Source organism: Deefgea piscis (assembly GCF_019665785.1).
Classification (GTDB): domain Bacteria; phylum Pseudomonadota; class Gammaproteobacteria; order Burkholderiales; family Chitinibacteraceae; genus Deefgea.
The window spans coordinates 747,333-805,003 of record NZ_CP081149.1 but is presented as its reverse complement, the minus strand read 5'-3'; the positions used below and the strand labels follow the sequence as shown (position 1 = coordinate 805,003).

Genomic DNA, 57,671 nt, shown 5'->3' with positions numbered 1-57,671 from the left:
CTGAAATTTTATTACGCTGGGAAGACGCCGTCTTAGGGCAAGTGCCGCCCGATCAAATCGTTGAAGTAGCTGAACATCTGGGTCTAATGGACACACTGACCCGCTGGGTCATTCAATCGGGTTTGCGGCAATTTGCCTTGCTACGCAGCGAAGGCTATCGCGGCACAATGAGTATCAATCTGTGCCCAAGTAATTTAGCGGATAAAAATTTAGCGATGTATATCGCTAACGCGCTTGAAGTATGGGATATTCCAGCCAATACCCTAGTGTTAGAAATAACCGAATCGGCACTCATTGCCGATATTGAAGCCGCCCTGAAACAATTAGAGCAACTCAAACAAATGGGCTGCCTGCTGTCTTTGGACGATTTTGGCACTGGCTACTCCTCTTTATCCTATTTAAAGCGGCTGCCGATTGATGAGCTTAAAATTGATCGCAGCTTTATTCAATCAATGGCTAGTTCCCACAAAGATGCGGCGATTGTGCAAAGCATTATCGAACTCGCCCATCGTCTGCAGCTCACCGTGGTCGCCGAAGGCGTCGAAAACGCCGCTACCGCCGCATTTTTACAGCAGCATCAATGTGACACAATACAAGGCTTTTACTACAGTCGCCCTGTCTCACTGGCGGACTTTAAAGCCTACTTCCAACGTATGGAGCAAGCCGCATGATGAACTGGCAACAACTGCTCTCGGCCAACCGCCTAGGTGTCGATGATGGCAGCCTTCCCGATTTTGAAGCGGGACGCAGCAATTACCACAAAGATCACGACCGCATCGTTTTTTGCTCGCCTTTTCGCCGCATGGGACGCAAAACCCAAGTGCATCCGATGACCGAAAACGACCATGTCCATACCCGCCTCACCCACAGCATCGAAGTCGCTTGCGTTGGTCGCAGCTTAGGCGTGCTGATTGGCGAGCAGCTCAAAGGCCAACTGCCCGCGCACGTCAGTCCATTTGATTTGGGCGGCATCGTTCAAGCGGCCTGTTTGGCGCACGATATCGGTAACCCGCCATTTGGTCACGCTGGCGAATACGCCATTCGCGACTGGTTTCGCCGTCCCGAGCAAGCGTATTTAATGCAAACGCTCACCGCTGCTGAGCGCCGTGATCTGATGACGTATGAAGGCAATGCACAAGGTTTTCGCATCATCACTCAGCTTGAAAACCATCGTTTTGATGGTGGCCTGCGCCTCACCTATGCCACGCTGGGCACCACGCTCAAATACCCGTGGAGCAGTGAGTTTGCCGGAACCAAAGGCAAATTTAGCTGCTATCAATCCGAGCTAAAAATCTTAGCCAATGTCGCCGAAGAACTCGGCCTGCCACTACTGGAAACCAATAAATGGGCCCGCCATCCCCTGTCTTATTTAATGGAAGCGGCCGATGATATTTGCTACGCCATTTTAGATTTAGAAGACGGGATTGAAATAGGCACACTACCGTATGAAACGGTTGAACCTTTACTGATGAAAATTTGCGGCGGCGAAACCAGTCTGTTGCAACTCGAAGTCGCCGCAGCGCCCTCCACCCGGCGCAAAATCTCGCTACTGCGCGGCAAAGCCATTGATCGCAGCATCCGCGATGTGGCCGCCACCTTTATGACGCACTATGAGCGGATTATGGCGGGCACTTACCAAGGTGATTTACTCAATGATTGTCCACCCAGCATGCGATTGGGCTTGGCCGAAGCTAAACAACTGGCGCGCGACCGGATTTTTAACGAGCGCCGCAAAATTGAAATCGAAGTCGGCTCATTTACCTGCTTAGAAATCTTACTCAGCGCCTTTTGCACCGCCGCCTACGAGCAGCATATCAGCGCAGAAATGCCCTTTCGCATGCGCCGAGTGCTTGATTTAATGGATTACAACGCGCCGAAAAAAGAATGGCCATTAATCGAAGCCTACCGCCGAGTGCTCGATTTTATCGGTGGCATGACCGATAACTATGCCACTTATTTAGCGCAGCAAGTTGGCGGCATGGGGCGATAGGTATTGCCGCCTAAATCATTAAATACAATGATTAGGCAGCAATACCCATAATGGCTAACACTTGCTTCGCCTGTGGAACTACCCCTTGCCCACCCAAAGAATAAGCTTGGGTATTCCACACTGGGTGATAGCTGGCCGAATCGGTTTGCGTATACAGCGCAATCGTGGCGCGGCCCATGTTTTCTGCCAAATGCGTCATGCCGGTATCCACCCCAATCGACCAATCAGCATGGCGAATCAAACTGGCAATCTGAGCAATCGTCAATTTAGGCGGCACCATCGCCAGTTTTAATCCCGCTGCGATTTGCTGAGCCACCGCATATTCGCCCTCGGTGCCCCATGGCAAAATCGCCATCACGCCCTGCTGTTCTAGGGGCTGCAATACCTCTAACCATTGCGCCACTGGCCAAGTTTTTTCGGCCTTGGATGCGGCATGAAAACACATCACATACGGACGATTGGCCGGCAGCCAGCTCGGTAAACATTCATCGGCTTGCAGACCAAAATCAATTTCAGTTTCAATTGAATAATTCAGTGCTAATGCGGCATAACTGCGATACCAAGCGACTGCGGGCAAATTGGCATCAGGCACCACTTGCCGATGATAAGCCCAACGCGCGGCCTTTTCTCCTAAACGATAATCGGGTGGCCCAATAATTAATTTGGCTTTAGCAACTTGACTAAATAACGCCGATTTAATCATGCCATGACAATCTAAAATGACATCGTAATGCTCACAACGCAATTGCTTAATTGCCGATTGAATAACATGCCAATTTTGCCGGATTGATTTACGCCTATAGCCGCGCAAAGGCACGGCTATCACTCGATTAATTGCCGGATGCATTGCCGGCAACTCAGCAAATTGCGCATCCACCAACCAATCAATCTGTGCGTCTGGGAAATGATATTGAATATCACTAATCATTGGCATGACGAATAAAATATCACCCAGCGAGGTGAGTTTTGCAATCAGAATTTTTTTCATTCTTACCTAAATGCTTAATTTTACAAAAACAAAAACGGGGAATCTAAATAAATTCGATTAAATCGCTAAATAAAAAACCATTATTGTTTAGCAAGGCATCGTCGCCAATCATTTAAGCAGCGAGCATTAAAATCAATCGCAATGGATTAAACCAGATCTACCTAGTAATATCTACTCCCTTACAGTTTTTTACTGAGTGCTTTTTTATCTCGACCAATCGCGCCAAGTCGCCGACAATCCATGCCTTTCTATCGATTGCGGATTACCGAGTGTTTAAATTATCCATCGTGCTTTGCTTGACCTTATTTCTCAATGGTTGTGCCGTTGTGACTACCGCGGCCCTAGTTAGTTCAGTTGCCGTTGGCGTGACTACCAGCGCGGTTGGCTTGGCTTATGACGCGACCAAAATGGTGGCAACCGGAACGGTTGCTGCCGGGGGTATGGCAATCGATGCGATGAGCGCATCCAAGCCTGCGAGCAATACCCCAAGCCCTACACCGCAAGCCAGCGTCGAAGTCGTGCCACTTATAGATCAATAGTCAGTCAATGACGTCTGGCGTTTTTGATTTTTTGGCGAGCGGCGGCGACTTCACAACTCAATTTAAAACAATGACTATTAAGGATGAGCAGAGAAATAAGCAAAATGAGATGCTGAACCCGCGCAGATAAGCGCGGCGAAGTGATAAGGCTAAGCCTGCTTTTAAAGACCAAACCCAAATTAGCCCCAAGCCAGCAAGGCCACGGCATGCTGCTTGAGCCAATCACGTTCAGTTTTCCAATTTGGGCAGGCTTTGGCAACAATCGCCCAAAAACGGGCCGAATGATTCATTTGTGCCAAATGCGCCAATTCGTGAATCACCACATAATCAATCACGCTGGCTGGCGCTTGCATTAAGCGCCAATTCAAGCGAATGTCACCCGCCGCAGTGCAACTGCCCCAGCGGGTTTTGGCCGATGACAACTGCCACTTTTGGGGCTGCAGCGCCATGCGCTCTGACCACAATGCCAAGCGCTCAGCCAAATACACTTGGGCTGCACGTTGATAAAAGCGAATTAAAGCGGGTGCAATTTTAGCTTCGTTGGCCGCGCATAACGACAACACCCCAGCGCTAAGTTGGCTGCGTAACGCCGGTTGCAACACCAATGGCTCGCCCAGATAAAGGGCGCTCGCCCCCCAGCATAAATTCGGCAGCACGAGCGCTGGCGCATCGCGCCGTTCGGCCAATTTAGCGCGCACCCACGCTAACTTGAGTTGGATCACTCGTTCGGCCTCACGCTCGGCAGCGCCTTGCGGCAAAATCACCGTTAAGCCTTGCGTATCGATTTTTAAACCAATACTTCGCCGCCGCGAGCTACGCTTCACTTGATAGGGTATATCGCCAGAGCTATTTTTAAATATGTACTGCAAGTAAATACCTATGTTTTTTTCTGCTCAAAACACGGGCCACGGCCGCTGATTTCGTCCATCTGCCCTTCGATCCAGTTTTCGACTTCTTTAATCAGCTCTAAGGATTTTTTACCTTCCGAAGCAATCGGCGCACCCACGCGCACCGTGATTTCTCCCGGCCATTTTAAAAAAGAATTTTTCGGCCAAAACTCACCCGAATTCATCGCCACGGGCACAATCGGTACATTCAAATCCAATGCCAAGCGCGCGCCACCTTGTTTATATTGACCACGCTCACCGGGTTTAATTCGCGTCCCTTCTGGAAAGATCACAATCCATAAACCTTTGGCTAAACGATCTTTACCTTGCTCCATCAATTGCCGCTGCGCGGCAGCGCGCTGGCCGCGATCAATCGCAATCGGCGATGTAGTCGCCAATGCCCAGCCAAAAAATGGCATTTTGAGTAATTCGCGTTTCATGACCCACACTTGCGGCGGGAAAATCAATTGCAGCGCCATGGTTTCCCACGCCGATTGATGTTTACACATAATCATCATTGGCCCTTCGGGAATATTTTCTGCGCCTTCCACCCGAAATTTAAGCCCGCAAGTGAGGTGTAACCATTTGAGTAAAATCACCGACCACCAGCGAATAATTCGATTTCGCATCACAGCAGGCAGCGGCAAAATCACAATGGCGATCAAGGTAAAAACCGGCGTAATGATAATGAGTAGCAACCAATACAAAATAGAGCGCAACCAGATCATGTAACGTAGACTCGCGAAAAAAAGCAGAATGGGAAAACTAACAACGACAGCGCTAGTAAAAATAAGCGAAAACTCAAACCACCCGCAGCTGATGGTTTGAGCGGCAGCAGCTTAATCTGCCGAATACATTAGCCAATTGGCGGCAGCCGCCAAATCATCAAAAATCAAAGTACCATTGGGTAAATTGCCACGGACTTCGGTTTTCATGCCATTGCCGGTTCTAACTAAAATAGCGCGCCCGCCCGCTGTCGCAATCGCTTGTAAATCACGCAGTGAATCGCCGACCATATAACAATCTTTGACATCAACACGAAAGCGCTTGGCAATATCTAAAATCAAACCAGGCGCCGGTTTGCGACAACTGCAGCCACTATCTGGCGCATGCGGACAGAAAAAAACCGCGTCCAAATGACCGCCAGCGTGATGCACCGCTTTATGCATTTTGCTGTGAATTTGATTGAGTGTGGCCACATCAATCATGCCGCGTCCAATTGCACTTTGGTTAGTCGCGACCACCAAAGTCCAGCCTGCTCGCGTGAGTTCACCAATCGCATTTAAACTACCCGCAATCGGCAGCCACTCTTCGGGCATCTTAATATAATCAGGACTGTCTGCATTGATGACGCCATCCCGATCCAAAATTAAGAGTTTCATTTTTTGCATCCTTAACCTTGAATATCGAGCGAGATTTTCGTCCTCAGCGACGAATAAGACCAATAAAATCAGCGGATCAATCGCACATGAAGCTGCACGCTCAATCCGCCGTCAGCCAATTTAATCGGCCAATAATGATAATTCGGCAACGCGATTCATCAAATCAGCCAGTTGCGACAACAACGCTAAACGATTGCCACGCTCGGCCAAATCGTCGCTCATGACCATTACCGAATCAAAAAAGGCATCCACTGGCGCTTTAAATGCCGCCAATTGCTTGAGTGCACTAGTAAAGTCGTTGACCGCCAATGCGCTTTCAACCGCCGGTTGCAAAGCTTGCAATTGAGCAAACAAGGCTTGTTCGGCACCGGCGCCAATTAAAGCGGCATTTAATGCCGGCAAATCGCCTTCGACTTTTTTCAGAATATTGCGAATGCGTTTATTTGCCGCAGCGAGCGCCGCGCTTTCTGGTAAAGCTTTAAATTCAGCGACCGCCGCCAAACGTACGGTGAGGTCGTCAAAGCACGTCAGCGATTTGGCCAACACCGCATCGATATCCGCTGCTGGGTATTCCGCCGCCAATAAGTTTTTCAGACGTTCCAACATAAAGCCATACAAACCATCGACCGTGCCGGCTTTAATTAAGCCCGCTGGGAAGCTGGCTTCAGCAATATTGAGTAAAGCTTTCAAATCGAGTGGCTGCTCGAGCAAAATCCGCAATACACCCAGCGCTGCGCGGCGTAATGCAAATGGATCTTTGTCGCCAGTCGGAATCAAGCCAATACCGTAAATGCCGACTAAGGTTTCTAATTTATCGGCCAAAGAAACCGCTTGTGCTGTCGCGCCTTCTGGTAGGGTATCGCCCGCAAACTTAGGTTTGTAATGGGCTGCAATCGCATACGCTACATCCGCATCTTCAGCATCATGCACGGCATAATATTGCCCCATAATCCCTTGCAACTCTGGAAACTCACCCACCATATCGGTCGACAAATCGGCCTTGGCCAAGTAAGCCGCACGTGTGGCTTTACCGACATCAGCGCCGAGTAATTTGGCGATTTCACCGGCAATGCTTTCCAAGCGCTGAACGCGCTCCAGTTGCGAACCAATTTTATTGTGGTAAACCACATTGGCTAATTTGCCGACGCGGGTATCGAGTTTGGCTTTTTTATCTTGCTCAAAAAAGAATTGCGCATCAGATAATCGTGCGCGCAACACGCGTTCATTGCCGTTGATAATGTGGCTAGGATCAGCCGTTTGCAAATTCGATACCAGCAAAAATTGATTCATCAATTTGCCATTAGCATCGAGCAGCGGGAAATATTTTTGATTTTGTTGCATAGTCAAAATCAAGCACTCTTGTGGCACGTCGAGAAACTCAGCTTCAAATTCCCCTTTCAACACCACTGGCCATTCCACCAAGGCAGTTACTTCGTCAAACAGAGCATCATCAGCAGCAATCGTGGCATTGAGTGCCGCGGCGGCCGCCTGCAGTTGTTCACCGATTAAGGCTCGGCGCTCGGTAAAGCTGGCAATAACGCGGCCTTGCTCATTGAGCAAACGCGCGTAATCATCGGCATTAGACAGCACCAGCTCACCGCTCGATAAAAAGCGATGCCCCAATGTGCTGCGTCGTGAGTTCAGGTGCAAAATTTGTCCAGCAATCAAGGCATCGCCGTGCAACATCATCAAGCCATGCACCGGACGAATAAATTGGCCGTCACGATCACCCCAGCGCATTAATTTTGGCGCGGGTAGTTTTTTTAATGCCGCAGCGACAATACCAGCCAGCACTTCGTCTAATGCTTGGCCGGCTTTGGTCATACGGAAAACAAACACTTCTTGCTTGCCGTCGTGCAGCTTTTCTAAGCTATTGACTGCGTCAGCCGCCAAGCCGCAAGAGCGCGCAAACCCAAGCAAGGCCGGTGTTGGCTGACCGTCTTTAAAACCAGCTACAACCGCTGGACCGCGTTTTTCAATGGCTTGTTCAAGCTGAACTGCCGCCACATTAGCAATGCTCACTGCCAAACGGCGTGGGCTCGCAAATGTGGTGTATTGCGCATCCGCTGGGACAAAGCCCATTTTTTGTAATTCAGCAAAAATTGTGTCGGCAAACACCGCGCCCAATTTAGGCAGCGCCTTGGGGGGAGTTCTTCCGTTAATAATTCAATAAGCAGTGTTGGGTTCATGCTGTTTCTCTTTTTTTAAGTTCATTGCCCAGCGGGTCGTTGACCTAAGCGTCATCTTGTTGTGCGGCGTCTTTGTCGCTCATGATCTTGCAGACTTGTCGAATAAAATCAGCGCCATAGCTGTCTTTGGCCGGGTCGGTGAATTCCCACTGAAACCCCGGTACATCATAACGGGCGACTTCTTCGTCTTCGCTATCGTGCAAAGCCACGGCCACGCCAGCCATACGGCCAGAGTCACAATGGATCGCTGAGCGTGTGTACTTCAGCCGATATTGGCCTTGGCCGACTTCGTCAGTTTGATCGGTATTAAATCGCTGCAACATCCAAACAAAGGTGTAGTTGGCTTCTGAATATTGCGGATCATGCTGCACTGAATTGGCATCGACCAGCATTTCAAAATCCGCAGTTTTGCCATAACTACGCCATTCCGCCTTGGCATATGGCACGGCAACAGGGCCCTTCACGCCGTCATTGAATTTCTTATCGCAAGCACTCAATAGCAATACTGCGCTGAGTAAACTGCAACGAAGCAACATGGCGAGCCCCTGTGGATTATTCCGGCAATTGGCACATTGGGAAGCCCAATGCTTCGCGGCTGTCGTGATACGCTTGCGCCACCAGACGCGCTAGATTGCGAACTCGGCCAATATAAGCGGCACGCTCAGTCACTGAAATCGCGCCACGCGCATCCAGTAAATTGAACATATGCGAGCATTTCATCACCATTTCAAAACCGGGCAAGGCTAAGCCGCCGTCGATCAAGCGTTTGGCTTCAGATTCAAAATGGTTGAATTGATCAAACAAAAACGGCACATTCGATTGCTCGAAGTTATAAATCGATTGCTCGACTTCGTTTTGGTGATAAATATCGCCATAAGTGACTTTTTGACCATTCGGGTACACCGTCCAAACGATGTCGTAGATACTATCTACCCCCTGCAGGTACATCGCTAGACGCTCGACACCATAAGTGATCTCGCCCAATACCGGCTTGCAATCTAGACCGCCCACTTGCTGGAAGTAAGTAAACTGCGTGACTTCCATACCGTTAAGCCACACTTCCCAACCCAGACCCCAAGCGCCCAAGGTTGGGCTTTCCCAGTCGTCTTCAACAAAGCGCACATCGTGCACTGAGGTGTCGATACCCAGCTCTTGCAATGACCCTAGATATAATTCTTGGATATTGTCCGGCGATGGCTTGAGTACCACTTGGTATTGGTAATAATGCTGGCAACGATTTGGATTTTCACCATAACGCCCATCTTTTGGACGGCGGCAAGGTTGCACATAAGCGGCATTCCAAGGCTCTGGGCCGATTGAGCGCAAAAAGGTCGCAGTATGAAAGGTTCCTGCACCTACTTCGATATCATAAGGCTGCAGCAAGGCACAGCCGTGCCCAGCCCAGTAGGTTTGGAGCTTGAGAAGGATTTCCTGAAAAGTCAGCATAGGATTCTTGGCGCACGGCACAGTTCTTTAATCAATGAATTCTACCTGTTTTTGCCGCCATCGTGGCAGCTCGCTCGCAATGAGCGTCGCGGCGTGGCAATTTCACCGCGCCTTAGCGCCGCAACAAAGCCGCTTCGCGCTGCAAATGGGCTAAAAAACACTGCGCCACCCAGCAAAAAACGTTTTCTTACGCCTTTACTCAGAAATATTGTAGATAAGCGCGCCAGAAAGTCGGCGTTCTTGTTATGCTTAAGCTTTTTGGCGTCCAGCACGCCACCTTCACGGTTTAATTTCTATGCGCGCACTCTCAGTTACCCTACTTCTCAGTAGCCATTTATTACTCAGCGCCAGCGCTTTTGCCAACATCGACTTAGATGAACTGCGCCAAGCTGTTCGCGCGCGCGATTTACCGCGACTGGCCCAAATCAGCGATGCCAATCAGGGCAAGCCGCTAGAAATGTATCCAAACTACTATTGGCTCACGCTGCAGCTAAAACAAATCAGCGAAGACGATGCCAATCAGTTTTTAAATCGCTACGCCAATACGCCGCTGGCCAATCGCTTTCGTGATGACTGGATTAAAGAATTAGCCCGCCGCCAAGCATGGCCATCGTTCGAGCAAGAATACGCCAAGATCGATTCGCCATCGGCTGAATTGCAGTGCTTTAAAAGCCAAGCTGCGCAAGCGCGTAACGACAATTCAACGCTTAAAGCCAATAAAGCCCTGTGGTTTACCGCAAAACCACTCGCCGCCTCGTGTAATCCAATTTTTGATACTTTATTTGCCAATGGCAGCCTGAGTGAAAACGATGCATGGTGGCGAATTCGCCAAGCTTTAGCGGCTAATCGCGCCGATTTTGCTCGACAACTCAGCAGCCGCGTTGGCAGCCCAAGCGAGTTTTCTGCCAAAACTCTGGCTGCAATCAATAGCGCACCCGACAAACAAATTAAACAACTCAATGCCGCCGGCCGTGCCAATCTTGAATTACAACTTTATGCTTTAGAGTTAATTGGCCGCAAAAACCCAGAACAAGCCGCGCTAATTATTGAACAACTGAGCCCGAATTTATCCGCAGCAGATCAGCGTTTTGCTTGGCAGCAACTGGGCTTAAGCGCTGCGCGGCGTCACCATCCCAATGCCTCATTTTGGCTGAGTAAAGCCGATATGAATGATTTAGAAGAAGAAGATCAAGCTTGGTTTATTCGCTCAGCACTACGCGCCGAAGATTGGAATGCCGTCGAATCTCGCATTAAGGCGCTTCCAGCAGAAACACAGGCCAAAAACACCTATCGCTATTGGCTAGCTCGCGCTTATGAGACGCAAAATAAAACCAATGCCGCCAATGAGATTTACCTCAAATTAGCCGATGGCTTTGATTATTACGGCTTATTAGCGCAAGAGAAACTCGGCGCGATGCTGCAAGAATCACGCGCGCCCTACACCAGCAAACCTGAAGAAATCAATGCTGTTGCGGCCCTACCCGGTGTCGTGCGTGCTTTGAGCTTGAATCAGCAAAACTGGCGAGTTGAAGCTAATCGCGAATGGAATTTCGCCATGCAAGGCTTAAGCGATACGCAATTGTTGGCCGCGGCTGAATTAGCCCGTAAAAATAAAATGTACGACCGCAGTATTTATACCGCCGAGCGCACGCAAAAAATTCATGACTTTACCTTGCGCTACCCAACGCCCTATCGCGAAGAAGCCGAGCAAGCCGCTAAAGAGCAAGGTTTAGATCCAGCGTGGGTTTATGGCTTAATGCGCCAAGAAAGTCGTTTTATTAGCGATATTCGTTCTAGTGCTGGCGCAGCGGGCTTAATGCAATTGATGCCCAATACCGCCAAATGGGTTGCAGGTAAAATGAAAATCAGCGACTTCAGCTCAGCCGACATTACTGACGTCACCAGCAATCTGCAAATGGGCACTTATTACCTGGCCTATTGGGCGGAAAACTTTAACGGCAATGCGATTTTAGCTACTGCGGGTTATAACGCGGGCCCGGGCAATGCCAGAAAATGGCGCGCAGATCGCGAGCTAGACCCGACGATTTACATTGAAACCATTCCGTTTGGTGAAACCCGCGACTACGTGAAAAAAGTACTGAGTAATGCCAGCCATTACGCGCATTATTTTAAAGACAGCCCAACGCAATTGAACCGACGCTTAGATAAAGTGCCTGCCGCACAATAAAAATGTCGTGCCTATTGTCGCTACGACTTGGCATTTCGCCGATAGGCACGATTTTAATTAATGACATACCGGCTTTAATAAAACCGTTGTTACAAATCCTTGTTCGTCTGACCAACCATTAAAATTGAGGTGATTCATCATGAAAATTGTTATTGGTAACTTCCCTCCTGCAACGAGTAGTGAAGATGTTGTCGCACTTTTGGTCGAACAATTGGGCGCACCAATTCCGACTGAAATTACCGTCAGCGAAGGGGCTGGGCGCAATGTCATCGCCTTGGTGCAATATCCCGCTGAAGCACCGCATACGCTGGGCGATGTTTTAGCCAATAAATTAAACGGCTATCACTACCAAGGTTTTCACCTGAACGCCACCGTGACGCATAACTTTAAGGACTAAACCGATGCGGATCGCCGTCTTTGATAGCAAGCAATACGACAAGACCGCTATCAATGCGGCCAATGTCCAATTCGATCACGATATCGTTTTTTTTGATGATAGGCTCAACGCCAAAACCGTACCCTTAGCACAAGGTTTTGACGTTGTTTGCCCCTTTGTGAATGATAAGCTCGATGCGTTCACGATTGCCCAACTCGCCCAGCTTGGCGTCAAACTCATTACCTTGCGCTGCGCGGGCTTTAATGGCGTGGATTTAAAAGCCGCCGCCGCACATGGCATCATTGTCACGCGAGTCCCCGCGTATTCTCCCGAAGCCGTAGCCGAGCATGTGTTTGCGCTGCTACTGACTTTGGTTCGCAAAACGCACCGCGCCTTTAACCGCATTCGTGATGGCAACTTTACCCTTGATGGCTTAGAAGGCTTTAACGTGCACGGCCGCACATTTGGCATTGTCGGCGCCGGCAAAATCGGTTTGGCCACCGCGCGCATTGCGCGTGGGTTTGGCTGCAAAGTACTCGCTTATGATCCTTATCCCCCCGCGCAATGCGCTGTGGATTGTGAGTTTGTGACGCAAGAAGAGCTATTCAAACGCGCCGATATTATTTCCTTACATTCGCCGCTGTTTCCCACCACACACCATATGATTAACGCGACCACGTTGGCGCAAATGAAACCGGGCGTCGTCTTAATCAACACCAGCCGTGGCGGCTTGATTAATACACTGGCACTGATTAAATCGCTCAAGTCAGGTCACGTTGGTGGCGTTGGTCTTGATGTCTATGAGCATGAAGAAGGGGTGTTCTTTGAGGATCTCTCAGACAGCATGCTCAAAGATGATATCTTGGCGCGCTTAACGACGTTTCCAAATGTGGTGATTACTTCGCATCAAGGTTTTTTAACCACCGAAGCACTCGACAATATTGCGCATTCTGTTTTACAAAGCATCGATGATTTCATCCAACAACGTCCCCTTGGCAACGAGGTAAAAGCCAGTGCCTAAAAAGCAGTTCCGTGTCGAGGAGCCAACGATTTCCCGCTGGCTACTCACCATCACCCCATTTGCCGCCGCCTTGTTTGCCTTAGTTTTTGCTCTGTTTTTAATTCAAACTGCGCACAAAGAAGACCAAGCCATCACCAGCACACTCGAGCAAGACCTGTTGTGGCAAAAACAAGCGCTCAAAAACCGTCTTGAAAATCTACAGCATCAGCTCGATGGCCTTGCTGATGTCATTGTCACTGATGGTCTAAGCTCGGCCGAATTTAGTGGACGCTATTTATCGATTTTGCAAGACTCGCCCGAAGTGATGAGTTTGGAATACATCGATGAAACCAATCAAGTGCGCTGGCAACATCCACTCAATCGCCCTGACCTGTTGCCCCCACAAAATCATCGCAATTTGGTCGCTGCGCGCAGTGTGGTCTTGGTTAATAATCAGCCCCAATTTAGTACCGTGTTACAAGGGCAAAATCAAACGCCATTATTGGCCTTTGTGACGCCTGTTCGCCTCAATTACCATGGGCGGCACACCTTAGTCGCCATTCTCAATCTCAATACCTTGTTGCAACAGCAAGTTCCGTGGTGGATTGCGCAGCGCTATCAAATTTCGTTGACTGAAAACGGCGAAACCATCGCCAGCAAATTTAATCGCAATCTAGATCCAACCGGCTTACATCAAGCAATCGACTTTGATTTGGCGCCAAATCAATTTCAGTTGCAAGCGACGGTGTATCAGCAGCAACGCAGCTGGCAACAATACTTACTCACACTCACGGTGATTGCACTCTCCATGTTGATGCTCGCCTCAACTTGGGCGCTGCGGCGACACATTAAAGAGCGGCACAATATCGAAGCGCAATTGCGGCAAGAAACCGCTATGCGTGAAGCGATGGAAAACTCTTTAGTTACCGGCATTCGGGCGATGGATAAGGATGGCCACCTGATTTATATCAATCGAGCCTTTTGCGATATGGTGGGCTATAGCGCCGACGATTTGCTCGGCCAAAGCCAAACCATGCCGTATTGGCCACCAGAAGATCTTGATCGCTGTACTGCCGTGTATCGAGCGATTTTGTCAGGACGCGCCGAACCGTCTGGATATCAGATGCGCTTTATGCGCGCCAATGGTGAGCGCTTTGACGTGCGGCTTTATGCCGCCAAACTGATTGATGGTGACGGCCAGCATACCGGCTGGATTAGCTCGATTTACGACATTACGGAATTACAACGCGAGCGAAATGCGCTGCAAGCATCCCATGAGCGTTTTGTAAATGTGCTCAATGGCCTAGAAGCGGCCGTTTCGGTCAGCGACGCGGCCAGCTGCGAGATGCTCCTCACCAATCGGCAGTTTGATCGGGCGTTTAATATCCCCGATTGGCATGGCCGCTACTGCGCCTTGCCATATACGCCACGCCGTAAAGGTGCACCGGTCGAAACCGAATGGTTCGACGCGTATCGTGGCCACTGGTATCAAATTAAAAGCCGCAGCAGTGTCTGGGTCGATGGCTCAGAAGTTTGGCTCGAAATCGCCACCGACATCACCGCGCTTAAAAATGCCCAAGAACGTGAACGCCAGCAAAACGAGCAACTCCAACAAACCACGCGCTTGATCAGCATGGGCGAGATGGCGTCCAGCTTAGCGCATGAGCTCAATCAACCTTTAGCCGCCATTGCCAGCTATGCCACGGGCTGCCGCAACGTGCTGTCGCAAGCCGAACCCAATATTGCTCAGCTAGATCAAGCCATCGAAAAAATGGCCGGCCAAGCCAAACGCGCGGGCAAAATTATTTCTGGGATTCGTGAATTTGTGCAGCGCCGCGCGCCGCACCGCAAGCCCTGCGAGGTGGCCGATTTGGTTGACACAGTGCGTACATTACTCGCCGCCGAAGTGGCCAAACAGCAAGTCAAGCTCACTATCGGCGAAGTGCGTGATTTACCGATTGTGTATGCCGATGCGGTGATGCTGGAACAAGTTATGTTTAACCTGATGAAAAACGCGATTGAGGCCATGCACGACACGCCGATTGCTAATCGGACGCTCGATTTAAGCATTAGCACCAATAAAGACTTTTTATCGGTCATTATTGCGGATCGCGGCACTGGTATTAATCCTGAACAAATGGAACAATTGTTTAAGCCCTTTTACACAACAAAAAATACCGGGATGGGAATGGGTTTAAACATTTGCCGCTCAATTATCGAGCACCACCAAGGCCGACTGTGGGTCGAGGGCAATCCAGGCGGCGGCAGTCGCTTTATCTTCACCTTGCCCTTGCCACAAGAAAGTTTGGCTGGTGAGCCCTAATCGCGACGTAATTTTCAGCAATTTGTCATCGCTATTCACTGCAGGAGCACTCAATTTATGAACCTTGATCGCCCAAATACCCGAAAAATCGCCATTGTGGATGATGACGACGCGATTCGCGACGCGCTTTCTTGGTTGTTCTCAACGCGAAACCATCAAGTCAATACCTTTGCCAGCGCCGAAGATTTGTTAGCCAGCTACCGCCCAGAAGATTACGGTAGTCTCGTGCTTGATGTACGGATGCCGGGCATGGGCGGCTTGGAGCTATTTAATAAGCTACAAGCGTTTAACTATTGCCCACCGATTATTTTCCTTACCGGTCACGGTGATGTGCCAATGGCGGTGGCGGCACTCAAACAAGGCGCTGCCGACTTTATCGAAAAACCATTCTCTGACAATGACATTGTTGATTTAGTCGAAAGCTGCTTATCGCAAGATCAGCTTAGCCGCGAAGAATGGCAAACCCGAACTGCAGTTGATCAGCGTTTGGCCTGCCTAACGCCGCGCGAGCGCGAAGTGATGAAATTGATACTCACGGGTCGTTTGAATAAACAAATCGCCGATGATTTGTCGATTTCGATGAAAACCGTCGAAGTGCATCGCGCGCGGATTTTAGAAAAAATGCAGGTTAAAACTGCAATGGAACTCGCAGCGCGCTTACGCGATGCCGGCGTAGAACCACATTAATACCGTATGACCATGTAGCCCATATTTATTATGGGCTACAACTCAATACCTAAAGGATTTTGTTGTGTTAATGCTTATTTCTCCAGCCAAAACGCTGGATTACACTCGCCCCACGCCAGCGGGTTTACCGCAGACGACGCCAGATTTTTTAGCGCAATCGCAGCAATTGATCGACGTCTTACGTCAAAAAACGCCCGCCGAGATTGCCAAGCTGATGAAACTGTCAGATCCCTTAGCAACGCTCAATTTTGGCCGTTATCATTCATGGCAAGCCAACTTTAATCCCGAAAACGCCAAAGCGGCAGTATTGGCTTTTATGGGCGATGTGTATACCGGTCTGGCAGCCGAGCAGCTCTCCATCGAGCAACATGCTTATCTAGCGCAACATCTGCGTATTTTGTCGGGTTTATACGGGCTATTGCGCCCACATGATTTGATGCAAGCCTATCGCCTAGAAATGGGCACCAAGCTGAGCAATCCGCGCGGCAAAAATTTATACGATTTCTGGGGCGACACCATTACCGAAGCGGTCAATGAGCTTGAGCAGCAAGAGATTGTTAATTTGGCCAGCGAAGAGTATTTCAAAGCGATTCGCCCAGCAAAATTAAACGCGCCAGTGATTACGCCGATTTTTGAAGACTTTAAGAATGGCCAATACAAAATCATCAGTTTCTACGCCAAACGTGCGCGTGGCCTAATGGTGCGTTACGCCGCGCTTAATGCCATTACCCATGCTAATGATTTGAAGCATTTTGATTTAGATGGCTATGCTTTTGATGCCGACAATAGTGAGAAGCAACGCTGGGTTTTCCGCCGAATGGCAGAGTAAGGCAATATTCAGATGTTGATGCTGTGCCGCGCTCGTCGAGCTGGGGCTTAAAATCCCGTTTAAGCGCACCGAGTGAGTCAGAGACAAACGGTTTTATCGTTTGGCTCACGACAATCGAGGGCACAGCGGAGCTGGGCGTGATCAAAAGCGCCTTTCTTTCCCCCTCTTTCTTTGGCGAATCAAAGAAAGAGGGTCCCCGTCGCGGACTGCGACTGTAAAACAATGTGCCGCAGGCACTTAAAACCATCAACACCAAATTTGAACATTACCCAGAAAAATACGACAGGTATATCACCTTATCGCTTATTCAACATAGCCTAGCAAGAAATACCCAAACAATAAAAAAAACCGCACCTGTTAACTGGTGCGGTTTTTTTTATTGCGACAGGTGACGATGACTTACTTGGCCACGTTACCGGCGATATTCAAAACATTCCACGTTCTGGCAAATGGCGGTGCGTAAATGAAATCCATAAAGCCCAGCTCTTCAACCGTAATGCCGCTATAAACTGCGACAGCCAAAGCATCGACGCGGTGCACCGCACCACCGAGATAAGCGCCACACACTTGGCCGCCGAGTAAACGGCGCGTGCTGCGCTCATAAATCAGTTTGACCCACATTTCACTTTGCGCTGCCACGTAATCGGTGTGGTTTTTGTCTTTAATCCAGACGGTGCCATAGTCGATATTTTGCTGCTGCGCTTCTAACTCAGTAATTCCAGTGCGGCCCGCTTCAATATCAAATACACGGATACCGCTTGAGCCTAAGGTACCCACAAATTGACTTGGCTGCCCAGCCATGACTTCACCCACAATACGGCCTAATTTATTGGCCGTCGTGGCCAATGGAATATACGCCGTACCGCTGATGCGGTGCGGTACTGTCGCGCAATCGCCTGCAGCATAAACATCAGGCAAATTGGTTTGGCACTGGGCATCAATCACAATCGCGCCTTGCTCGGACAACGTTAAACCACTGCTCGCTAAAAAGTCAGTATTAGGTTTAAACCCTGCTGCGACGATCACCATATCGGCGGGATATTGGCCCAGATTACTCACCACGTGATGCACGCGGCCTTGTTCGCTCACCAGTTCCGTCACCATTTCGCTATTGCGTAGATTCACGCCATGGCGCTGGAGTGATTCTTCTAAAATTGCACTGATTTCAGCATCAAAAATTGTTTCGAGCACCCGACCTGATAGACCAATCAAAGTGACGTTTTTGCCCTGTTCACGCAATGCTTCGCTGGCCTCAATACCAATAAAGCCATTGCCAATCACGACGACGTTTTGCACTTGCTCTAACTGATCGACGATCAGTTGCGCATCGCGCTTAGAGTGCATCGTGAAGACGTTTTGTGTCTTTAAACCTTGAATCGGAGGCTGTACTGGCGACGCGCCAACCGCAATCAACAGCTTGTCGTAGGTAAAGGTTTGCGTTTGTTGCTCGGCATTGACGGCGGAAACGGTTTTACTGGCCGCATCCAGCCCAGTTACGGTATGAAAACAGCGCACATCAATGCCAATTTTGGTGAATTCCGCCAAAGAGCGCGCCGTCATTTGCTCGATGTCTTTAAATTCGCCACCCACATAATAAGGAATCCCGCAGGCACCAAATGACACCACATCGCTCTTTTCAAGCACCGTGATGTTGGCGGTTTTATCAAATTTTAAAATTCGTACTGCCGCCGACATCCCTGCTGCATTCGCACCCAAGATTAAATAATTCATTGTGTTACTCCATGGATTGCGAGCCATCGGCTCTCATTTCAATTCATACACTCATCGGCTTGGCCGATTGAGCGCTAAAAACAATTCGAGCGGCAAGGTCGCATCGATGCTCGATACCCCTATGCCGCTCCGCTCTATTTAACTCAATTTAACTTAAACTTCTTCGCTATCTAAACCGGCATTCGGGTCATTAAACACCGTCATATCCATAAGGCCCATTTCGCGATCCGTAGCAACGGCAGCAGTCATGGTGCCAGATACATTGGCCAAGGTACGAGCCATATCGATCACCGGATCAATCGCTAACACCATACCAATCAGTGCAAAGTGCTCACCCATGCCCATACCCGACAAGGCAATCGTTGCGGCTACGGTTGCCGTACCTGGAATACCGGCGATACCAATTGAACCAATCGTCACCACAATCAACATCATGATGTAAAACTGCATATTGGTTTCAATCCCCACCATATGCGCCACCATCACCACGATCATCGCAGGAAAGAAACCGGCACAACCATTCATACCAATCGTACTACCTAATGAGCCCACCAAGTTTGAAGTGCCACTATTCACACCCATACGATTGGTCAGCGTTGAAATCGTCATCGGCAAAGTGCCCACAGAAGAACGACTGGTAAACGCCATCAACCAAGTACCGATTGATTTTTTAACAAACATCACCGGTGAAACGCCATGCAAAGCCACAATAATGACGTGCAACAGCATAATCAGCGCCATCGCAATATAAACCGCAGCGACAAAACTAGAGACTTCTAAAATCGCAGGGATACCATTGCTGACAATAGTGCGGGCTAACAAGGCCACCACGGCATATGGCATAAATTTAATCACGGTCATTGCAACCGACATCACGATTTTATGCAGGCCGAAAATCAAGGTTTTAAACGCGCCAATCACTTCTGGATTTTTCTTTTCCATTCGGGTTGCAGCAATACCCAGCAAGGCAGAGAAAATCACTAAGCCAACAATGTTTTCACCGTGCATCGCAACGACGATATTGCTTGGAATCAAACGAACTAGCGTATCAACCAAATTGGTATATTGCTTGATTTCTGCCGCACCGGTAGCAGCACTCACGCCATAACCCAAGCCAAATGCGTTGGCCAATACGATACCGAGAACACAGGCGATTGCAGTCGTAAACAGCAACCAGAAAATCCCACGGAAAGCGATTTTTGGTAAGTCTTCTTTACCCGAAAAATCTAGAATCACTTTGACGATGGAAACAAAAATCAAAGGAATCACCAGCATACGGATGAAGGCAATAAATGCACGACCGGCTAAGCCATACCATGTTGCGGTTTCTTGCATCCACGTGTTGGCTTGCATTGGAAACCCAACCGACGCTTGCACTAGCAAACCCAACCCAGAGCCCAGCACTAAACTCACCAACATGCGCTTAGAGAAATCAATTTTTTTGTTTTGTAATTGTTTTAATACCCAGAACGACGCCAGCAACAGCGCAATCGCAATCAGTGTTTGATAGTGGGTTATTGATAAGAAATTCTCAAAAAAAACCCCATGAAATATGGCGTGGCTTGTGTCATGCATTGTTAGTGCCTCTTTTTACAATAATTAAAGCGTTTTTTAATTCATCATTATCTGAATGACGGAAATCGAGCATGTCGTTTATGGCAAGGCATTGAGTCTGTGAGGCTTTCATTACCCAACCAAACAATCTTTAGCATCATGTAATCTTGCGGTTTACATGCCCCCAATCAGTTCCCTAGCACCAAGATAAAGGGATTAGCACTGAATTCACTTGACCCAAATCAAGTCTATGGCCGTTTCTGAAAAAAAACATTCATGACGATAATTTATTATTAAACCAAGACTTGGGCTTGAGCATCGCTCTATCATCTCATTAATAGAGCGGCGAAGATCATTGATTTCTATGTAAAAATGAAGCAAATCGCCGTTACTCAAACCATAAACAGCAAAGAACAAGCGACTCAAAGACATTGTTTTGATTGGTTTTTTATTAAAAAGATTGTTAGAATCTTAACAAGATAAATTTCATTTAGTCACTTCCACCATGAAAATACAGATTGATGCCGAGTTACTCGTGAACTTCATTGCCGGCGTATTAGGTGAGGACTCTGAGGTCGTAGTGCATGACCTTTCCAATATCAACGCCTCCTTGGTTGCAATTAGCAACGGCCATCTCTCTGGACGTCAAGTCGGTGCACCCGCCACCGATTTAGCTTTACGTATGGTGCAAGAGTATCGCCAATCGGACGGCGTTAGCTATAAGCTCAATTACCGTAGCAAAACCCATCGAGGCGTGTTACTGCGTTCTTCAACACTGATTATTAATGGGGAAGACGGTGAACCCACCGCGATGTTATGTATCAATACCGACGATAAAAGATTGCTCGATTTACAAGAATCAATCCGTAAATTGCTGCCCAACGAGCCAGAACAAACTCATCAAGAATCACTCTCGATGTCGGTCGATGATGTTGGCCAAGATATTTTGCAAAGCGTACTGGAGCAATATCCAATAGCCCCAGCAAGGATGTCTGCCGAAGAAAAATCGCAGGTCGTTAAAGATTTAGAGCAGCGAGGTTTATTTTCGATTCGCGGTTTTGTCGCCAAAACCGCCCATATCCTCGAAATTTCCGAACCGACTTTATATCGCTATTTGAAAAACGGTTAAAGCCTTAGCGTCTATTGGCTACTCAATCGAGCCCTACGTTTATCAATGATGGCGCCGCCGGCCAAACTAAGTCGCGCTGACTGCTAAACTGCCGCGCCTCGCCGGTAATCGGGTCGACAAATTCAATCGTTCTGGCCAACAATTGCAGCGGCGACGAGAAATCGTTGCCTTTATCAGGCATCAGCTCTGGATACCATGCATCGTTAACGATCGGAATCCCCAATCCGGCCAGATGCACACGCAGCTGATGTTTACGCCCAGTGTGTGGCGCAAGACGGTAATGCGCATATTCGCCACGTTGTTCAATCAGCTCAATTGCCGTTTCACTATTGGGTGCGCCCACAACTTCCTGCACGGTAAATGCGTCATCACGATTTTCGATACGGCTGTGATGTACATAGGGCAAAACTAAATCGCGGCGAAATCCAGCGATGGCTTCATAGGTTTTTTGCACTTGCCGCGATTCAAATAGCGCGTGATAAGCATGGCGATGCGCAGGCTGTTGGCAAAACAAAATTACGCCTGCGGTTTCTTTATCCAGCCGATGCAAGGTGGTAATTTCAGGATTATCCAAACGCTGCCGCAAACGTGTTTGCAGATTTTCTAGCGCGTAACGCCCAACGGGAGTCACCGGTAGAAAGTGCGGTTTATCCACCACCAGCAAAATATCGTCTTGATACAGAATGGTTTCGGCAAATGGCACGGTGAGCGGTTCGGGCTGCGGTCGGTAATACCACAGCACCGTACCGGCACGGTACGGAGAATCGACACCATACGGCGTGCCAGCTTCATCGACGACTTCACCGCGCAGCAAACGGCCACGGATATCGTCCGCAGCGACGTGCGGAAAACGCGCAATCAAAAAGTCCAGCACCAGCGGCCAGTCACCTTGTGGCAGACCAACAAAACTCGGCGCGATGCCGTCTTTATGCGGAATCGGCGCGATGGGTTTAGCCATTGATCGGCCTCGCATTGAAAATCCGACGCAGAGACGCAGAGGCGCGGAGAAAAAGATGAACACTAATTTCATCAGGAATCAGCGAGACGATGCAGAGGTACTCCCCGCCCTTGCTTTTCCTCTGCGTCTCTGCGCCTCTGCGTTGAAAGATTTTTTCTTGAAGCATTAACGTACCTTATTTGGTCCACGGCGGCCGCGTTGTTTCGGTTTGCCGGCCGGTTTTGGTGTCGGAACATGTACCGCAGGCACACTCATTTCGATCCACTTGCCCAATTCAATATCATCGAGGGTATAAGCGCCTATCGCATAACGAATAAGACGCAGCGTTGGATACCCTACTTTCGCGGTCATCCGCCGTACTTGACGATTTTTGCCTTCGGAAATTTTTATTTCTAGCCACGATGTTGGAATCGCGGCACGCTCACGAATCGGCGGCACGCGTGGCCAGATTAACTCAGGTTGCTCAATTAGACGTGCCTCGGCGGGCTGCGTTTTAAAATCACCCAAATCCAAGCCCCCCGCGCGCAAAGCCGCCAGCGCGGCATCGTCGGGGATGCCTTCGACTTGCACCCAATAAGTTTTAACCAGTTTATGCTTCGGGTCGGTAATTTTGTGCTGTAAAGCACCATCCCCCGTAAGCAAGAGCAACCCTTCTGAGTCGGTATCTAAACGACCAGCAGGATAGACTGCTTTCACGGAAACGTAATCAGCCAAACATTGATGCGGTGGGCTCGGTGAAAACTGGCAAATAACACCGTAAGGCTTGTTAAATAAAATCAATTTAGGCATGGCAACAATTGTCTAGTAAATCTTGGCAGAATGGCGATAAACCTGTGATAATAGTTCGGTTTTTACCGCGACAAAAACTTTAATAAGCTTGCGGTGAACGTTTTCAACCACTGAATTCACAGGTGTGCCCGATGAGTCTAATCAAAGTCCCACAAGGGGGCGAAAAGATCGTTCCTAACCTAGCAACGCCAAACAATCCTATCATCCCATTTATCGAAGGTGATGGTATTGGCGTGGATATCACCCCAGTAATGATCGATGTTGTCGATGCCGCTGTGAAAAAGTGCTACGGCGACGACCGTAAAATCCACTGGATGGAAATCTATTGCGGCGAGAAAGCCTCTAAATTGTACGCTGATGGCTCATATCTGCCACAAGAAACCCTCGATGCCTTAAAAGAATACGTGGTTTCAATTAAAGGCCCATTGGCAACGCCAGTAGGCGGCGGCATCCGTTCATTGAACGTGGCATTGCGTCAAAACTTGGATCTTTACGTTTGCTTACGCCCAGTGCGCTACTTCCAAGGCGTACCATCGCCAGTGAAGCACCCAGAACGCGTTGACATGACGATCTTCCGTGAAAATACCGAAGACATCTACGCCGGTATTGAATGGGACGCTGAGTCTGAAGGTGCGAAAAAAGTTATCGAATTCTTACAAAAAGAAATGGGCGTAACTAAAATCCGTTTCCCAGAAACTTCATCGATCGGTATCAAACCGGTATCGAAAGAAGGTACTGAGCGTCTGGTTCGCAAAGCCATCCAATACGCTATCGACAACAACCGTCGCAGTGTTACCTTGGTTCACAAAGGTAACATCATGAAGTTTACCGAAGGCATGTTCCGTACTTGGGGCTATGAACTCGCGAAAAATGAATTCGGCGCGGTTGAGATCGACGGTGGCCCATGGATGCAACTACCAAACGGTATCGTCATCAAAGACGTGATCGCTGATGCATTCTTGCAACAAATTTTGTTGCGTCCAGCAGATTACGATGTGATTGCCACATTAAATCTAAACGGCGACTACATTTCTGATGCCTTGGCCGCAGAAGTGGGTGGTATCGGTATAGCTCCAGGCGCGAACTTGTCTGACAACATCGCTTGCTTTGAAGCTACGCACGGCACGGCACCAAAATACGCTGGCCAAGATAAAGTGAACCCAGGTTCAATCATCTTGTCGGCTGAAATGATGTTGCGTCACATGGGCTGGACTGAAGCTGCTGACAAAATCATCGAATCAATGGGCAAAGCCATTGCCGACAAGCAAGTGACTTATGACTTCGCTCGCTTGATGGACGACGCTGAAGAAGTATCTTGCTCGGCCTTCGGTAAAGCCATGATCGAACGCATGTAAACACAATGCGTGTTTGATATTAAAACCCCTGTCAATGGCAGGGGTTTTTTACTTTTATGTACAAAATTTGCGTCACTCCACAACAAAAAACCCGCCGAAGCGGGTTTTTGTTTTTCACTTAAAGCGAAAATTAAGCAGCTTGGATGTTACCAGCTTGCTTGCCTTTCTGACCTTGAGTGATATCGAAAGAGACACGTTGGCCTTCTTTCAATGTTTTGAAGCCTGGCATGTTGATCGCAGAGAAGTGAGCGAAAAGATCTTCGCCGCCTTCGTCTGGAGTAATAAAGCCAAAGCCTTTAGAATCATTGAACCACTTAACAGTACCTAATGCCATGTTGAGGACATCCTGAATAACAAAAATAAAATAAATTGCCGATCGTACTAAAGTACAAAACCGGTAAACCGGTTTGTCGTGGGCATCCCAAAACAAACATGTATAACTTTTTACGCCACTTTGACATATAAGGTCAAGCATAAATAATAGATACGCGGCACACTGTGGTATTGCATTCACGCTTGAAAAAATCGTGGTGAGCGCCAAAATAAAGATTGAATAGGGACTAAGATAAAACAATGGCGATCCAGCATCAGAACGATACCGAACTCAAAGACGCAGCAGTTCGAACTGCACCACCACCGATGTGGCAGGTGGTGCTACTCAATGACGATTACACTCCAATGGACTTCGTGATTGATGTGTTACAGCATTTTTTTGCAATGCCAAGCGAAAAGGCCAACCAAATTATGCTGAAAGTCCACACTGAGGGTCGTGGTATTTGTGGGGTTTATCCTCAAGATATCGCGGCAACGAAAGTAGCTGAAGTTACACAGTATGCTCGGGCGCATCAGCATCCGTTGCAATGCATTATGGAGGTGAGTCAATGATCGCCCAAGAACTTGAAGTTAGTCTGCACATGGCGTTTATGGATGCCAGACAAAAGCGCCACGAATACATTACTGTGGAGCATTTATTGCTAGCTCTGCTCGACAATCCTTCTGCCATTGACGTTATTAAAGCGTGTGGCGCCAACTTAGATGAGCTGCGCCGCCAGCTTGGGGATTTTGTCACTGAGCATACGCCCGTGGTTTCAGGTACGAGCGAAGTTGAAACCCAGCCCACAATCGGCTTTCAACGCGTCATTCAGCGCGCGATTTTGCACGTCCAATCCTCTGGCAAAAAAGAAGTCACTGGCGCTAATGTGCTAGTGGCTATTTTTGGCGAAAAAGACAGTCACGCCGTGTATTTTCTGCATCAGCAAGGTATTACCCGTCTTGATGTGGTCAATTACATTGCCCATGGCATTAGTAAATCAGCCAGTAGCCAACCGGCAACGCCTCGTGCCGAGCCCAATGAGGATGGAGAAACAGAGGCTACGCCTGGGGGCGCATTAGAAAGCTACACCCAAAATATGAATGAGCAGGCTCTAGCCGGAAAAATAGACCCGCTCATTGGTCGCGATGCTGAGCTTGAACGCGTCATTCAAACTTTATGCCGTCGCCGCAAAAATAACCCACTCCTCGTCGGCGAAGCGGGCGTAGGAAAAACCGCTATTGCCGATGGCTTGGCGCGTTGCATCGTCGAAGGACAAGTTCCTGATATTCTGGCCGATGCCACGGTCTATACGCTAGATATGGGCGCACTCTTAGCCGGCACCAAATATCGCGGTGATTTTGAGCAACGCCTCAAAGCAGTCATTAAACAACTCGCAGACGAGCGCAATGCCATCCTATTTATTGATGAAATTCATACGCTCGTTGGTGCTGGTGCGGCTTCTGGTGGCACACTTGATGCGTCAAACCTACTGAAACCGGCGTTATCCAATGGCACTTTAAAATGCATTGGTGCCACCACCTACAATGAATATCGCGGTATCTTTGAAAAAGATAATGCCTTATCACGTCGATTCCAAAAAATCGATGTGGTTGAACCGAGTATTGAGCAAACCATTGAAATTTTAAAAGGTTTGAAAGATAAATTTGAACAGCACCATGGTGTGAAATACACCCAAGCGGCACTCAGCACTGCAGCAGAATTGTCTGCAAAATACATCAATGATCGCCATTTACCAGATAAAGCCATTGATGTGATTGATGAAGCTGGCGCTGCGCAAAAAATATTACCGCGTTCAAAACAAAAGAAAACCATTGGCAAAGGTGAAATCGAAGACATTATTGCTAAAATTGCTCGGATTCCGCCTAAATCGGTATCGAGTAATGATAAAGACACGCTGAAAACACTCGAGCGTGATTTACGTAATGTCGTTTTTGGCCAAGAAAAAGCGATTGAAGTGCTCGCTACATCGATCAAAATGGCTCGAGCTGGCTTAGGCAATCCGTTGAAGCCCATCGGCTCATTCTTATTTTCTGGGCCAACAGGCGTTGGCAAAACTGAGGTTGCCCGTCAATTAGCCTATACGATGGGCATCGAGCTGATTCGTTTTGATATGTCTGAATATATGGAACGGCACGCTGTTAGTCGTTTAATCGGTGCGCCACCGGGATATGTTGGTTATGAACAAGGTGGTTTACTCACTGAAGCCGTAAATAAACATCCCTACTCGATTTTATTATTGGACGAAATCGAAAAAGCACATCCGGATATTTATAACGTTTTGTTGCAGGTGATGGATCATGGCACCCTCACCGACAATAATGGCCGTAAAGCCGATTTTCGGAATGTCGTCATTATTATGACCACCAATGCTGGTGCCGAAATGCTGGGTAAATCTACCATTGGCTTTACCAATAAAAAAGAAGCGGGCGATGAAATGCAAGAAATCAAGCGCCTGTTTACGCCAGAGTTTCGCAATCGCATTGATGCCATCATTCCTTTTGCTTCATTAACGCATAGCATCATTTTGCAAGTGGTCGAAAAATTCCTCATGCAACTCGAAGCACAATTGCACGAGAAAAAAGTCGAAGCGCATTTCACAGATGCTCTCAAAGACTACCTAGCCAAACACGGTTTTGACCCGCAAATGGGCGCGCGCCCAATGGCTAGGTTGATTCAAGATACCATTCGCAAAGCACTAGCCGATGAGTTGTTATTTGGACGTTTAGCTGGCGGTGGACAAGTCACCATTGATATTGATAATGATGGCAAGGTATTGCTCAATCTACCTGAGCGAGAAAAGGTTTCAGCTTAATACCAGCTCTCATGTAATAAAAAACCCGCAGACTTAAAATCTGCGGGTTTTTTATTATGTCGTGCCAAATTGTTTTATTGTGCCGTATTTTCTTTTTGCTGAACCACCACCAAGTGCGATGGCGTCGGTGCTGGAAATGTCGCCAAGGTATCTAAAATCGCTTTATTTGCTTGGAAGTAAACTTGCCAATAATGATCATTATGGCAATATGGACGCACGGCCAGTACTGGGCCAACGAGTTGAAACTCAAGTACTTCAACCTCAACACCGGGCTCAACCATCACATTTGGAATCTTCGCAATCGCTTCTTTCAGCAAGGCAATCGCTTTTTCCGCATCAGCGGCACCAGAGAGCTGCGCTTTCAAATCCACTCGACGATATTTAGTTGCGGTGTAGTTTTGAATGTTATCAGTAAATATTTTATTGTTACCGACAAAAGTCAGCACATTATCTGGCGTCATAATTGTTGAAGAAAATAACCCCACTTCATGTACTACACCCGTTACCCCACCCGCAGTGATCATGTCTCCGACTTTAAAGGGCCGTAATACAATTAAAAATGCCCCACCAGCAAAATTAGCCAACAACCCTGACCACGCCATACCGACAGCAAGACCCACAGCTGCAAGTAAAGCCGCAAAAGTCGTGGTTTGAATGCCGAAGTAACCCAAAATACCAATCACTAACAACACATTCAACAAGACGGTCACAGCAGAGCCAACATAGCGTAAAACAGTGGCATCGACTTTTTGCCGGACTAAACCGGCTTGAATAAACCGCACCACCATGCCAATAAGCCAGCGACCGATAACCCAAAAAGCAATACCGGCGATAATTTTTACACCAAACTCAGCAACATATCCCATGATGATATCTTGATATTTGCTAATCAAGCTTGTATCCATCTTAATCTCCAATGTAAGTGCCACTGAGTGGCAACATCAAAAGACTATCTGATATGTATAAAAGAGCAAATCATTTACCCTCTTGGGTGGTTAGTTTGATGCAATGTTTTCAATCTGGCTGATGCAACCTGCGTGTAAATTTGAGTTGTTGTTATGTCAGAATGGCCCAGTAACATCTGTACCACCCGCAAATCAGCGCCATGGTTCAGTAAATGAGTGGCAAATGCATGCCGTAAAACATGCGGGCTAAGTAGTTCTGCCGGAATATTTGCCTGTACTGCATATTGTTTAATAATAAACCAGCAGCCTTGCCGAGTAAGTGGCTCGCCACGTTGATTTAAAAACAACGTGGCTTGCGCGGCATTTTTAAGCAGCAATAAACGCGCCTCAGTCAGGTAACGACTGAGCCATTGTGCCGCCCACTCACCAATAGGTACTAAACGCTGTTTTCCGCCTTTACCATTCATAACCCGAATATATTTTTCACGTAAGAAAAGCTGATTTACCGACAGCTCAACCAACTCGGTCACGCGTAATCCTGTGGCATACATTAATTCAAGCATGGCTCGATCGCGCAAACCGGCAGCAAGATTGACGTCTGGAGCGGCTAATAAGGCCGCAATACTCGCCTCTGGTAAGGCTTTAGGTAATGGTCGAACTCGACGTGGCGAGCTTAATTCAGCGGTTGGGTCGACAGTAATCTGGCTAATAAGCAATGCTTGCCGATAAAATTTACGCAAGCTGGCCATTCGCCGCGCTAAAGTCGATGCCTTCATATCGCGCGATTGCCGAGCTAAAAATGCCTGCATCGCATCTCGATCAGCAGTCAATAAACCTTGTTCACGCTCACTGGCGAGCCAATCAGCCCAAATCAGTAAATCTCGACGATAACTCTCAATGGTGTTGCTCGCCAAACCATCTCCGAGCCAAATCGCGTCTAAAAACTGATTAATCAACGCCATCTCACTATCGGCGATCATTGGCAAAGGCGCTTTATTGGCCATCAATTACACCTTCATGCTGTAATAACCAGCGCTTGATCGGCAACCAATCAAGGCCATTTCGGTTGGCATTAAAACCGCCAAGTCCATGCATAGCCACCACTCGATGACAAGGAATCACCAATGGAATCGGGTTACGCCCGCAGGCACCACCAATCGCCCGTGGGCTTGATGTACAACGCCGAGCAATCTCGGAGTAAGTCAGCACTTCACCCGCTGGAATCTCTGCGATGGCTTGCCATACTTTCAGTTGATGCGGTGTACCATTGAGTTGATAAGGCAAATCAAAAACAAATTTAGGCTCATTAAAATAAGCCAAAATCTGCCGTTTTGCCTCTTGCAATAAGGGGTGATGACCTGCTTGTAATGGCGTTTGGGCAACCAGAAAATCCACTGCGCTTAAAAAGTCCCCATTCAAGCTCAAACCAACTCGCCCAAAAGGCGTCGCAATCACTGCATCAGACGGTATGCTAAGCACAATCATAACTCCATAGGTATATGAAGCAAATCCTTACAAAATATTGGATACAGGTATATACCAACAATTAATCTTGTAAAGATTGCCACAATGCATCCAATAAGACGTTACTTTGATCTTCAGTGTACTCCCAAAACATAGCACCAGCTAAGCCGTGCTGTTTCACATATTGTCCTTTCAGGGCTATCGACTCAACATCTTCATAACTAATAAATTCATCGCCATCAAACAACCATGGCGCTTGTGCTGATTCGTCCCAATGCCGAGTAAAACGACCGCTAGGGATAAGCTCATGCGCAATTTTGTAATAACTATGCGTACCATTCGATTGCGCACGCCCCTCAGCGCCTAAACCAGGACTTGCCACACCCAATAAACTACGGCCATAAAATGGACAACCCAATACCATTTTTTCTGCAGCAACACCATGATCGAGAAAAAGCTGCACACCTCGGTCAGCACTATCACCACTAGGATCATGCGCAGCGGTCAATAAATTAGCATGATGCCCTGCACGAGTGGCCCAACCATTATAAAAATCGTAAGTCATCAAGTTAATAAAGTCGCACTGCGCCGCGACTTTCTCGAGCTCAACGCCCTCCAAATAATATGTACCTACCCCGGCAGCAATGGTTAGCAAATAGGGGGGGTTACCTTCCATTTGCGCGGAGGCCTCATCTAAATGAATCCGTAATGAGCTCAGCATTAAAGTAAAATTCTGCCGATCTTCTGGTCGCGCTTTAATGCCTGCCATCGCATTGCTTGGATATTCCCAATCCAAATCAATACCATCAAATTGATATTTCTGCATAAAGCGCAGTGTCGAACGGCTAAATTGCTCACGTGATGTCTCGGTTAACGCAGCATCAGAAAAACCATCAGCCCCCCAGCCGCCAATCGATATCAAGATTTTTAATGCTGGATTTCTAAGTTTTAATTGCTGCAATTGCGCGCATATTTTCTGACAATACGCTTCATTACTAAGCTGTGGATCAGCAGCATCTTGCTCAATCACTTCGCCATCCACTACTTTGGCAAAGGCATAACAAAGATGCGTTAACTTTTCTACCGGCAAAGCACTGATATCACAATGCTGCCAACTTGCTAAGTACGCCAACATAATTCGAGACATCTGCAACCTCGTTAGACCATGAAAGACCCGAATCACACTACCCAATAATTAGCTTACATTCTATGCACAATAACCAATTTAAAGTGCTGCGATCACCGTCATTTCTACCTTGTAACGGGGATCAGCTAACTTAGCTTGAACGGTTGCTCTGGCTGGCGTATGCCCTTGAGGGACCCATTCACCCCAAGCTAAATTCATCGCATCAAAATCAGCCATATCAGTGATAAAAATTGTAACCTGCAAAATTTTTGTCTTATCTGAACCTACTTCTGCCAATAAGCGATCAATACACGCCAAAACTTCAACAGTTTGTCCTAAGGCGTCTTTGTCTAAATCTTCAGCAATTTGCCCTGCCAAATAAACGGTATTGTTATGCACTACGGTTTCACAAAGACGAGGGCCAACATGGTAACGCTGAATAGATGACATTGTTTTATTCTCCAAAATGAATATAAAAAGGCGAACCCACGGTTCGCCTTCAATTAATGATGACACTATTTTAAAACTTTTTTCTTAAGCAATCGCACGTAATCGCAAAGAAAAATCACGTAAAGATTGAATACCGCTATTTTCTGCGCGTGTGCACCAATCTTGCAACTGCAAAACTAATTCATGACGATTCAACGTTGATCGCTCCCAAATACGAGTTAATTCTTGCCGCATTTGATATACCTGCTCCAACACTTTACTTTGCGTCAAAATTAATTCCAAATGAATTTTATCGCTAGCCGAAGTATCTTTTGCATCTTGCTTTAACCAAAGCTTCATGCGTTTTGTAATATCAAAACTCATTGAAGGCAAGGCAGCAGTTGCCGATAAATGCTCAATCTCTGCAGCAACAGTTTGTTTCAAAGTACGCGCATAATGCGCGGCAATTGCATATCGATTGGCAATAATAGCTTGTAAGACATGCTCATCGAGCTCGGGACGAATGCTGGTAACTTTTAATTTAGGTGCGACTTTACGAATTTTTGCTAAACCCAAAATAGCCATCGTCCGGATATACAGCCAACCAATATCAAATTCAAACCACTTATAAGATAACTTCGCTGAGGTACCAAATGTATGATGATTATTATGTAATTCTTCTCCGCCAATCAAAATACCCCAAGGGATTAAATTCGTCGAAGCATCTTCAGTTTCAAAATTACGATAGCCCCAATAATGCGCAAATCCATTGATAATTCCTGCTGCTGTCACAGGAATCCATAACATTTGTACGGCCCAAATCCAAATACCATTCACCCCAAATAGTAATAGATCTATGACTGCCATTAAAGTTGGTCCCCAAGATGCATAGCGCGAATACAAATTACGCTCTAAAAAATCATCCGGAGTGCCATGCCCATATTTTTGCAATGTTTCTAAATTGGCGGCTTCTGCCCGATACAACTCCCATCCCTGCCAAAATACTTTACCAATACCCAATATCTGTGGGCTATGTGGATCTTCGGCACTCTCACACTTGGCATGATGCTTGCGATGAATTGCTGCCCACTCCTTTGTTACTTGCGCCGTTGTTAGCCACAGCCAGAAACGAAAGAAATGGCTAATCAATGGGTGTAAATCAAGAGCACGATGCGCTTGATGCCGATGCAGGTAAATCGTTACCGATGCAATCGTAATATGCGTTAGCGCGAGGACGACTAATACATAACCCCACCACGGTAAAACAACCATTCCATTAAGCCATTCCATTCCATCTTCCTTGTGCAAGGTTTATGCCATTGCGATTAAAAATAATCGAATGCTGATTTTACTCAGCATTACTCAAAAACAACAGCATTACACATTTGAATTGGGTAAAACTGATCCGGGTAGAATCGTAATATCACGCCGAGGATAAGGAATCTCAATATTATTTGCTTTGAATGCCCGCCAGATTTTCATATTTAAATCAGACTTCAAACCCATCTGTCCATTTTCTGGATCAGCCAGCCAAAAACCTAACGTCAAGTTAATACCACTATCGGCAAATGCAGTCACAAATGCACCTGGAGCGGGTTCTTTCAAAATACGAGATTCATCTTTAGTAATCTCGGTCATAATACTCATGACTTGATCTAAATCTGAGTTATATGCAACTTGAATAGGAAGTCCAACCCAGACTGAACGATCGTTATAAGACTGATTCACGACTGTTTGAGAAATTAAAGTGTCATTTGGCACCAAGGCCTCAGTACCATCAGGTGCTTTTAAAACAATATAGCGAGAAGTTAAGCCACTAATAATTCCCTGGCGATTATCAACTGAAATTAAATCGCCTAATTTAATCGAGCGATCCAAAAGAATAATAAAACCAGAAACATAATTAGAAGCAATTTTTTGTAAGCCAAAACCCAAGCCGACACCTAAAGCACCACCAAATACCGACAGCACCGTTAAATCAATGCCGACCATTGATAAAGAAGCAAGTACCGCCAAAACAACTAAAAGCGAACGCATTACCTTAACCAGCACAACACGAACGTTCATATCCATAACATCTGTAGACATTAAACGTTGCTCGATTAGGCGGCCAATCCACATTGCAATCAGTAGCGTCGCACCAACCGACAATAAACCCTGAATTACGGTAAGTATGGATATATGCACTTTCCCAGCATCAAAACTAATTGTATCTAAAGCTTCTAAAATTTGCGGCAAAATGCCGACAACGTGCAATACATAACCAATCCAAATAATTGCAGCAATATATCGCTCCCAACGTTGGACCCAAGTCGCTCCTTCAAAAGTTCTTCGAATAATATAAACAAGAATTCGAATATTAACTAAACCAACCATCAATAGATTAGCAAGACGCAATAAAGAGCTAGTTTGCCCTTCGAATATTTGGTAAGTAATATTGCCAAGAGTAACTAAAATCAACGCTAAAACAGGAAATAATAAACGCTGCACACCATCATTAGCTAATTGCCAACGGAAATTTTTTGCTGCAATACGTTTTTTTGAACGATTTACAATTAAAAAAGCTAGACCCCAGCATGACAATAAAACAGCAATTTGTAATAAAAACTCTGTACTAAAAAAACCTAAATGTTTAATGTCCTTAACGACATTGAATAAAACATTTTCTGTATTTAAACTCATTCATCACCTCTAATTTTCTTCAGTGTCTGGGTCGTAGAAGTATCAAATAAAAATGGAATCGAATGTACAAACCCACCTCTGGCTAAAACTTCACGACTACCGACGATCTGCTCTAATTGCCAGTCGCCGCCTTTAACAAGAATATCCGGCTGGACACAATCAATTAAATTAAAAGGCGTATCTTCATTAAACCAAGTAACTAGATCAACCGCAGCTAAACTAGCGATCACTGCAGCACGATTAGCCAGAGGATTAATTGGCCGATCATCCCCCTTACCTAAACGACGCACCGACTCGTCAGTATTCAATGCAACAATCAGACTCGCCCCCAGCGCACGAGCCTGCGCCAGATAAGTCACATGACCACGATGTAAAATGTCAAAACAGCCATTAGTAAAAACCAAGGGGCGTGCTAATAACTGAATTTTCTCTGCCAATAACTCTGGCGGGCAGATTTTACTTTCGAATTCAGGCGTAGAATAAATAGGTAGAGCGTTTTGCATTAAAGCCCCTTTGATTTAAATATTAATTTTGGCTGTTAAGTTCTGAATACTAACCTAAGTTAAAGTTATCACACCAATAAAATAAGAGCGATGAACTACATATTTAAATGTAGTTCATATCTATTTGATAGTGTCCTCCAGTAAAAGTAAAGGACAGCAAAAAGCCCGACTCTTTCGAATCGGGCTTTCTACTTATAGGGAAGTCTGGCAATGACCTACTTTCACACGGGCAATCCGCACTATCATCGGCGCTGAGGTGTTTCACTGTCCTGTTCGGGATGGGAAGGAGTGGGACCACCTCGCTATGGTCGCCAGACAAAAACTTGTCTGATGCAACTCTTTCAAGTCACACGAGAGTTATCGCATTCAGCCGCTATCTTTTCAGACCACAACCTACAGCGCTAACTCGTAAAATCAATAGAAGAAGTAATTATACTACACTTTCCAACAACAACACTTGGATTGATTATATCCATCGTCGCACTACGCGCTTCAGGTTATAGGATCAAGCCTCACGAGCAATTAGTATTGGTTAGCTTAACGCATTACTGCGCTTCCACACCCAACCTATCAACGTCCTGGTCTCGAACGACTCTTTAGAGGATTTAAAACCCTAGGGAAATCTCATCTTGAGGCAAGTTTCGCGCTTAGATGCTTTCAGCGCTTATCTCTTCCCGACTTAGCTACCCGGCAATGCCACTGGCGTGACAACCGGTACACCAGAGGTCAGTCCACTCCGGTCCTCTCGTACTAGGAGCAGCCCCTCTCAAATTTCCAACGCCCACTGCAGATAGGGACCAAACTGTCTCACGACGTTTTGAACCCAGCTCACGTACCACTTTAAATGGCGAACAGCCATACCCTTGGGACCGGCTACAGCCCCAGGATGTGATGAGCCGACATCGAGGTGCCAAACTCCGCCGTCGATGTGAACTCTTGGGCGGAATCAGCCTGTTATCCCCGGAGTACCTTTTATCCGTTGAGCGATGGCCCTTCCATACAGAACCACCGGATCACTATGTCCTGCTTTCGCACCTGCTCGACTTGTCGGTCTCGCAGTTAAGCCGCCTTTTGCCATTACACTATCAGTACGATGTCCGACCGTACCTAGGCGACCTTCGAGCTCCTCCGTTACAATTTGGGAGGAGACCGCCCCAGTCAAACTGCCTACCATGCACGGTCCCCGATCCGGATAACGGACCAAGGTTAGAACCTCAAAGGGGTCAGGGTGGTATTTCAAGGACGGCTCCACAGAAACTAGCGTCTCTGCTTCAAAGCCTCCCACCTATCCTACACAAACCACTTCAAAGTCCAATGCAAAGCTACAGTAAAGGTTCACGGGGTCTTTCCGTCTAGCAGCGGGGAGATTGCATCTTCACAAACACTTCAACTTCGCTGAGTCTCGGGAGGAGACAGTAGGGCCATCGTTACGCCATTCGTGCGGGTCGGAACTTACCCGACAAGGAATTTCGCTACCTTAGGACCGTTATAGTTACGGCCGCCGTTTACTGGGGCTTCGATCAAGAGCTTGCACCCCATCAATTAACCTTCCAGCACCGGGCAGGCGTCACACCCTATACATCCACTTTCGTGTTGGCAGAGTGCTGTGTTTTTGATAAACAGTCGCAGCCCCCATTTCTCTGCGGCCTTATATAGCTCCAAACGCAAGGTTCTTCACCAATAAGGCACACCTTCTCCCGAAGTTACGGTGTTAATTTGCCGAGTTCCTTCTCCCGAGTTCTCTCAAGCACCTTAGAATACTCTTCCTACCCACCTGTGTCGGTTTGCGGTACGGTTCAATATAAGCTGAAGCTTAGTGGCTTTTCTTGGAAGCAGGGTATCAGTTACTTCATCACCTAAGTGAATCGTCATCATGCCTCAGCGTTAACAGCGTCCCGGATTTGCCTAAGACACCCGCCTACACACTTAAACCAACTATTCCAACAGTTGGCTAACCTAACCTTCTCCGTCCCCACATCGCACTTATATCAAGTACAGGAATATTAACCTGTTTCCCATCGACTACGCATTTCTGCCTCGCCTTAGGGGCCGACTCACCCTGCGCCGATGAACGTTGCGCAGGAAACCTTGGGTTTTCGGTGAGGGAGCTTTTCACTCCCTTTATCGCTACTCATGTCAGCATTCGCACTTCTGATACCTCCAGCATCCTTCTCAAGACACCTTCACAGGCTTACAGAACGCTCCTCTACCATATGCCATAAATGGTCATATCCGCGTCTTCGGTTATCAATTTGAGCCCCGTTACATCTTCCGCGCAGGACGACTCGACCAGTGAGCTATTACGCTTTCTTTAAATGATGGCTGCTTCTAAGCCAACATCCTGGCTGTCTGTGCCTTCCCACCTCGTTTTCCACTTAATTGATCATTTGGGACCTTAGACGGCGGTCTGGGTTGTTTCCCTCTTGACCCAGGACGTTAGCACCCCAGGTCTGTCTCCCATGCTCGCACTTGACGGTATTCAGAGTTTGCCATGGTTTGGTAAGTCGCGATGACCCCCTAGCCATAACAGTGCTTTACCCCCGTCAGTGATACATGAGGCACTACCTAAATAGTTTTCGAGGAGAACCAGCTATTTCCAAGTTTGTTTAGCCTTTCACCCCTATCCACAGCTCATCCCCTAACTTTGCAACGTTAGTGGGTTCGGACCTCCAGTGCGTGTTACCGCACCTTCATCCTGGCCATGGATAGATCACTTGGTTTCGGGTCTACGCCCAGCAACTATGCGCCCTATTCGGACTCGGTTTCCCTACGCCTCCCCTATTCGGTTAAGCTCGCTACTGAACGTAAGTCGCTGACCCATTATACAAAAGGTACGCAGTCACCCCATTTTTCAAGGGCTCCCACTGTTTGTATGCATCCGGTTTCAGGTTCTATTTCACTCCCCTCCCGGGGTTCTTTTCGCCTTTCCCTCACGGTACTGGTTCACTATCGGTCGATGATGAGTATTTAGCCTTGGAGGATGGTCCCCCCATCTTCAAACAGGATTTCTCGTGTCCCGCCCTACTTCTCGTACGCTTAGTACCACAATTGACTTTTCATATACGGGACTATCACCCACTATGGTTGGACTTTCCATTCCATTCTATTAAGTCTACTGCTATCACGTACAGGCTCTTCCCATTTCGCTCGCCACTACTTTGGGAATCTCGGTTGATTTCTTTTCCTCCGGTTACTTAGATGTTTCAGTTCACCGGGTTCGCTTCGCTAGACCTATGTATTCAGTCTAGGATGACCCAAAAGGGCCGGGTTTCCCCATTCGGAAATCGTGGGATCAAAGCACTTTGCCAGCTCCCCCACGCTTATCGCAGGCTATCACGTCCTTCGTCGCCTATCATCGCCAAGGCATCCACCAGATGCACTTATTCGCTTGATCCTATAACCTCAAACACGTAAAACGTATCTCAGATTACTGAAATCGTATTTGCGACTTGCAAGTGAGTTCTCATTTCACTTGCGGTTCAGTTCCACTGGCATGAGACCAGCACAACTGAACAGATACAATCAACCCAATATTTTTACTTTGAAATTAAACTCAACCACAACTGCACGCAGTTATTGTTTTATTTAATTCCATTACAATGTTTATTGGAATTAATTACTTCTTCTATTTTGTTAAAGAGCGATATTACTAAAATCAATCATTCATATCTAAATATAAACAGCCGATTTATCTAATTTTAGAAACCAGAATAAAATACACTGCACCCAACAACGTGCAATACATAGAATTCTATTTTCTACAGCAGATAATGGTGGAGGTTAACGGACTCGAACCGTTCACCCCCTGCTTGCAAAGCAGGTGCTCTACCAGATGAGCTAAACCCCCGTGATACTGGTGGGTCAGATAGGAATCGAACCTATGACCCCCGCGTTATCAACACGGTGCTCTAACCAACTGAGCTACTGACCCATATCGTTTCTTTCAAATCTACAGCCGATGAGTGTGAGTACTTAATCTACCAATCTTTCTCTTGAAAGGAGGTGATCCAGCCGCAGGTTCCCCTACGGCTACCTTGTTACGACTTCACCCCAGTCATGAATCCTACCGTGGTAACCGGACTCCCGAAGGTTATCCTAGCTACTTCTGGTAAAACCCACTCCCATGGTGTGACGGGCGGTGTGTACAAGGCCCGGGAACGTATTCACCGCGACATGCTGATCCGCGATTACTAGCGATTCCGACTTCATGCACTCGAGTTGCAGAGTGCAATCCGGACTACGATCGGTTTTGTGAGATTAGCTCCCCCTCGCGGGTTGGCGACCCTCTGTACCGACCATTGTATGACGTGTGAAGCCCTGGTCATAAGGGCCATGAGGACTTGACGTCATCCCCACCTTCCTCCGGTTTGTCACCGGCAGTCCCATTAAAGTGCTCAACTAAATGTTAGCAACTAATGGCAAGGGTTGCGCTCGTTGCGGGACTTAACCCAACATCTCACGACACGAGCTGACGACAGCCATGCAGCACCTGTGTTACGGTTCCCGAAGGCACATCCATATCTCTACGGACTTCCGTACATGTCAAGACCAGGTAAGGTTTTTCGCGTTGCATCGAATTAATCCACATCATCCACCGCTTGTGCGGGCCCCCGTCAATTCCTTTGAGTTTTAGTCTTGCGACCGTACTCCCCAGGCGGTCTACTTCACGCGTTAGCTGCGTTACTAAGCTCCGAAAAGCCCAACAACTAGTAGACATCGTTTAGGGCGTGGACTACCAGGGTATCTAATCCTGTTTGCTCCCCACGCTTTCGTCCATGAGTGTCAGTATTAGGCCAGGGGGTTGCCTTCGCCATCGGTGTTCCTCCACATCTCTACGCATTTCACTGCTACACGTGGAATTCCACCCCCCTCTCCCATACTCTAGCGAGACAGTCATAAACGCAATTCCTAGGTTGAGCCCAGGGATTTCACGTCTATCTTATCAAGCCACCTGCGGACGCTTTACGCCCAGTAATTCCGATTAACGCTTGGACCCTACGTATTACCGCGGCTGCTGGCACGTAGTTAGCCGGTCCTTATTCTTCGGGTACTGTCATCCCCAGTAGTTATTAACCACTAGGATTTCCTCCCCGACAAAAGCGCTTTACAACCCGAAGGCCTTCTTCACGCACGCGGCATTGCTGGATCAGGCTTTCGCCCATTGTCCAAGATTCCCCACTGCTGCCTCCCGTAGGAGTCTGGACCGTGTCTCAGTTCCAGTGTGGCGGATCGTCCTCTAAGACCCGCTACTGATCGTTGCCTTGGTAGGCCTTTACCCTACCAACTAGCTAATCAGCCATCGGCTGCTCCAATAACGTGAGGCCTTGCGGTCCCCCACTTTCCCCCTCAGGGCGTATGCGGTATTAGCACTCCTTTCGAAGCGTTATCCCCCATTACTGGGTACATTCCGATGTATTACTCACCCGTTCGCCACTCGTCAGCGGTGCAAGCACCCTGTTACCGTTCGACTTGCATGTGTAAAGCATGCCGCCAGCGTTCAATCTGAGCCAGGATCAAACTCTTTCGTTTAATCTAGCTGAATTTACATACTTGGCTTAGTACTCATTACTCAAAGAAACACTTGGTTAGAAACCAAGATTTCTTTTATATCTTGAGTGTAAGCACTTGTTTGACTGGCAAACCAAGCACTCACACTCATCGGCTGTATTTTGTTAAAGATCAGTGGCTTAGACACTGAAACCAGCTGGAAAACCGCTTGTTTCGTTTGCTGTGTCAGCAGCAGAGAGGCCGAAATATACGGCAGCCCTGCGATCACGTCAACACCTTGCTGCAAACAAAACGCCAGTAAAACGCTAAGTTGTTGAATTACATACGATCTAATTTAAAACATTTTATCGATTTAAAACTAAGATAGTTATCTTATTAAATTCAAATGCTCGTATATTATCCAATAAACCATCATAACAATTCCAATGACATAAAATTTAAAGCCATAGGAACCATATTCACCCCTCTCAATCATGAAAAAACAATCCTAGATCTTGTTTCCTCCTCATTTGCCCCTATGTTCTTAACAAGATTAAATCACGATATACCGTATGAGGAATAAATAGATGGCGAAAGTAACAATGTATAGCACGGGTACTTGCCCATACTGCGACCGTGCTGAGCGCTTATTGCAACACAAAGGGATTACTGATTTAGTTAAAATCCGAGTCGATCTCGATCCGAGCCAAAGACAAGTCATGGTAGAGCGTGGTCAGCGCACTGTACCGCAAATTTATATCGACGATTTTCATGTGGGTGGCTTTGATGACCTCGCTGCGCTGGATCGCGCCGGTAAACTCGACCCATTACTGAATAAATAGTATCGTCTCGATGGCATCGACATCGCAAACTATGCGATGATTTCCATTGAAGCATCGTAAAATTCAGTTTTATATATACACAACCGTTTTTAAGGGATGATCATGAGCGAAGAAACTCAAGAAGTACAACAACCGATTTTTGCCGTACAAAAACTCTATGTAAAAGATATCTCGCTTGAATCTCCAAGTGCACCAAATGCATTTATGGAACAAGAACAGCCAGAATTTAACATTCAGTTCCGCAATCAAGCGCGTAGCTTTGACAATGGTTTTTTCGAAGCCAGCTTAACAGTGACTGCCACTGCAACTGCTGAAGATCGGACTATTTTCTTGGTTGAAATTACTCAAGCTGGTTTATTCCAAATTGAAAACGTGCCAGAAACTGAACTTGACCCACTGCTCGGCATTGGCTGCCCAAGTATTTTATTCCCTTACCTACGTGAAGCCGTTTCTGACTTAACGACTCGCGCAGGCTTCCCACCACTGCTCTTGCAGCCAATCAACTTTGAAGGCATTTATATGCAACAACGCCAACAAGCTGAAGCCGCAGCACAAGAAGCCAATGAACAAATCACACATTAATTTAATAACGCGATCAGCGTTATTAAATCGAGTGTGCGTCATGAGCCTACTTGCCGTTTTGGCAAGTGGTGCTCAGGCGGTTGATTACCGCTCAACCGCACGCCACGGCGTCATTGTTTATGATGCCCCTGCCGACACGGCCAGCAAACGCTTTATTCTCAGTGCCAACATTCCTCTCGAAATGCTCAGCGAGCAAGGCGACTGGATTCGCGTTCGTGATCGTGATGGCACGCTGAGCTGGATTAAAAAATCCGACGTACTCACACGTCGCTACCTACAAGTCAGCCGTCCGAGTGCCGTGCACCAAGCGGCGAATAAATCATCGGCGACCATCTATAAAGTAGAACGTAATGTGCTACTTGAACTACTCGACTCTGCGGGCTCAGGCTGGCTTAAAGTCAAACATCGCGACGGTCCAATTGGCTTCATTCGTATTGAAGATGTTTGGGGCGCTTAAGGCGTCGATTCTCCGCGCAATCAAGAGGAATACCCATTGAAACTAGCTGTTTTAGGCGCTGGCGCTTGGGGCACCGCCCTTGCCATTCGATTTGCTGACCGCCAAACCGTCAGCCTGTGGTCGCGTGAGGCCGAACAAGTAACACACATGCAGGCAGAACGCTGCAATCAGCGCTACCTCGCCAATGCACCCTTTCCTGACAATCTTAGCGTGACCGCAACACTTGCTGACGCCGTTGCGGATGCGGGCTTGATCCTGATCGTGACGCCGATGTCTGGATTGCGCAATACGCTGAAAGCGCTACGCGAACTTGGCAGCACTGCGCCAGTGCTATGGGCGTGTAAAGGCCTTGAAGCCGGCACGATGAAATTACCGCATCAAGTCGCGCTCGAAGAAATGGACGATGCAATCCCACGTGGCATGTTATCTGGTCCTAGTTTTGCACAAGAAGTCGCCAAAGGCCTACCCGCTGCCGTGACCATCGCATCGAGCGACGCCGCTTTTGCTCAGCAAGTAGTGCAAGATTTGAATACGAACGTGTTGCGTCTCTATGCCAGCGACGATTTAATCGGCGTTGAAATCGGTGCAGCAGTCAAAAACGTGATGGCGATTGCCGCTGGCGTTGCCGATGGCTTGAACCTTGGCCTGAATGCACGCGCCGCATTACTCACTCGTGGTCTGGCTGAAATGGCGCGTTTTTCAACTGCGCTCGGTGGCAAAGCCGAAACGATGATGGGTTTGGCGGGGATTGGCGACTTGATGCTCACCGCAACGGGTGATTTATCGCGCAACCGCCGAGTTGGCCTGTTGCTGGCGCAAGGTTTGAATTTAGACGAAGTGTTAAAAAACCTCGGCCACGTCGCCGAAGGCGTACCGACTGCGCGTGAAGTGGTGAGCCAAGCTGCCGCGCTGAATATCGAAATGCCAATCAGCCGCGCCGTTTGCCAAGTGCTGTTTGAAAACGTTCCGGTCAGCGAAATCATCACCGACCTAATGGGCCGCAGCCCGAAAATGGAAACGCTGCAATAGAGGTATTTAATGCTAGTCGTTCATAGATAACGCCTACATAGTAATACCCACAAAAAAGCCACTCGATTGAGTGGCTTTTTTAATGCGAGAAGTGAAAAATTCATAAAATAGCAACAAGTAGGTACGATTTAGCGAAGCGTAATCGTACACATGACATTCCTCCGATTACGCTTCGCTAATCGGAGCTACGATGCTCGATTGAGTGGCTTTTTTAATGCGAGAAGTGAAAAATTCATAAAGTAGCAACAAGTAGGTACGATTTAGCGAAGCGTAATCGTACGCATGACATTCCTCCGATTACGCTTCGCTAATCGGAGCTACGATGCTAGGCTGTCGTTAACAAGCAGCCATTTTTTTACGCATTCTTGCATTATGCAGAGTCACACCACGACAGATTGGGTGTCTTCGCTCTTCCACGTGAAAGCCATAAAAAACGAAAAAAGGCTCTGCTGTTTTGCTCACGTCTGACGTTAATTCACTAACACCGAGTCGCTTTGCCTCTTCATGAATACGATTCATTAATAAGCTTCCAACGCCTTTTCGAGCATATTTCCCTGATACGTAGAAATGGTCGATATAACCACTAGGCTGGAGGTCTGCATACCCAGCTATTTCATTATCAATTTCAGCAACAAATGGCTGTAAAGCTTGGATACGATCTGCCCATAGGTCGAGGTCAATCTCTGCTGGAGCCCAAGCTTGAATTTGTTCTCGCGAATAGTCGCGTGAAGCCACTTCATGCACTGCTGATAAAAAAACAAGATATAAAGCAATCTCATCCCCAACTTGGAATCTTCGAACTTTCATTCATTTCCTTGTTGCTACTTTCTGACCGAACTCTAACCATGCCAACGCGAAATATAAAAACCTAAAAAACGAGCGCGCTCCCGTCAGAGTAGGGAGATCGAAGCTTTCGAGCCCGAAATGTACTTGAGTCCATGAGGATTTCGCGCACCGCCCGGCCCGCTATCACGGGATGCGCAGCCGTGCTTACTGAATAATACCCCCCCCAAGCAAACCTCATCCTTATACAGCACCATCGACTGCCCCGGCGTCATCGCCCATTGGGGTTCGTCGAACACCAGTTTCACTCCGCCGTCGACGTAGCTCAAGGTACATGCCGCGTCTTGTTGGCGATAACGGGTTTTGGCGGTGTAACGCCCCTCAAGCGGGGTTTCGCCCAAAATCCATGAGCAGTCTTTGGCGATCATCGTGGTATTGAGAAGCAACGGATGATCGTGACCCTGCACCACCAGTAGCTCATTGGTCTCGAGATTTTTGCCAGCGACAAACCACGGCTCGGTATTGCCTTTGGTACCGCCAATACCAAGGCCACCACGCTGGCCGAGCGTGTGGTACATCAAGCCTTGATGCTCGCCCATCACTTTACCTTCCGGCGTGACCATTTTGCCCGGTGTTTTTGGCAGGTAACGATTGAGAAACTCACGGAATGGCCGCTCGCCGATAAAGCAAATACCGGTAGAATCTTTTTTCTTGGCGTTCGGCAAATTAATTTGCTCAGCAATCACACGGACTTCGGTTTTTTGCAAATCACCCAGCGGGAACACCGCATGCGAGATCTGCTCTTGGCTTAGGCGATACAGGAAATACGTTTGATCTTTGCTTTGATCGGCTGCGCGCAGCATTTCGGTACGGCCGTCGGCACGTAAACGTGTTTTAGCGTAATGGCCCGTTGCCAATTTTGCGCCGCCGAGCTTAATCGCAAATTCCAAAAACGATTTGAATTTGATTTCGCTATTACACAAAATATCTGGATTTGGCGTGCGGCCAGCGGCGTATTCGGCCAAGAAATGCGCGAATACGCGGTCTTTATATTCAGTCGCAAAATTGACTAGCTCAATGTCGATGCCGAGCAAATCGGCCACCGCAATCGCATCCATGCTGTCTTCTTTAATCGAGCAATATTCGTCGCTATTGTCGTCTTCCCAGTTTTGCATAAACACGCCGTGCACTTCATGCCCCGCCGCTTTGAGTAAATGCGCCGCTACCGACGAATCCACGCCGCCGGACAATCCAATCACAATTTTTGTCATTTCGCTAACCTATCAAAATCTTTCAGTACCGCCAGCGGGTACGACTGTCCCGCCAAATAATCGTCAACACACGCCAATAATAAAGGGCTGCGGTGCTGATCGGCTCGCGCCACAATCTCGTCGCGCGTTAACCATACCGCCGCTTCAATGCCGTCATCGAGCGACAGCGTGTAATCGCATTCACCCAACAAACCAGTAAAAGCAAAGCGCAAATAGGTTCGCTCACTACCCGGCACCGTCCATTGATAGAGCCCCTGAAACGCCGTTGGCGTGAATGCATACGCGGTTTCTTCACGCGTTTCACGCTGGCAAGCGGCGACGATTGATTCGCCAAATTCAATATGGCCTGCCGGTTGATTGAGTTTTAACTCACCCTCAATGCGCTCTTCAACCAGTAAAAATCGACCGTCTTTTTCGATCACCGCGCAAACGGTGGCATTGGGTTTCCACATGGCTGTCTTGTTCACGTCAAATAATGTTCGATTTTACCTGAAGCCCGCCATCGACGGGGTAAGCGACTATCGGTCGCATTACACAAGTGGTTTAAGCGCGTGCCAAAACTTGCTTGCCCCAACGAATACCGCGTAATTCAATCGCCTGATAACTCCAGCGTGACAGCCATAACACCAAGGCCAAAATCGACAAACCGATTAAATTATCGCCCCAAGCACTACCACTACTGAGATACACCAAGCCATTACCCACGCGAAGCCATTGCGGGAGAAAGGCTTCAAATCCGGCTTGAATCAAATGCACCACGGCGTAATGTGTGAGGTAAATTGAAAACGACCATTTACCCAGATTCACCCACCACGCTTGCCGCAGGACGCGAGAAATCATGCCGCTTTCAAACGCAAACCCGATGATCGCCACAGCAAATGCCCAAGCGGCAAAAAAGCTCTTCATTGGGTATTGCGCTGTAATCACCACATACAAAGCGATCAAGAGCAATACCTCAATAATACTGCCGAGAACGCGGCCAATATGCCAGCGATGGATCACATCAAAGCCGTGATACGCCAAAGCGCCTAAGAAAAAACACGTGATGCCCCGAAACCCGCCGCTGCCAACAAAATCGGCTTGCCAGTACACACACGCCGAGCAGCCAAGCAGCACCAGCGCAAACGCCCAACGCTGAAAACGACAGCTAGCCCAGAGTATCAGCCCGAACAGCACATAGAGATAGAACTCCACGCTGATACTCCATGCCGGGCCATTAAAGGCAAACGGGTCTGCCGCTGGCAGCCAAGCTTGCAGCAAAACAATTTGATACAGCCACTGCCCACTCATCGTCCATGCGTTGCTGCCCACTTGCAGAAATAGCAATACCGTAAACAGCAGCAACATCACCAGATGCAGCGGATAAATCCGAAAAAATCGGCTCACCATATAGCGGGCAAACCCACGACCATTCATCGCTTCTTGCTGATAGCGATAGGCCAGCACAAAACCACTGAGCGTAAAGAAAAACTCCACCATTAAGCCGGCCGAGCGAAAAAAATCCCATTCGCTAAAGCCTTGCCATAAATGCAGATGAAACACGACGACACTCAAGGCACAAAGGCCACGAAAGCTATCTAAAACAATGAAACGATGTTTATGCCTAGGGCTGGGATGCATCATACGATTACACAAAAAATCGCCGGCAATAGCCGGCGTTAGCATTAAAAAAACAAGTCAGCGCGCTTCAATCAAACCCGCGCCTTGCACCGCGATCAGCGCCGCAGCTTACTGTAAAGCGCGCAAAATAGCTTGGGTATTGTATTCAAATAAGCCCAACCAACTATTGGCAGGCGCTTGTTTAGCCAAGGCATCGGAGTAAATCGCCGGCCCGACTTTAGCGCCGGTTTCGCGGGCGATTTGGTCAATCAATTTTGGATTGCTGATATTTTCAGCAAACACCGCTTTGATTTGGCTTTTACGCATTTCGCGAATTAAGCGCGCCATTTCTTTGGCGCTCGGTTCGGCTTCGGTCGAGATGCCTTGCAATGGGAAAAACTCAATCGCATAACGATGGCCTAAATAGCCCAAGGCATCGTGGGAGGTGACCACTTTCTTTTTGCTACTTGCAATTGCGGCAAAAGCCGCTGCAGTGCGTTGATCCAACTGCGTGATTTTGGCTTTAAACGCCGCAGCATTGGCTTGATAAGCTGCCGCATGGCTAGCGTCGGCCGCTTGCAAAGCCGCGCTAATTTGATCAACCATCAACAACACCGCACGCGGATCATGCCAAGCATGCGGATCCACTTTGCCATGGCTGTGCCCATGATCATCATCCAATGCCAAAGGCTTTAGGCCTTGGGTCACCGTAATCACTTTGCCTTTGTAGGCGGCGGCTTGTTCGACGCGTTTCAGCCAGCCTTCATAACCCAGCCCATTAACAAAAAACAGCGAAGCGCCCGACAGTTTTTTGAGATCGGCGGGTTTAGCCTGCCACACATGCGCGTCCTCGCCCGGCCCCACTAGCGTATTCACTTGTACGTGATCCCCACCGACTTCTTGCACTAGATTGCCCAAAATACTAAAGCTGGCAACGACCTTTAGTGGCGCGGCAAAGCTGAACGAGCTCAGCAGCAAACACATCACAGCAAATATTGAGCGCATAACATTCCCATTTAATCTGTGTGTCCATAGACACCTACGTTAAGCAACAAAGCACATCAAAGTGCTGCATTTTGAACTTGAAACGAGTGCCGCCGATGGCGACACCATAAAAACTGGTGGTGTTCAGATTAGATGTTGATGATTTTATGTGCCTACGGCACATTGTTTTACAGTCGCAGTCCGCGACGGGGACCCCATTTTCTTTGACTCGCCAAAGAAAATGGGGGAAAAGAAAGGCGACCCGAGCGCGCCCAGCTCCGCTGTTCCCTCGATTGTCGTGAGCCAAACGATAAAACCGTTTGTCTCCCTCCTCACTCGGTGCGCTTGGACGGGATTTTAAGCCCCAGCTCAACGAGCGCGGCACAGCATCAACACAAAAACTGAATATCACCAAAAAACTCGATGTATATGCAGCAAGCGCTTAGCCAAATAAGCTTATCGCGCTATACCTGCACATCGAGCTTCATTCGTATTGAATTGCCATTAAATCGCATGATGACGGCGCGCTTTGCGGCGCTGCGCCCACAAACCAAATGGCGCGAAGACTAAAGAAAAACAATACAAACCGCCCGCCACCAGCACAATCGCCGGCCCCGAAGGTAAATCCCATTGATACGACGCCATCAAGCCAAATAGGCACGATGCGAGGGCCACAATCCATGCCGCCACAAACAGCATCGACAAGCGCTCAGCCCACAACCGCGCCGTTGCTGCAGGTAACATCATCAAGCCCACCGCCATTAAGGTACCCATGGCTTGAAACGCCGCGACAAAATTCAATACCGCGATAATGACAAAACCAATATGAAACCGCGCCCCATTACCGGTGGTCGCCGCAATAAAACCCGAATCAGCGCATTCGAGCACAATGCCGCGATATTCCAGCGCCAGCCAAATCAAGGTAATCGACGCCACTGAACTGACAATCAACAGCGATGGATCATCAATTGCCAGTACCGAGCCAAATAGCAAATGAATCAAATCGACGCTACTGCCCCATTTCGAGACGATCAGTACGCCAATGGCTAAGGCCAGCAAATAAAATCCCGCAAAACTTGCGTCTTCATTGAGCCGCGTTTTGCGCGCCGCAAAGCCTGCAGCCAGCGCCACCAACAGGCCAGCCACCAAACCGCCGCCCGCCAACCATGGCAAAGACAAGCCGCCAAGCAAAAAGCCAATCGCCGCACCAGGCAATACAGCATGGGAGAGTGCGTCGCCAAACAAGGACATCCGCCGCAGTAAGAGCAATACCCCCACTGGCGCACAACCCACTGCCAAAGCCAAACTACCCACCAAGGCGCGGCGCATAAAAGCAAATTCGCCCAGGGCGTTAAATAATTCAATATTGGGGATTAGCATGACTCGCCCATTTTAAAAGCGACCACAAAGGCGCAGAGACACAGAGGAAAAACAACAGCCGCACGAGTTAGGGACTTAAGCTCAGTGCGGGTCTCTGTGCCTTTGTGCATCTGTGGTGAAAGTTTTTGATTTAACACTCTTGGCACCATGTCGCGTCATTGCGCCAATGTTGCGCGCGGCGATTGGCTTCTTGTAGATTTTCCGGCGTTAACACTTCTGGGGTATCGCCCCAAGCCAAAGCTGATTGCGCCAATAATAAGGTTTGTGGATAGTGCGCGCGAACTTGGCTCATATCGTGCAATACGGTAATTTGCGTTTTTCCGGCCCGATGCCAATCGTCTTGCACTGCCAATAAATTGGCGATGGTTTCGGTATCCACATTGGCAAAAGGCTCATCAAGCAGCAAAACATCAGCGTCTTCAACAATCAAGCGGGCAAAACGAGCGCGCTGCAATTGCCCACCGGACAAATTACTAATCGGTGCTTGAGTAAAATCACTCAAACCCACCCGATCCAACGCTGCATCGGCGCGCAAGCAATCGGCTTTGGATAAACCACGCCATGCGCCACGCCGCTGCCATGTTCCCGCCAAAGCCAATTCGCGCACAGTGAGTGGAAACTGTTTGTCCAACGTCGACAATTGCGCCAAATACGCAATCGCGCCATGCCGATGAATATGCCCCTCATCAGGCTGCTTAACGCCAGCTAACGCCGCCAAGAGCGTTGACTTACCGGCGCCATTGGGGCCAACCACCGCGGTATGGCTGCCTGCGACAAAACGGCCCGTTAGCGCATGCACTGCCGCGCGATCGCGATAGCATAAAGTCAGGTGTTCAACTTCGATCACGATTGCATCGCCCAAAAAGTAAACGCCCACAACGCAGCCAATAGCGGCGCGATACACAATAATCGCTGCCAACCGGCCATGGCAAAAAAGCCAAATAGATTAAATCGAGACAACAAACGCTTCAAAACACCACTCCACGCAGGCCAAAGTCGCTGCAATTAGCGGCAAGGATATACAAAAAACCGCTCTTGGTGCAAGTCAGTTGCATTTGGAGATAAGAAAAAAGCCACGCTACCGTGGCCTTCTCGCTTTGAGTGCGTGCCAAAATCGCCGCTCAAGCAGGTAAGACTTAAATCGCGCTCAATGCAAATCGCCGCTGGGTTTTGCGATAAATCTCGGCCAATTGCAGCGCACGCCCCGAGGTGGGATCTAAGGCCTGAACGCGAGTTAATAAATCCCCCGCTTGCTGCAAATAGCCTGCGTGACCGCCCAGCTGATTGACCAAGGCCAATAAGGTATTGACGGTATTAAGCAAAATTTGCAAATTATTTGGCATGTCTTGCAAGGCGGCTAAAAATCGCTCGGCCGCTGCAGTTAAATCACCCGCTTGCGCCAAGGCCACCGCTTCATTATTCAGTTGCACAATATCTGCCGCCGTGGCTTCGATTAAACGCAGCGCCTCGGCTTCTTGGCCTTGCGATTTAAATACCCGCGCCACTTGCGCTGCAAGCTTGGGGTCATCATGGCGATTTTGCAGTACGGCACGGGTTAATGTTTGCGCCTCGGCCATACGATTAAGCCCCAAGCAAGACTGCGCCAAAGCCAAGCCTAGCGTCGCAGAAGGCGCACTGCTGGCAGCCTTGAGTGCCGCATCGAGCAAAGCGCGGGCTTTAGTGGTGTCGCCCAGCTTTAATGCGACGTTCGATTCCAATACATCGGCCAAAATGCGATCATCGCTGCGAGGAAAGTCTTGGCGAATTTGTCCAGCGGTTTGCCGTGCGGCAGCAACATCGCCACGCCGTAGCTGAACTTCGGCCAGCGCCGCGTAATCGCTCACCTGCGGCACAAATGAAAAGCGGGCCATCCGTATACTGTCGCTCAATGCACTCTCGGCCAAGGACCAATCTTCGGTGGCAATTGCCACTTCACCCAGCTCTCGTCGCCGCGCCAGCATCGGCGAGCGCTCACAAGCCGCTTGCAAGGTTTGTTTGGCGGCGGCCAAATCATGTGTGGCACTAAAAGTTTGCGCCAAGCCATCGTAGGCCGCCAAAATGAGCGGATATTGATTGATCAACTGCTGAAAAATCTGCTGCGCCTCAGTATATTCTTTCAACTGTAACAGCGCTTTGCCCAAGGCCATTTTAAGCCAAGGCCAATCTTGCTCAACCAGCTCGGTTCGCGCGACATCGCGTGCAGTTTTCCAATCGCCAATCCGCAATAAAAGATGAATCTTCATTCGCAAAAAATCGACCGCTTGAGCTGGGTTGTCTTTGCTTGCCACCTCACACAATTGAATTGCACGTAAAAAATCATTGGCAATATACGCGGCATCAATTGGCTGAAACGCTGATTTTTTATTCAAAGCGCGCTCAATCCGTGCGTAGAGCACTTCCCCGGTAAAGGGCTTAAGCAAAATCGCATCAGGGGCTAATTCAGCCGCGCCAATCACTTTGCCACTTTGCCGCTCGGCGGTGAGCAAGATAAACACACTACTGGCTTTTAACGCGCCATAGCGACGCGCCGCTTCAAACACATACAGGCCATCAAAGCCATGGCCCAAATCATAAGCACACAAAATAATATCGTAAGCACAGCGGCGCATTTGCGCTAATGCCTCATCGCTGCGGCTAGCGTATTCAATCTCTTTGGCACCAAATTGCCCGAGCATCATGCCCAGCGTCATCCGCATTGCGCTGACATGATCAATCACTAAAATTTTATATTGCGAAAAATCACGAACAGCCGACTTCGCCGCAGGCTCTTCGATCGCCGCTCGCTGAGTAAACGAATAAGGACGAACTTTGCTCATGCTGACTCTTTATGGTAGGTATTTGTAGGTATCACTTACCAGGCAGCGGCTGCAGCCCAATACCATCAAACGACTTTCAATTTTGCGTAGGCGACCGCCAACCATTTACTGCCATGCTGGGCAAAGTTCACCTGCACATTCCCTGTCGCCCCGCCTTCATGGTCAGTGACCACGCCAAGGCCAAATTTAGGGTGCTCCACCTTGCAACCAATTGCCAAGCCATGCTCCGGCGTGGATTTTTTAGGCGCCGCGACTGGTTTTGCTACCGCTACCGAGTTAAAACTACTTGGCGCAGCCGAACTATAGCTACTCGGTGCATAGCCGCGATTTAAATATTTTAATAAAGGCTGTGGAATCTCATCTAAAAAGCGGCTCGCAACACCATAGCGCGTTTGCCCATGTAGCATGCGGCTTTGCGCCAACGTCAGATACAAACGCTGGCGAGCGCGAGTAATCGCCACATACATTAAGCGCCGCTCTTCTTCGACACTCGCTTGATCTTTACTGCTGTTTTCATGCGGAAACAAGCCTTCTTCAAGGCCAGACAAAAACACCGCGTTAAATTCCAAGCCTTTGGCCGCATGCACCGTCATCAATTGCAGCGCGTCTTCATGCGCTCCCGCTTGATGGTCGCCCGCTTCTAAACTAGCGTGCGATAAAAAGGCAATCAGATTGTTTTCATCTTCACTAATAAACGTCGCCGCCGCATTCACCAGCTCTTCCAAGTTGGCAACCCGCTCTTCGCCATCTTTGTCTTTTTGGTAATGCACCAGCAGGCCAGACAACTCAAGCATGATCCGCACTACGTCGGTCATTGCCAAACCCGCCATCCGATTTTGCAGGCCATCAATGATTTGAACAAACTGCCCCAAGGCCGCCGCACCACGTCCAGAAGCGCCCATGCACGCGGCCTGCCACAGTGAGCAACCTTCTAAGCGCGCTTTCTCAATCAATGACTCAACGCTGCGTGCGCCAATACCGCGAGTTGGGAAATTAATCACTCGCAGCAAGGCATTATCGTCGCTAGGATTGGCCATTAAGCGCAAATACGCCAAAGCATGCTTGATTTCTTGGCGCTCGAAAAAGCGTAAACCGCCATAAACTCGATAAGCCACCCCTGCAGAAAACAGCGCATGCTCAATAATCCGAGATTGCGCATTACTGCGATATAAAATCGCAATTTCACTCGCCGCCATGCCATCGCGAATTAAAGCTTGCGCTTCTTCTACAATAAATTGCGCTTCTTCAAAATCAGAGCTGGCCTCAAAAACGCGAATCAATTCCCCGGCACTAGCCTGAGTCCATAATTCTTTCCCTAAGCGCTGGGTATTATGGCTAATCACTGCATTGGCAGCGTCAAGAATATTGCCGTGACTGCGATAGTTTTGCTCTAAACGAATCACATGCTTCACTAAAAAATCAGATTGAAAATCAATCATATTGCCCACATTCGCACCGCGAAATGCGTAAATAGATTGATCATCATCGCCAACCGCAAAAATAGCCGAATTATTCCCAGCTAATAATTTAAGCCAAGCATATTGCAATCGATTGGTGTCTTGAAACTCATCGACTAAAATATGCGAAAACCGCTGTTGGTAATGCGCTCGAATTTCAGGTTTATACGACAGTAATTCATAGCACCGAAGGAGTAGCTCGGAAAAGTCAGCCACGCCTTCTCGATTGCATTGTTTTTCGTATTCTTCATAAGCCAATTTCAATTGGCGCGAATAATCATCCCACGCCTCAACGTCAGCAGCACGCCGACCATTTTCTTTATGACCATTGATATAATGCTGCACGGTACGCGGAGGATATTTATCGTCATCTAAGGCAAGTAATTTTAATACCCGCTTAATCGCGCCCAATTGCTCAGATTGATCCAAAATCGCAAAAGCCTCGGGCAGTCCTGCATCACGGTGATGTAAACGTAACATTCGATTACATAAACCATGAAATGTACCTACCCATAATCCACGCGGATTGAGTGGCAACATAGCGGTAATTCGCGACAACATTTCTTTGGCTGATTTATTGGTAAAGGTCACCGCCAATAAACCCGAAGGGCTTATTTGTCCGGTAGATAATAGCCATGCAATTCTTGTGGTTAATACACTGGTTTTGCCACTGCCTGCCCCAGCTAAAATTAAAGCGTGTTCAGCAGGTAATTCAACCGCGGCCGCTTGTTGAGGATTTAATTTAGCAGTTAAAGCATGGGACATAACTAGGCTCGACAATAATCAATGGTAAATAATTACAACGCTAGAAATAGAAACAGGGCGACTATGCACCCTGTTTTTATTTATTCCACATAAAAATCAAACTTAGATTTTTAATGTATCCAATGTTGCGCCATTAGCGATTGCATCGTGAACCCATTGTGGTTTACGACCGCGACCAGACCAAGTTTGGCTTGCATCCGCTGGATTGATATACGCAGCAGCTGCAGGTGCTTTCTTAGCGCCTTTTTTGCCAGATACTTCACCCAATAATTCAGCAATAGTAAAACCGCTAGCCGCAGCTGCGCTTTGCAATTGGCTCAAAATACGGCTTTTTTCTTGTTCTTTACGACGAACTAATTCACCATCAAGTTGTGCACGTAACTCAACTAATTCTTGGTAACCTAAAGTTGATAAATCCATTTGTTACTCCTCGTATAATGCTATGTTTGATCAATACCAATTGATTATGCGGCCTCAATTCTAATAATTCAAGGCGAATATTGCATTCAATATTTATTGGACCAACCATTGATTTACTGCATACAGTTGTTTTTCATCTAAATCACCAACAACGGCAGCGAGCTGCAATCTAGTGTAAAGATAGGTATATCGGGCAACGGTTAATGCATAACGCGTATTATAAAGTTTTTGTTCTGCATTCAAAACATCTACTGTTGTTCTTACGCCAACATCACGACCTAATTTACTTGAAGCTAATAAACTCTGGCTCGACTTTAATACCTGTTCTAAGGCATTAATTTGCGCTGCACCGGCATTAACCCCTAAAAATGCTTGCGTGGTTGATTGTTCAGTACTACGCCGAGTCGCTTCTAATGTTTGTCTTTTTTCTGATTCTTTGGCTGCTGCTTCGCGTAATTCAGATGAACGACGACCACCGGTATATAGTGGAATAGATAGCTGTAACGTAATTGCGCCTTTGTTGGTTTGATCTAAGCCGCCAGATCGAGATATACCGCTCGCTTCCCAATTTTGTCCATAATTGGCGACTAAATTAACTTGCGGGCTGCTTTCAAATCGATATTTATCGACTTCACGCTTGGCTATATCTAATTGCAATAATTGGCTACCAATATTCAAACTGGTATCACTCGATTTTTTCAACCAGACCGAAATATCATTGGGCTCTGCTAAAGTCGGCTCGATATTTTCGCGTAAACGCGCAATCGATTGGGCATTTAGACCGGTCAGTAAAGTAAATGCATTTTGTTTTACGACCAAGTCATTTTTTGCGACGACTTCTTCGGCCAAGATACTGTCATAACTCGCTTGCGCTTCATCGGTGTCCGCAATGGTGGCCACGCCAACTTCAAAGGCTTTTTTAGCAAATGCCAATTGTTCACCAATGGCTTTTTTTTCTGCCATCGCTAAAGCGACTTTTTCATCGGCCGCTAAAACCTCAAAATACGTTTTAGCCACGCGTAAAATCAGATCTTGCTCAGCCGCTTTAAATGCCACATCAGCCAATTTAGCTTGGGTTTTTAATTGATCTGCCGAAGCAAACGCATCAACACGATAAATTGGCTGAATTGCCGTGACGCCATAGTTATATCCATGGCCACTCTGATTGCTTGAAACGCTAGAATTGGCATTGCCGGGTAAATACTCATTATCCGAATGCGCTACATTGGCGCCGAGTGTCACTGTTGGCAACAATAACGATTGGCCCTGCTGCTTTTTTTCACTGCCCGCAATCTGCGCATACCGTGCGGCAGAAAAACTCGGGTCATATTGCTGAGCTGCCCGCCAAGCTGCCAATAAATCAGCGGCAAAACTGGGCGTACTGAATAAAGCAAGGCTCAATATCAATACGTTTTTTTTCATTTTTAATCCAATTATCAATTCGTAAACAGGGTCTGTTAACGCAGGGTTTGCGCCGCGATAAAGACTATTTCGCGGCGCAATAAACGAGTACAGCAATACATAACGTTTTAAGTGCGACTTTGGATGACCTTATACCGATTGCGCGGGCTTTAATTTAAACCACGCGGCATAGAGCGCAGGTAAAAATAGCAGCGTTAAAATCGTGGCGACAAACAATCCGCCCATAATCGCAATCGCCATCGGCCCCCAAAAGGTATCGCGCGTCAGTGGAATCATCGCCAAAATCGCCGCCAGCGCAGTGAGCATAATCGGCCTAAAACGGCGCACGGCCGAATCAATCACCGCATCCCATGGCGCACTACCGTGATGGATATCTTGCTCAATCTGGTCCATTAAAATCACCGAATTGCGCATAATCATTCCCGATAACGCAATCACCCCCAAGGTGGCGACAAAACCAAATGGCGCTTGGAATAATAACAAAGCAATCGTTACCCCAATCATCCCCAATGGCGCGGTCAGCAACACCATAATCATTCTTTGAATGCTTTGCAGTTGAATCATCAATAAGGTCATTACCACAATCAGCATTAAAGGCATCACCGCTGCGATAGAGTCCTGTGATATTTTGGATGCTTCCACCGTGCCACCCGCTTCGATATGGTAACCCACCGGTAATTTGGCTTGAATCTCTTGCATTTTTGGCCATAAGGCATTGGAAACATCTGGCGCTTGGGCTTTACCAATCACATCGGCACGCACCGTTAAAGCAGGTACGCGGTTGCGATGCCAGATAATGCTCTCTTCGCTTTCCAACTTGATTTTTGCCAGCTGCGACAAGGGCACGCTAACCCCTGATGGCAGAGGAATAGGCAAGTTGGCTAAATAATCGAGCCGTGTGCGCTCATCAGGCGCCAAACGACTAATGACTTCAATCTGCAAGTTATCTTCACGCAGCGCCGTTGCGGTGACGCCCGAGACGGCCATTTGTAATGATTGTGCCAATTGCTGCGACGTTAAACCGGCAGCACGCAATTTATCTTGATCCACGTCCAAACGCAGTACTTTAACTTGCTCACCCCAATCGGTGTGCACTTGGCGCAGATTTGGATTTTGCCGCATGAGATTAGCAACGTCATTGGCAATTTTTTTCAGCTCGTGCTGATCAGCACCAATCACCCGAAACTGCACCGGATAACCCACTGGCGGGCCATTTTCTAGGCGAGTCACTCGACCACGAACACTGGGAAAATCAGTATCAAATAACTGCTTGATGCGCTTATACACATTCTCGCGAACGTGCTCGTCTTTGGTCATTACCGTCAGCTGGCCAAAGTTTAAGTTGGGCATTTGCTCATCAAGCGGCATGTAATAACGCGGCGAGCCAACGCCCACATAGCTAGTCACGCTAGCGACATCGGGATCCTTCATCAAAATCGCTTCGATTTTTTTGACTTCTTGCTCGGTGGCGTTAAATGACGCGGTATACGGCAGCCATAAATCCACCATCAACTCTGGCCGACTTGAAGCTGGGAAAAACTGCTTAGGTACGGCAATGGCAAATAAAATCACCGACAGCACAAACGCGCCCAAGGTCAGCGCAATCGTGGTCTTACGCCAAGTAATGCACCACGTCACCCAGCGGCGAAACGCGGTGTAAAACTTGCCACCATGCGCGTCATGCGGATGCTCTTTAAGGTTTTCTGGCAGCAAGTGATAGCCCATATACGGCGTAAACAGCACCGCAACAATCCACGACATAATCAATGCAATACCCACTAC

General features: G+C 47.9%; 50 protein-coding genes, 2 tRNA genes, 3 rRNA genes and 1 pseudogene (2 of these 56 cut by a window edge). 17 read left to right on the top strand and 39 right to left on the bottom strand.

Features of this window, described 5'->3' with window-relative positions; all coding sequences use genetic code 11:
- A protein-coding gene (locus K4H25_RS03860; protein ID WP_221022087.1) for a putative bifunctional diguanylate cyclase/phosphodiesterase crosses the window boundary here: on the top strand, positions 1-671 show its 3' portion. 586 nt of this gene lie to the left of the window's left edge; 671 of the gene's 1,257 nt are visible here — the last part of the coding sequence; its start codon lies beyond the left edge, outside the window; it ends in the stop codon at positions 669-671.
- The gene (locus tag K4H25_RS03855) at positions 668-1,990 is read left to right on the top strand and encodes a deoxyguanosinetriphosphate triphosphohydrolase (RefSeq protein ID WP_221022086.1); all 1,323 of its coding nucleotides are present in this window, start codon (positions 668-670) and stop codon (positions 1,988-1,990) included. Before K4H25_RS03860 ends, K4H25_RS03855 begins: the two co-directional genes overlap by 4 nt.
- A 31-nt stretch (positions 1,991-2,021) precedes the next feature.
- Here the strand turns inward: K4H25_RS03855 and waaC are convergent, their stop codons facing one another.
- A complete protein-coding gene (gene waaC, locus K4H25_RS03850) occupies positions 2,022-2,978 on the bottom strand; it encodes a lipopolysaccharide heptosyltransferase I (RefSeq protein WP_221022085.1) in 957 nt (318 codons plus the stop codon).
- Positions 2,979-3,304: 326 nt separating this feature from the next.
- Here waaC and K4H25_RS03845 point away from each other — a divergent pair, with 326 nt between their 5' ends.
- Complete coding sequence (locus K4H25_RS03845; protein ID WP_221022084.1) at positions 3,305-3,517, top strand: hypothetical protein; 213 nt, start codon at positions 3,305-3,307, stop codon at positions 3,515-3,517.
- Positions 3,518-3,696: 179 nt separating this feature from the next.
- Here K4H25_RS03845 and K4H25_RS03840 read toward each other — a convergent pair whose 3' ends face one another.
- The 6 genes and pseudogenes from K4H25_RS03840 to glyQ all read right to left on the bottom strand — a co-directional run bounded on the left by K4H25_RS03840 (position 3,697) and on the right by glyQ (position 9,421).
- Positions 3,697-4,386 (bottom strand): M48 family metallopeptidase, encoded by a 690-nt coding sequence (locus K4H25_RS03840; protein ID WP_221022083.1) that lies wholly within the window; start codon positions 4,384-4,386, stop codon positions 3,697-3,699.
- A gap of 8 nt (positions 4,387-4,394) precedes the next feature.
- Positions 4,395-5,132 (bottom strand): lysophospholipid acyltransferase family protein, encoded by a 738-nt coding sequence (locus tag K4H25_RS03835; protein WP_221022082.1) that lies wholly within the window; start codon positions 5,130-5,132, stop codon positions 4,395-4,397.
- 111 nt (positions 5,133-5,243) lie between these two features.
- Positions 5,244-5,786, bottom strand: coding sequence for a D-glycero-beta-D-manno-heptose 1,7-bisphosphate 7-phosphatase (gene gmhB, locus K4H25_RS03830; protein ID WP_221022081.1), 543 nt, complete (start codon positions 5,784-5,786; stop codon positions 5,244-5,246).
- A gap of 120 nt (positions 5,787-5,906) precedes the next feature.
- Positions 5,907-7,975, bottom strand: a pseudogene (gene glyS / locus K4H25_RS03825) (glycine--tRNA ligase subunit beta).
- 44 nt (positions 7,976-8,019) lie between these two features.
- Positions 8,020-8,511 carry a surface-adhesin E family protein gene (locus K4H25_RS03820; protein WP_221022080.1) on the bottom strand — a complete coding sequence of 164 codons (492 nt, stop codon included), beginning with the start codon at positions 8,509-8,511 and terminating at the stop codon, positions 8,020-8,022.
- 16 nt (positions 8,512-8,527) lie between these two features.
- Complete coding sequence (glyQ, locus tag K4H25_RS03815; RefSeq protein ID WP_182076293.1) at positions 8,528-9,421, bottom strand: glycine--tRNA ligase subunit alpha; 894 nt, start codon at positions 9,419-9,421, stop codon at positions 8,528-8,530.
- 295 nt (positions 9,422-9,716) lie between these two features.
- Between glyQ and K4H25_RS03810 the strand changes: the two genes are divergently transcribed.
- The 6 genes from K4H25_RS03810 (at position 9,717) to yaaA (ending at position 16,824) form a co-directional block, all read left to right on the top strand.
- Positions 9,717-11,609 carry a lytic transglycosylase domain-containing protein gene (locus K4H25_RS03810; protein ID WP_221022079.1) on the top strand — a complete coding sequence of 631 codons (1,893 nt, stop codon included), beginning with the start codon at positions 9,717-9,719 and terminating at the stop codon, positions 11,607-11,609.
- 139 nt (positions 11,610-11,748) lie between these two features.
- Positions 11,749-12,006 (top strand): RNA-binding protein, encoded by a 258-nt coding sequence (locus K4H25_RS03805; RefSeq protein WP_221022078.1) that lies wholly within the window; start codon positions 11,749-11,751, stop codon positions 12,004-12,006.
- A gap of 4 nt (positions 12,007-12,010) precedes the next feature.
- Positions 12,011-13,006, top strand: coding sequence for a 2-hydroxyacid dehydrogenase (locus tag K4H25_RS03800; RefSeq protein ID WP_221022077.1), 996 nt, complete (start codon positions 12,011-12,013; stop codon positions 13,004-13,006).
- Entirely contained in the window at positions 12,999-15,308 is a 2,310-nt protein-coding gene (locus tag K4H25_RS03795) for a PAS domain-containing sensor histidine kinase (RefSeq protein WP_221022076.1), read from the top strand. Before K4H25_RS03800 ends, K4H25_RS03795 begins: the two co-directional genes overlap by 8 nt.
- Before the next feature lie 57 nt (positions 15,309-15,365).
- Positions 15,366-15,995 (top strand): response regulator transcription factor, encoded by a 630-nt coding sequence (locus tag K4H25_RS03790; protein ID WP_173533130.1) that lies wholly within the window; start codon positions 15,366-15,368, stop codon positions 15,993-15,995.
- A 64-nt stretch (positions 15,996-16,059) separates the two neighbouring features.
- On the top strand, positions 16,060-16,824 hold the full coding sequence (yaaA, locus tag K4H25_RS03785; RefSeq protein WP_221022075.1) for a peroxide stress protein YaaA: 765 nt from the start codon (positions 16,060-16,062) through the stop codon (positions 16,822-16,824).
- 399 nt (positions 16,825-17,223) lie between these two features.
- Here the strand turns inward: yaaA and K4H25_RS03780 are convergent, their stop codons facing one another.
- Together K4H25_RS03780 and K4H25_RS03775 are read right to left on the bottom strand one after the other, a co-directional pair.
- Positions 17,224-18,555 carry a CoA-disulfide reductase gene (locus K4H25_RS03780; protein ID WP_221022074.1) on the bottom strand — a complete coding sequence of 444 codons (1,332 nt, stop codon included), beginning with the start codon at positions 18,553-18,555 and terminating at the stop codon, positions 17,224-17,226.
- Positions 18,556-18,708: 153 nt separating this feature from the next.
- Positions 18,709-20,130, bottom strand: coding sequence for a cation:dicarboxylate symporter family transporter (locus K4H25_RS03775; protein ID WP_221022073.1), 1,422 nt, complete (start codon positions 20,128-20,130; stop codon positions 18,709-18,711).
- Positions 20,131-20,614: 484 nt separating this feature from the next.
- Here K4H25_RS03775 and K4H25_RS03770 point away from each other — a divergent pair, with 484 nt between their 5' ends.
- Positions 20,615-21,238: a helix-turn-helix transcriptional regulator gene (locus K4H25_RS03770; RefSeq protein ID WP_221022072.1), complete on the top strand. Its 624-nt coding sequence runs from the start codon at positions 20,615-20,617 to the stop codon at positions 21,236-21,238.
- A 22-nt stretch (positions 21,239-21,260) separates the two neighbouring features.
- Here K4H25_RS03770 and K4H25_RS03765 read toward each other — a convergent pair whose 3' ends face one another.
- Together K4H25_RS03765 and K4H25_RS03760 are read right to left on the bottom strand one after the other, a co-directional pair.
- Complete coding sequence (locus K4H25_RS03765) at positions 21,261-22,196, bottom strand: pseudouridine synthase (RefSeq protein WP_221022071.1); 936 nt, start codon at positions 22,194-22,196, stop codon at positions 21,261-21,263.
- 165 nt (positions 22,197-22,361) lie between these two features.
- Positions 22,362-22,985 carry a pseudouridine synthase gene (locus K4H25_RS03760; RefSeq protein ID WP_221022070.1) on the bottom strand — a complete coding sequence of 208 codons (624 nt, stop codon included), beginning with the start codon at positions 22,983-22,985 and terminating at the stop codon, positions 22,362-22,364.
- Between the two features lie 131 nt (positions 22,986-23,116).
- On the opposite strand from K4H25_RS03760, the gene icd reads away from it, so the two are divergent.
- Entirely contained in the window at positions 23,117-24,340 is a 1,224-nt protein-coding gene (icd, locus tag K4H25_RS03755; protein ID WP_221022069.1) for an NADP-dependent isocitrate dehydrogenase, read from the top strand.
- Positions 24,341-24,470: 130 nt separating this feature from the next.
- Here icd and K4H25_RS03750 read toward each other — a convergent pair whose 3' ends face one another.
- Positions 24,471-24,674 (bottom strand): cold-shock protein, encoded by a 204-nt coding sequence (locus K4H25_RS03750; RefSeq protein ID WP_173533122.1) that lies wholly within the window; start codon positions 24,672-24,674, stop codon positions 24,471-24,473.
- Positions 24,675-24,913: 239 nt separating this feature from the next.
- Between K4H25_RS03750 and clpS the strand changes: the two genes are divergently transcribed.
- Together clpS and clpA are read left to right on the top strand one after the other, a co-directional pair.
- Positions 24,914-25,225, top strand: a complete 312-nt coding sequence (gene clpS / locus K4H25_RS03745) for an ATP-dependent Clp protease adapter ClpS (RefSeq protein WP_173533121.1) — start codon at positions 24,914-24,916, stop codon at positions 25,223-25,225.
- Positions 25,222-27,486 carry an ATP-dependent Clp protease ATP-binding subunit ClpA gene (clpA, locus tag K4H25_RS03740; RefSeq protein ID WP_221022068.1) on the top strand — a complete coding sequence of 755 codons (2,265 nt, stop codon included), beginning with the start codon at positions 25,222-25,224 and terminating at the stop codon, positions 27,484-27,486. The genes clpS and clpA overlap by 4 nt, the downstream gene beginning before the upstream one ends.
- 74 nt (positions 27,487-27,560) lie before the next feature.
- Here the strand turns inward: clpA and K4H25_RS03735 are convergent, their stop codons facing one another.
- The 14 genes from K4H25_RS03735 to K4H25_RS03670 all read right to left on the bottom strand — a co-directional run bounded on the left by K4H25_RS03735 (position 27,561) and on the right by K4H25_RS03670 (position 40,389).
- Positions 27,561-28,391 (bottom strand): mechanosensitive ion channel family protein, encoded by an 831-nt coding sequence (locus tag K4H25_RS03735; protein WP_173533119.1) that lies wholly within the window; start codon positions 28,389-28,391, stop codon positions 27,561-27,563.
- Between the two features lie 74 nt (positions 28,392-28,465).
- Positions 28,466-29,395 carry a site-specific tyrosine recombinase XerD gene (xerD, locus tag K4H25_RS03730; RefSeq protein ID WP_221022067.1) on the bottom strand — a complete coding sequence of 310 codons (930 nt, stop codon included), beginning with the start codon at positions 29,393-29,395 and terminating at the stop codon, positions 28,466-28,468.
- Positions 29,385-29,870, bottom strand: coding sequence for a methylated-DNA--[protein]-cysteine S-methyltransferase (locus K4H25_RS03725; RefSeq protein ID WP_255587985.1), 486 nt, complete (start codon positions 29,868-29,870; stop codon positions 29,385-29,387). The genes xerD and K4H25_RS03725 overlap by 11 nt, the downstream gene beginning before the upstream one ends.
- 67 nt (positions 29,871-29,937) lie before the next feature.
- Complete coding sequence (locus K4H25_RS03720; protein ID WP_221022065.1) at positions 29,938-31,002, bottom strand: glycoside hydrolase family 18 protein; 1,065 nt, start codon at positions 31,000-31,002, stop codon at positions 29,938-29,940.
- 78 nt (positions 31,003-31,080) lie between these two features.
- Positions 31,081-31,431: a RidA family protein gene (locus K4H25_RS03715; RefSeq protein WP_173533116.1), complete on the bottom strand. Its 351-nt coding sequence runs from the start codon at positions 31,429-31,431 to the stop codon at positions 31,081-31,083.
- 84 nt (positions 31,432-31,515) lie between these two features.
- Positions 31,516-32,700, bottom strand: a complete 1,185-nt coding sequence (locus K4H25_RS03710; protein WP_221022064.1) for a DesA family fatty acid desaturase — start codon at positions 32,698-32,700, stop codon at positions 31,516-31,518.
- 87 nt (positions 32,701-32,787) lie between these two features.
- The gene (locus K4H25_RS03705; RefSeq protein ID WP_221022063.1) at positions 32,788-34,092 is read right to left on the bottom strand and encodes a mechanosensitive ion channel family protein; all 1,305 of its coding nucleotides are present in this window, start codon (positions 34,090-34,092) and stop codon (positions 32,788-32,790) included.
- On the bottom strand, positions 34,089-34,595 hold the full coding sequence (rfaE2, locus tag K4H25_RS03700) for a D-glycero-beta-D-manno-heptose 1-phosphate adenylyltransferase (RefSeq protein ID WP_221022062.1): 507 nt from the start codon (positions 34,593-34,595) through the stop codon (positions 34,089-34,091). Before rfaE2 ends, K4H25_RS03705 begins: the two co-directional genes overlap by 4 nt.
- A 202-nt stretch (positions 34,596-34,797) precedes the next feature.
- A 5S ribosomal RNA gene (gene rrf / locus K4H25_RS03695) occupies positions 34,798-34,911 on the bottom strand.
- Positions 34,912-35,096: 185 nt separating this feature from the next.
- Positions 35,097-37,989, bottom strand: a 23S ribosomal RNA gene (locus K4H25_RS03690).
- 377 nt (positions 37,990-38,366) lie between these two features.
- Positions 38,367-38,442: transfer RNA gene (locus K4H25_RS03685), tRNA-Ala, on the bottom strand.
- A 7-nt stretch (positions 38,443-38,449) separates the two neighbouring features.
- Positions 38,450-38,526: transfer RNA gene (locus K4H25_RS03680), tRNA-Ile, on the bottom strand.
- Positions 38,527-38,590: 64 nt separating this feature from the next.
- A 16S ribosomal RNA gene (locus K4H25_RS03675) occupies positions 38,591-40,124 on the bottom strand.
- The 16S, 23S and 5S rRNA genes sit together here with 2 tRNA genes alongside, the layout of an rRNA operon.
- A gap of 40 nt (positions 40,125-40,164) precedes the next feature.
- A complete protein-coding gene (locus K4H25_RS03670; RefSeq protein WP_221022061.1) occupies positions 40,165-40,389 on the bottom strand; it encodes a hypothetical protein in 225 nt (74 codons plus the stop codon).
- 280 nt (positions 40,390-40,669) lie between these two features.
- Between K4H25_RS03670 and grxC the strand changes: the two genes are divergently transcribed.
- The 4 genes from grxC to K4H25_RS03650 all read left to right on the top strand — a co-directional run bounded on the left by grxC (position 40,670) and on the right by K4H25_RS03650 (position 42,992).
- A complete protein-coding gene (gene grxC / locus K4H25_RS03665; protein WP_173533112.1) occupies positions 40,670-40,924 on the top strand; it encodes a glutaredoxin 3 in 255 nt (84 codons plus the stop codon).
- A gap of 102 nt (positions 40,925-41,026) precedes the next feature.
- Complete coding sequence (gene secB / locus K4H25_RS03660) at positions 41,027-41,506, top strand: protein-export chaperone SecB (protein WP_173533111.1); 480 nt, start codon at positions 41,027-41,029, stop codon at positions 41,504-41,506.
- Positions 41,507-41,546: 40 nt separating this feature from the next.
- Positions 41,547-41,963: an SH3 domain-containing protein gene (locus K4H25_RS03655; protein ID WP_221022060.1), complete on the top strand. Its 417-nt coding sequence runs from the start codon at positions 41,547-41,549 to the stop codon at positions 41,961-41,963.
- Positions 41,964-41,999: 36 nt separating this feature from the next.
- Positions 42,000-42,992: an NAD(P)H-dependent glycerol-3-phosphate dehydrogenase gene (locus K4H25_RS03650; protein ID WP_221022059.1), complete on the top strand. Its 993-nt coding sequence runs from the start codon at positions 42,000-42,002 to the stop codon at positions 42,990-42,992.
- Between the two features lie 336 nt (positions 42,993-43,328).
- Here K4H25_RS03650 and K4H25_RS03645 read toward each other — a convergent pair whose 3' ends face one another.
- The 13 genes from K4H25_RS03645 to K4H25_RS03590 all read right to left on the bottom strand — a co-directional run.
- On the bottom strand, positions 43,329-43,799 hold the full coding sequence (locus K4H25_RS03645; protein ID WP_221022058.1) for a GNAT family N-acetyltransferase: 471 nt from the start codon (positions 43,797-43,799) through the stop codon (positions 43,329-43,331).
- A gap of 83 nt (positions 43,800-43,882) precedes the next feature.
- A complete protein-coding gene (mnmA, locus tag K4H25_RS03640) occupies positions 43,883-45,046 on the bottom strand; it encodes a tRNA 2-thiouridine(34) synthase MnmA (protein WP_221022057.1) in 1,164 nt (387 codons plus the stop codon).
- On the bottom strand, positions 45,043-45,498 hold the full coding sequence (locus tag K4H25_RS03635) for an NUDIX hydrolase (protein WP_221022056.1): 456 nt from the start codon (positions 45,496-45,498) through the stop codon (positions 45,043-45,045). The genes mnmA and K4H25_RS03635 overlap by 4 nt, the downstream gene beginning before the upstream one ends.
- A gap of 91 nt (positions 45,499-45,589) precedes the next feature.
- Positions 45,590-46,669 carry an acyltransferase family protein gene (locus tag K4H25_RS03630; RefSeq protein WP_221022055.1) on the bottom strand — a complete coding sequence of 360 codons (1,080 nt, stop codon included), beginning with the start codon at positions 46,667-46,669 and terminating at the stop codon, positions 45,590-45,592.
- A gap of 105 nt (positions 46,670-46,774) precedes the next feature.
- On the bottom strand, positions 46,775-47,650 hold the full coding sequence (locus K4H25_RS03625) for a metal ABC transporter solute-binding protein, Zn/Mn family (protein WP_221022054.1): 876 nt from the start codon (positions 47,648-47,650) through the stop codon (positions 46,775-46,777).
- Positions 47,651-48,133: 483 nt separating this feature from the next.
- Positions 48,134-49,009, bottom strand: a complete 876-nt coding sequence (locus K4H25_RS03620; RefSeq protein WP_221022053.1) for a metal ABC transporter permease — start codon at positions 49,007-49,009, stop codon at positions 48,134-48,136.
- Positions 49,010-49,139: 130 nt separating this feature from the next.
- Complete coding sequence (locus K4H25_RS03615; RefSeq protein ID WP_221022052.1) at positions 49,140-49,856, bottom strand: metal ABC transporter ATP-binding protein; 717 nt, start codon at positions 49,854-49,856, stop codon at positions 49,140-49,142.
- A complete protein-coding gene (locus tag K4H25_RS16895; RefSeq protein WP_255587982.1) occupies positions 49,853-49,981 on the bottom strand; it encodes a hypothetical protein in 129 nt (42 codons plus the stop codon). Before K4H25_RS16895 ends, K4H25_RS03615 begins: the two co-directional genes overlap by 4 nt.
- A gap of 164 nt (positions 49,982-50,145) precedes the next feature.
- The gene (locus K4H25_RS03610) at positions 50,146-51,825 is read right to left on the bottom strand and encodes a response regulator (RefSeq protein ID WP_221022051.1); all 1,680 of its coding nucleotides are present in this window, start codon (positions 51,823-51,825) and stop codon (positions 50,146-50,148) included.
- A gap of 65 nt (positions 51,826-51,890) precedes the next feature.
- Positions 51,891-54,047 (bottom strand): UvrD-helicase domain-containing protein, encoded by a 2,157-nt coding sequence (locus K4H25_RS03605; RefSeq protein WP_221022050.1) that lies wholly within the window; start codon positions 54,045-54,047, stop codon positions 51,891-51,893.
- 102 nt (positions 54,048-54,149) lie between these two features.
- Positions 54,150-54,467: an H-NS histone family protein gene (locus tag K4H25_RS03600; RefSeq protein WP_173533099.1), complete on the bottom strand. Its 318-nt coding sequence runs from the start codon at positions 54,465-54,467 to the stop codon at positions 54,150-54,152.
- A 93-nt stretch (positions 54,468-54,560) separates the two neighbouring features.
- Complete coding sequence (locus tag K4H25_RS03595; protein WP_221022049.1) at positions 54,561-55,889, bottom strand: TolC family outer membrane protein; 1,329 nt, start codon at positions 55,887-55,889, stop codon at positions 54,561-54,563.
- Positions 55,890-56,018: 129 nt separating this feature from the next.
- Positions 56,019-57,671: the 3' portion of an efflux RND transporter permease subunit gene (locus tag K4H25_RS03590; RefSeq protein WP_221022048.1), read on the bottom strand. 1,413 nt of this gene lie beyond the right edge of the window; the window shows 1,653 of its 3,066 coding nt (coding positions 1,414-3,066); its start codon lies beyond the right edge, outside the window — the gene reads right to left on this strand; its stop codon occupies positions 56,019-56,021.

Bases quoted from the DNA above. Each gene is read 5' to 3' on its own strand.
- K4H25_RS03855 (WP_221022086.1), top strand. From the start codon at position 668: ATGATGAACTGGCAACAACTGCTCTCGGCCAACCGCCTAGGTGTCGAT.
- waaC (WP_221022085.1), bottom strand. From the start codon at position 2,978: ATGAAAAAAATTCTGATTGCAAAACTCACCTCGCTGGGTGATATTTTA.
- K4H25_RS03835 (WP_221022082.1), bottom strand. From the start codon at position 5,132: ATGATCTGGTTGCGCTCTATTTTGTATTGGTTGCTACTCATTATCATT.
- gmhB (WP_221022081.1), bottom strand. From the start codon at position 5,786: ATGAAACTCTTAATTTTGGATCGGGATGGCGTCATCAATGCAGACAGT.
- K4H25_RS03820 (WP_221022080.1), bottom strand. From the start codon at position 8,511: ATGTTGCTTCGTTGCAGTTTACTCAGCGCAGTATTGCTATTGAGTGCT.
- glyQ (WP_182076293.1), bottom strand. From the start codon at position 9,421: ATGCTGACTTTTCAGGAAATCCTTCTCAAGCTCCAAACCTACTGGGCT.
- K4H25_RS03810 (WP_221022079.1), top strand. From the start codon at position 9,717: ATGCGCGCACTCTCAGTTACCCTACTTCTCAGTAGCCATTTATTACTC.
- K4H25_RS03805 (WP_221022078.1), top strand. From the start codon at position 11,749: ATGAAAATTGTTATTGGTAACTTCCCTCCTGCAACGAGTAGTGAAGAT.
- K4H25_RS03800 (WP_221022077.1), top strand. From the start codon at position 12,011: ATGCGGATCGCCGTCTTTGATAGCAAGCAATACGACAAGACCGCTATC.
- K4H25_RS03790 (WP_173533130.1), top strand. From the start codon at position 15,366: ATGAACCTTGATCGCCCAAATACCCGAAAAATCGCCATTGTGGATGAT.
- K4H25_RS03780 (WP_221022074.1), bottom strand. From the start codon at position 18,555: ATGAATTATTTAATCTTGGGTGCGAATGCAGCAGGGATGTCGGCGGCA.
- K4H25_RS03775 (WP_221022073.1), bottom strand. From the start codon at position 20,130: ATGCATGACACAAGCCACGCCATATTTCATGGGGTTTTTTTTGAGAAT.
- K4H25_RS03770 (WP_221022072.1), top strand. From the start codon at position 20,615: ATGAAAATACAGATTGATGCCGAGTTACTCGTGAACTTCATTGCCGGC.
- K4H25_RS03765 (WP_221022071.1), bottom strand. From the start codon at position 22,196: ATGGCTAAACCCATCGCGCCGATTCCGCATAAAGACGGCATCGCGCCG.
- K4H25_RS03760 (WP_221022070.1), bottom strand. From the start codon at position 22,985: ATGCCTAAATTGATTTTATTTAACAAGCCTTACGGTGTTATTTGCCAG.
- icd (WP_221022069.1), top strand. From the start codon at position 23,117: ATGAGTCTAATCAAAGTCCCACAAGGGGGCGAAAAGATCGTTCCTAAC.
- K4H25_RS03750 (WP_173533122.1), bottom strand. From the start codon at position 24,674: ATGGCATTAGGTACTGTTAAGTGGTTCAATGATTCTAAAGGCTTTGGC.
- clpS (WP_173533121.1), top strand. From the start codon at position 24,914: ATGGCGATCCAGCATCAGAACGATACCGAACTCAAAGACGCAGCAGTT.
- clpA (WP_221022068.1), top strand. From the start codon at position 25,222: ATGATCGCCCAAGAACTTGAAGTTAGTCTGCACATGGCGTTTATGGAT.
- K4H25_RS03735 (WP_173533119.1), bottom strand. From the start codon at position 28,391: ATGGATACAAGCTTGATTAGCAAATATCAAGATATCATCATGGGATAT.
- xerD (WP_221022067.1), bottom strand. From the start codon at position 29,395: ATGGCCAATAAAGCGCCTTTGCCAATGATCGCCGATAGTGAGATGGCG.
- K4H25_RS03720 (WP_221022065.1), bottom strand. From the start codon at position 31,002: ATGTCTCGAATTATGTTGGCGTACTTAGCAAGTTGGCAGCATTGTGAT.
- K4H25_RS03715 (WP_173533116.1), bottom strand. From the start codon at position 31,431: ATGTCATCTATTCAGCGTTACCATGTTGGCCCTCGTCTTTGTGAAACC.
- K4H25_RS03710 (WP_221022064.1), bottom strand. From the start codon at position 32,700: ATGGAATGGCTTAATGGAATGGTTGTTTTACCGTGGTGGGGTTATGTA.
- K4H25_RS03705 (WP_221022063.1), bottom strand. From the start codon at position 34,092: ATGAGTTTAAATACAGAAAATGTTTTATTCAATGTCGTTAAGGACATT.
- rfaE2 (WP_221022062.1), bottom strand. From the start codon at position 34,595: ATGCAAAACGCTCTACCTATTTATTCTACGCCTGAATTCGAAAGTAAA.
- grxC (WP_173533112.1), top strand. From the start codon at position 40,670: ATGGCGAAAGTAACAATGTATAGCACGGGTACTTGCCCATACTGCGAC.
- secB (WP_173533111.1), top strand. From the start codon at position 41,027: ATGAGCGAAGAAACTCAAGAAGTACAACAACCGATTTTTGCCGTACAA.
- K4H25_RS03655 (WP_221022060.1), top strand. From the start codon at position 41,547: ATGAGCCTACTTGCCGTTTTGGCAAGTGGTGCTCAGGCGGTTGATTAC.
- K4H25_RS03645 (WP_221022058.1), bottom strand. From the start codon at position 43,799: ATGAAAGTTCGAAGATTCCAAGTTGGGGATGAGATTGCTTTATATCTT.
- mnmA (WP_221022057.1), bottom strand. From the start codon at position 45,046: ATGACAAAAATTGTGATTGGATTGTCCGGCGGCGTGGATTCGTCGGTA.
- K4H25_RS03635 (WP_221022056.1), bottom strand. From the start codon at position 45,498: ATGTGGAAACCCAATGCCACCGTTTGCGCGGTGATCGAAAAAGACGGT.
- K4H25_RS03630 (WP_221022055.1), bottom strand. From the start codon at position 46,669: ATGATGCATCCCAGCCCTAGGCATAAACATCGTTTCATTGTTTTAGAT.
- K4H25_RS03625 (WP_221022054.1), bottom strand. From the start codon at position 47,650: ATGCGCTCAATATTTGCTGTGATGTGTTTGCTGCTGAGCTCGTTCAGC.
- K4H25_RS03620 (WP_221022053.1), bottom strand. From the start codon at position 49,009: ATGCTAATCCCCAATATTGAATTATTTAACGCCCTGGGCGAATTTGCT.
- K4H25_RS03610 (WP_221022051.1), bottom strand. From the start codon at position 51,825: ATGAGCAAAGTTCGTCCTTATTCGTTTACTCAGCGAGCGGCGATCGAA.
- K4H25_RS03605 (WP_221022050.1), bottom strand. From the start codon at position 54,047: ATGTCCCATGCTTTAACTGCTAAATTAAATCCTCAACAAGCGGCCGCG.
- K4H25_RS03600 (WP_173533099.1), bottom strand. From the start codon at position 54,467: ATGGATTTATCAACTTTAGGTTACCAAGAATTAGTTGAGTTACGTGCA.
- K4H25_RS03595 (WP_221022049.1), bottom strand. From the start codon at position 55,889: ATGAAAAAAAACGTATTGATATTGAGCCTTGCTTTATTCAGTACGCCC.